This is a genomic window from Prosthecobacter sp. (assembly GCF_029946185.1).
Classification (GTDB): domain Bacteria; phylum Verrucomicrobiota; class Verrucomicrobiia; order Verrucomicrobiales; family Verrucomicrobiaceae; genus Prosthecobacter.
In genome coordinates, this window is record NZ_JAQSEA010000127.1 from 1 (window position 1) to 45,885 (window position 45,885).

Annotated in this window: 17 protein-coding genes and 1 tRNA gene; 12 read left to right on the top strand and 6 right to left on the bottom strand. The window is 61.4% G+C overall.

What is annotated here, in order from left to right:
- The first annotated feature begins 49 nt into the window (after positions 1–49).
- Together PSV43_RS10565 and PSV43_RS10570 are read left to right on the top strand one after the other, a co-directional pair.
- Positions 50–25,615 carry a putative Ig domain-containing protein gene (locus tag PSV43_RS10565; RefSeq protein WP_300196566.1) on the top strand — a complete coding sequence of 8,522 codons (25,566 nt, stop codon included), beginning with the start codon at positions 50–52 and terminating at the stop codon, positions 25,613–25,615.
- 108 nt (positions 25,616–25,723) lie between these two features.
- A complete protein-coding gene (locus PSV43_RS10570; RefSeq protein ID WP_300196535.1) occupies positions 25,724–26,350 on the top strand; it encodes a L,D-transpeptidase in 627 nt (208 codons plus the stop codon).
- A gap of 100 nt (positions 26,351–26,450) precedes the next feature.
- On the opposite strand, the gene PSV43_RS10575 is transcribed toward PSV43_RS10570, so the two are convergent.
- Together PSV43_RS10575 and PSV43_RS10580 are read right to left on the bottom strand one after the other, a co-directional pair.
- The gene (locus tag PSV43_RS10575; protein WP_300196537.1) at positions 26,451–27,122 is read right to left on the bottom strand and encodes a hypothetical protein; all 672 of its coding nucleotides are present in this window, start codon (positions 27,120–27,122) and stop codon (positions 26,451–26,453) included.
- A gap of 200 nt (positions 27,123–27,322) precedes the next feature.
- Positions 27,323–31,999 (bottom strand): hypothetical protein, encoded by a 4,677-nt coding sequence (locus PSV43_RS10580; RefSeq protein ID WP_300196539.1) that lies wholly within the window; start codon positions 31,997–31,999, stop codon positions 27,323–27,325.
- Positions 32,000–32,235: 236 nt separating this feature from the next.
- On the opposite strand from PSV43_RS10580, the gene PSV43_RS10585 reads away from it, so the two are divergent.
- The 4 genes from PSV43_RS10585 to PSV43_RS10600 all read left to right on the top strand — a co-directional run bounded on the left by PSV43_RS10585 (position 32,236) and on the right by PSV43_RS10600 (position 34,580).
- Positions 32,236–32,751, top strand: a complete 516-nt coding sequence (locus PSV43_RS10585; protein ID WP_300196541.1) for a hypothetical protein — start codon at positions 32,236–32,238, stop codon at positions 32,749–32,751.
- 30 nt (positions 32,752–32,781) lie between these two features.
- Positions 32,782–33,276, top strand: coding sequence for a hypothetical protein (locus PSV43_RS10590; protein WP_300196542.1), 495 nt, complete (start codon positions 32,782–32,784; stop codon positions 33,274–33,276).
- 232 nt (positions 33,277–33,508) lie between these two features.
- Positions 33,509–33,751 carry a hypothetical protein gene (locus PSV43_RS10595; RefSeq protein WP_300196544.1) on the top strand — a complete coding sequence of 81 codons (243 nt, stop codon included), beginning with the start codon at positions 33,509–33,511 and terminating at the stop codon, positions 33,749–33,751.
- Positions 33,752–34,058: 307 nt separating this feature from the next.
- The gene (locus PSV43_RS10600) at positions 34,059–34,580 is read left to right on the top strand and encodes a DUF2314 domain-containing protein (protein ID WP_300196546.1); all 522 of its coding nucleotides are present in this window, start codon (positions 34,059–34,061) and stop codon (positions 34,578–34,580) included.
- A gap of 170 nt (positions 34,581–34,750) precedes the next feature.
- Here PSV43_RS10600 and PSV43_RS10605 read toward each other — a convergent pair whose 3' ends face one another.
- The gene (locus tag PSV43_RS10605) at positions 34,751–35,101 is read right to left on the bottom strand and encodes a hypothetical protein (protein WP_300196548.1); all 351 of its coding nucleotides are present in this window, start codon (positions 35,099–35,101) and stop codon (positions 34,751–34,753) included.
- A 10-nt stretch (positions 35,102–35,111) separates the two neighbouring features.
- Here PSV43_RS10605 and PSV43_RS10610 point away from each other — a divergent pair, with 10 nt between their 5' ends.
- Both PSV43_RS10610 and PSV43_RS10615 read left to right on the top strand, forming a co-directional pair.
- Positions 35,112–37,424 (top strand): hypothetical protein, encoded by a 2,313-nt coding sequence (locus tag PSV43_RS10610; protein ID WP_300196550.1) that lies wholly within the window; start codon positions 35,112–35,114, stop codon positions 37,422–37,424.
- 17 nt (positions 37,425–37,441) lie between these two features.
- Complete coding sequence (locus tag PSV43_RS10615) at positions 37,442–37,945, top strand: hypothetical protein (protein WP_300196552.1); 504 nt, start codon at positions 37,442–37,444, stop codon at positions 37,943–37,945.
- 613 nt (positions 37,946–38,558) lie between these two features.
- Here PSV43_RS10615 and PSV43_RS10620 read toward each other — a convergent pair.
- Positions 38,559–40,745: an acetylxylan esterase gene (locus PSV43_RS10620; RefSeq protein ID WP_300196554.1), complete on the bottom strand. Its 2,187-nt coding sequence runs from the start codon at positions 40,743–40,745 to the stop codon at positions 38,559–38,561.
- Between the two features lie 142 nt (positions 40,746–40,887).
- Here PSV43_RS10620 and PSV43_RS10625 point away from each other — a divergent pair.
- A tRNA-Leu gene (locus PSV43_RS10625) sits at positions 40,888–40,972 on the top strand.
- 102 nt (positions 40,973–41,074) lie between these two features.
- On the opposite strand, the gene PSV43_RS10630 is transcribed toward PSV43_RS10625, so the two are convergent.
- Together PSV43_RS10630 and PSV43_RS10635 are read right to left on the bottom strand one after the other, a co-directional pair.
- Positions 41,075–42,565 carry an amidase gene (locus PSV43_RS10630; protein ID WP_300196556.1) on the bottom strand — a complete coding sequence of 497 codons (1,491 nt, stop codon included), beginning with the start codon at positions 42,563–42,565 and terminating at the stop codon, positions 41,075–41,077.
- Between the two features lie 8 nt (positions 42,566–42,573).
- Positions 42,574–43,773 carry a serpin family protein gene (locus tag PSV43_RS10635; protein WP_300196558.1) on the bottom strand — a complete coding sequence of 400 codons (1,200 nt, stop codon included), beginning with the start codon at positions 43,771–43,773 and terminating at the stop codon, positions 42,574–42,576.
- Between the two features lie 145 nt (positions 43,774–43,918).
- Between PSV43_RS10635 and PSV43_RS10640 the strand changes: the two genes are divergently transcribed.
- Genes PSV43_RS10640 through PSV43_RS10650 form a run of 3 tightly spaced genes read left to right on the top strand, consistent with a single transcriptional unit; the run spans position 43,919 to position 45,680 of the window.
- Positions 43,919–44,449 (top strand): hypothetical protein, encoded by a 531-nt coding sequence (locus tag PSV43_RS10640; RefSeq protein ID WP_300196560.1) that lies wholly within the window; start codon positions 43,919–43,921, stop codon positions 44,447–44,449.
- 12 nt (positions 44,450–44,461) lie between these two features.
- Complete coding sequence (locus tag PSV43_RS10645) at positions 44,462–44,992, top strand: hypothetical protein (protein WP_300196562.1); 531 nt, start codon at positions 44,462–44,464, stop codon at positions 44,990–44,992.
- Positions 44,982–45,680: a phosphoribosylanthranilate isomerase gene (locus PSV43_RS10650; RefSeq protein ID WP_300196564.1), complete on the top strand. Its 699-nt coding sequence runs from the start codon at positions 44,982–44,984 to the stop codon at positions 45,678–45,680. The genes PSV43_RS10645 and PSV43_RS10650 overlap by 11 nt, the downstream gene beginning before the upstream one ends.
- Positions 45,681–45,885 lie beyond the last annotated feature (205 nt).

Below are 45,885 nucleotides of genomic sequence, written 5' to 3' on the forward strand. Positions count from 1 at the left end.
CGGCTGCGTCGGCACCCGCGCCTACACCCTCACCCCTTCCTGCGCGACGATCACCCTCAGCCCCACGACGCTCGCTCAAGGCACCGTGGGCACAGCCTACTCTCAGCCACTGGCCGCAAGCGGAGGCACTGCGCCTTACAGCTCATGGACGCTCATCAGCGGTACGCTTCCCACCGGTCTCACGCTCAGTTCGACCACCGGCGTCATCAGCGGCACACCCACGGCAACGGCCAGCCCGGCCGGCTCCATCATCGTGCGGGTCAATGATGCCAACAACTGCCAGGGCTCACAAACTCTGTCACTGCAAATCTGCCCAGTGGTCACACTCGCACCTGCGACTCTGGTCACACCCACGGTGGGTGTCGCCTATTCGCAGGCCATCTCCGCCAGCGGCGGGGCCTCTCCTTACGCCTTCACTCTGGCCAGCGGTTCGCTGCCTGCATGGGCCACCCTCAGCACTGCAGGGGTGATCACCGGTACGCCAACCAACACGGCCTCAGCAGCCTTCACCGTGCGCGCCACGGATGCCAACGGCTGTGCCAAAACCCTCGCCTGCACCCTCGCGCCGGTCTGCCCCACCATCAGCATCCTGCCTGTCGCACTGGCGCAGGCCGTGGTCGGTACGGTTTACTCGCAGACGCTCTCCGCTATCGGGGGCAGTGCCGCTTACACCTGGGCGCTGACCAGTGGCACGCTGCCGACGGGCCTGTCCCTCAGCAACGGTGGCGTCATCAGCGGCACGCCCACCGTGGTCAATGCCAGCGGCGCAAGCCTCACCCTGCGCGCCACGGACGCCAATGGCTGCCAGACTTCCAAGACTTTGACTCTGCAAGTCTGCCCCGCCATCAGCGTGACACCCACCACCGCTGCAGCAGCCACAGTCGGCACCTTTTACAGTCAGGCTCTCGCTTCCAGCGGCGGCACCTCTCCCTTCACCTACTCCATCAGCAACGGCACCCTGCCACCAGGACTGCTGCTCAGCAGCAGCGGAGTCATGAGCGGCACGCCCACCACCGCCAATGGTCTTGGCAGCAGCTTCACCGTGCGCAGCATGGATGCCAACGGCTGTCTGAAGGATCAGATCATCAGCCTCAAAATCTGCCCCGTCATCACCCTGTCTCCTCTCACCACCACATGGACAGTGGGCACAAGTTCCTCGCAAACGCTTTCTGCAACCGGCGGTACCTCACCGTATGTCCTGTCCTTCGTCAGCGGCACGCTGCCCACAGGAGTGACCTTCAACGCAACCACCGGCGTGCTCAGCGGCACGCCCACAAGCTCGGTCTCACGCACCTTCGCCATCCGCGCCACAGATGCCAACGGCTGCGTCGTTTCGCTTAGCTACACGATCACCCCGCAGTGCCCCGTCATCAGTGTCGGCCCCGGCACGCTGGCCGTGGGCATGGTCGGCTCCAGCTATTCGCAGACCTTCATCACCGCAGGCGGCAGTGCCCCCTACTCCTACGCGCTCACCGGCGGTTCGATGCCCGCAGGCCTGAACTTCAACACCTCCACCGGCGCGATCACCGGCACGCCAGCAGTCGCAGGCAGTTCCACCCTCACGGTGAAAGTCACCGACGCCACCGCCTGCCAGACAACGATCACGCGCAGCATCACCATCTCCTCCAACGTCGTTTCCAACTGCCCCACGCCGCTCAATCAAAGCGTCGGCGGTGCTTATCTGGTGACACGTCTCGGCCGTGACGTGCTCGGTGGCGAAAATTCCGGTCTCGGTTCCTGCCTTTACAACATGTCCCCGAACGGCCGCTGGATCACCGGCATCCGCACCGGACTGAAATCCCACGCTTTCCTCATGAACACGCTCACGAACGTCAGCGTGGACGTTCCATTGCTGAATCCGACACATCCTTATGCCATGGGTCGCGATGTGAACGACAGCGGCGATGCCGTCGGTTACGAGAAGTGGACCACCGGTGCCAAGGTCAATATCATTCCATGGTATGCCACCAACGGCAGCGTCGTGCGTCTCCTGACACCGTATGACTCGCGCGCCAGCATCAGCGCCATGCCATGCGCCCTGACCACCGACAGCGCCTACGCCTTCGGCACCGTAGACCCCGACGGCCCCGGCGGCCCCCTCTCAACCCAAGGCGGTTTTTGGAATCTCAGCACCCGTGCTTGGACCGCTATTTTCGGCGTTCGTGAGGTGATCGATGCCTCCGCCGACGGCACGATGCTGCTGGTGACGGACAGTGGCGGTGGTAGTAGAGTGCTCAGCGGCAGTCCTGTAGGGGGTTACGACACGGTGGTGGTCAGCTTCACCGGCGGTTCGTTGAACGCGGGCCGCGTAAGCCCAAGCGGACGCTACATCGGCTCCAGCCAGCGCCTTTCCGGCGTCCCGACACCCTTCGTGTATGACACCCAGACCAGCACCCGCACCAATCTGCCCCGCATCCTGCCCCAAGACAATCTCGGCGGCATCGTCGGTGCAGTCAGCGACACCGGCCGCGTGCTCGGTTCGATGTATAGCAGTGCATCCACTGGCAGTTTTGCGGTGATGTGGGACACGCCGACGGATTTGTACACGCGCATTTCGGACCTCCTTGCCTCTGACGGCCACGTGGTGCAGGACAGTGCATACTCCTTCTGGAACATCTACAACGGTGGTGACGGCATCTCCGCCGACGGCACGACGATGGGCGTCTATGGTGACAACCCCTCCGGCCAGGAAGATACCATGGTTTTCCAAAAAGTGGCGGTGGCAGACACCCGGCTTTGCCTGGGCAATGCAGTCTGGCAGGACACGAACCGCAACGGCATCAAAGACTTCGGTGAGCCGGGCGCGGTGGGCGCGGTGGTGCATCTGTTCCATCCAGGTGCGGACGGCGTGCGCGGCGGCAGTGGCGTGAATGCTGACTACGAGATTTCGACCCCGGTCACCATCTCCAGCAGCGGTGTGTATGTCTTCAGCGGCATTCCTTCCGGTTCCTACTATGTGCAGGTCATTCCCCCGGCGTCACTTCCGGTGACTTCAGGTGTGGTGGTGTCACTGGACAACGGCGTGGACAATGACAACAACGGCATGCAGCCCGGTGGTCCCGGTACGCCGATCTACAGCCCGATGATCACGCTGATCCCCGGCACGGAGTCGGTGAACGATGGCGACTCCAACACCAACACCGACTTCACCGTTGATTTTGCACTGAGTGACGGTGTGAGCATTGGCGACCTCGTGTTTGCTGACATCAACGGCGATGGCATCTATCAATCCGGCACTGAATCCGGTCAGGCGAACATCACGGTGCAGTTGCTGGACGGCACCACGAACAACGTGCTGCTGGCCACGACGACCGACGCCAGCGGCGCTTACTTCTTCGGCGGGCAGGCACCCGGAACTTACCGCGTCAACATTCCCACGCCGCCTGCGGCTTATTCGTCGGCGACACTCACGGTTTATGCGGACAATGGCGTGGACAATGACAGCAACGGTGCGCAAACCGGCGGTGCGGGAACGGCTTCGATCAGTCCGGTGATCACGCTGGCTGTCGGAACGGAGCCGGGGGCCACAGGGAGTTCAAGTTTTGAAAACACCATCGACTTTGGTTTCCGCTCCTGCCCGGTCATCTCAATGACACCGACGACACTGAGCAACGGCCTCGTCGGCAGTGAGTATTCACAAGCGATGAGCGCCAGCGGCAGCAGCGCGACGCCTTACACCTGGAGCAAGTCCTCTGGCACATGGCCGGAAGGCTTGAGCATCAGCAGCACGGGAAGCATCAGCGGTACGCCTACGGTGCCGACGAGCGGGGTGAACGGCACGACGGTGACCGTGCGTGCCATCGATGCGAACACCTGCTTCAGAGATCAGGCGCTGAAAATCAAGATCTGTCCGGTGATCACGGTGAACCCCGCCGCGCTTCCAGCTCCGCTGATCGGTGCGCCGTATGCCCAGACGATCACGACTTCCGGCACGACCGCCATGCCGGTGGTGTACAGTGCCACAGGATTGCCGAGCTGGTTGTATTTGAATGCGAGCACCGGCGTTTTGTCAGGGACGCCGACAAACTCCACCGCCGTCACCTTCACCGTCACCGCCACGGACGCCAATCTTTGCTCTGCATCCCGGAGCTACACGCTGCCACCCGTGTGTCCCGCAATCACCATCACTCCGGTGTCTCCCGCTGTGGCTAAAGTGGGCGTGCCTTACAGCCAGCCGCTGAGTGCTTCGCCTGCGTCCGGTCTGACCGGACAGTATTTCTCGGGCATGGACTTCGAGACGCTGTTGCTGACACGCCAGGAAACGTCCATCAATTATGACTGGGTCAATGACTCTCCTGATCCGCTGGTTCCGTTGGACCAGTTCTCGGTGCGGTGGAGCGGATTTGTCCGTCCGGCGACCTCGGGCACTTACACCTTCCAAAGCACGAGCGATGATGGTGTCCGTGTCTGGGTGAACAACACACTGGTCATTGACCGCTGGGTGGATCAGTCTGCCGCGACCAACACCGCCACGGTCACATTGACGGCAGGGGTCGTGGTGCCCATCCGGGTCGAGTATTATGAAAACGCCGGTCAAGCGGTGATGAAGTTGTTGTGGTCCGGTCCGAACCTGAGCCTGCAGCCGGTGTCGGGCTGGCTGGATTATGTCTGGGGAGTTTCGGGCGGCCTCCTGCCTGCGGGACTGTCGCTGAACGCGACCAATGGAGTCATCAGTGGCACGCCGACGGCGGCGAACGGCCTCGGGGCCAGTTTCACCATTACGGCCACCGATCCGAACGGCTGCGTTGGCTCGCGGGTGTGGTCGGCGTTGCAAGTCTGCCCCGCCATCACCCTGTCTCCTGCGGCATTGCCACCGGCGACGGTGGGCCAGTTGTATTCGCAGACGGTTGCGGCCACGGGCGGCACGGCACCTTATCAATACAGCGTGGTCGGCGGTGCTCTGCCTGCATGGTGCACGCTGAATGCCACGACCGGAAAGATCTCCGGGACGCCGAACAACAACAGCCCGGGCAATTTCACGATCAATGCCACGGATGCCAACGGCTGTGCGGCCACACAGATTTACACCGTGGACCCACGCTGCACCATTTTCACGGTGACGCCGAGCACGCTGCCGAGCGCCACGGCGGGCACCGCGTATTCGCAGACTTTGACGAGCAGCGGCGGCACGGGGCCTTACACCTACACTTTGAACAGCGGCACGCTGCCGGCAGGATTCACGCTCACGAGCGGCGGCGTCATCAGCGGTATGGCGGCGACGGGAGACGGCAGCAAAGCCAGCATCACGGTATGGATCACGGATTCGCAGGGATGCCTGGGTTCCGCGAGCTATCAGATGCAGGTGTGCCCGGTGATCACGCTCAGCCCGACCACGCTGCCTGCGCCATTCCTTGGTCTCAGCTATTCGCAGACGATCACCACCAGCGGCACGAGCGCGACGCCGCTGACTTGGAGCGGGACGGGCCTGCCCGCATGGCTGAGCATCAACAGCAGCACGGGAGTGCTCAGCGGCACGGCCACCGCGAACACGCCCGTCACATTCACCCTTACCGCCACCGATGCGAACGGCTGCGCGGGTTCCCGCAGTTATACCCTCACGCCCGTCTGTCCGGTGATCACGGTGGGCAGCACCACGCCGCCGAACGGCTACCTTAAAACCAGCTTTGCCCAAAGCATCACCGCGAGCGGCGGCACTGCACCGTATTCGTTTGTGCTGGTCAGCGGCAGCCTGCCACCGGGACTCAACCTGGCCAGCAATGGCAGCGTGAGCGGCACGCCGACGACACTGGGCACCTACACCGTCACTGTTCGTGCCACGGACGCTTATAGCTGCGTGAGCATCGCGACTGCGGTGACCTATAACATCAAAGGCATGGGGACCGGCAATCAGGTGTGGGTGGACATGAACGATGACGGCCTGCGCAGTTCGAATGAAAGTGGCGTGCCCAATCTTCCCGTACAGCTGTGGTCGCCAGGTATTAACGGTGTGGTGAACAACGGCAGCGGCGATGACGTGCTGCTGGCCTCCACGACCAGCGACTCCGATGGTCTGTATCTTTTCAACGGTCTGGCTCCGGGCGTCTATTACGTGCGCATCCCGACACCGCCGACGTATTACCCCAAGGTCAGCACGAGCCAGGTATCGCTGGACAACGGCGTGAACAATGACAACAACGGCATTCAGGCGGTGGCTGGAATCGCCGTGGTCACGCCGCTGATCAATCTGTATCCCGGGACGGAGCCCGGCGCTGGCGTCGATGGCGACGACACGGACATCGACAGCACCTTCGACATCGGCTTTGCCAATGCGAACCCATGTCAGATCACCAATCTCCTCGATAACCCGAGCTTTGAATTCCTCGGACTGCCAAACGCGACAGGCACCGCCACGACCGTGCTGGGCTATAACGGCACGGGCACCTCGTTTGGCAGCGGAATCAATGCCTACCAATGGCTCGGCGGCACGAATGGCACCAGCGGCATCGGCGAGCCGGTGCAGCGCGTGCAGGTCGCCGCAGGAAGCAGCGGCTCCAAGGTATCGTGGGTGGAGAGTGTGAAGAGCCGGCATGGCAAGCGCATGGTGCTGATGCAGGGAACGAACTCAGCCGTCAATCTGCTGCCTGCGGGTGGCGGCAACTGGAGCAGCGTGCTGCAGGCGGGCAAAGAATATGAACTGAGCGTGTGGGCTTCCAGCGCCTCGTCAGGTGCGGCTTCAATCTTGTGGAATCTCGGTGCGAGTGCGCAGATCTTCCAGATCATCACCGGAGCGACGCCGGGCCTGTATCAATACTACACTGTGCCGCAGGGTGAAATGAGCGCCACGGCTCCGGGAGTGAGCCAGTGCTGCGGATACAACGCTGGCACGGTTTCGTACTCGGCTTTTGGTGCTTCCGATTACAACAACTGGACGGAAGCCTCCGCCAACAGCACGCAGCCGCTGTGGCGTCAGTTTACCTACCACTTCCGCATCGCCAGTGGCGCCTCTACGGCACAGATCGACTCAGCAAGCCTGGCGCTCTCCGGCGGCAGCAGCACCAATGCGGTGGCTGCGGACTTGGTTTATCTCTGCCAAGTGAATACCACGGCCACGCTGACCTTGGGCAATCTGGTGTGGAACGATGCGAATAAAAACGGCGTGCGCGACACGGGTGCGAACAGCGAGCTTGGCATCAGCAGCGTCACGGTTGAACTCTTCCGCAGCGCCAATGACATTGCCGGAGATGAGGACGACCTGCTGATCGCCAGCACGACGACCAACTCGGCGGGCGCTTACAATTTCACCGGACTGGCCGACGGCAAGTATGTGGTGCGCGTCACGCCGCCGGTGAATATTCCCGCGACCGGCGGCAACGTCGTCACGCTGGACAACGGTGTGAACAATGACAACAACGGCAGCCAGCCGGGCGGTCCGGGAACCTACATCTACAGTCCGGTCATCACGCTGGCCAGCGGCACGGAGCCGGTGAATGATGGTGACACCAATCCCGACACCGAACTGAGCATCGACTTCGGTTTGTTCTCCGGCATCCAGCTTGGAAATCAGCTCTTCATCGACGCGAACAATGACGGAGTCTTTAGCAGCGGCACTGAAACCGGTGTGGGCTCGGGAGTGACGGTGGAACTGCTTGATGGCACGGTGAACACGGTCATCGCCAGCACGACGACGAACAACTCGGGTGTGTATGGCTTTACGGTTTATCAGCCTGCAAACTACCGCGTTCGCATTCCCACGCCGCCGTCGGAGTATCCGCTGGCCTCGGGCGTGGTGAACACTTCGGATGACGGTCGTGACAATGACAGCAACGGCATCCAGACCGGCGGCATCAGCACGGCGGTGATCAGTCCGGTGATCACGCTGACAGCGGGCGGTGAGCCGGGGAGTTCCGGCAATTCGAACAGCGAAAACACCATCGATTTCGGTTTCCGCGGCTGTCCGACTCTGACCATCAGCCCCGGCACGGTGGCGGTGGCCACGCAGTATGTGGCCTACAATCCGCTCACGCTGACCTCCAGTGGTGGCTCGGGCGGCTATGTGTATGCCGTCGCCAGTGGTGCGCTGCCCAGTGGCATGACGTTGACCAGCGCAGGTGTCATCAGCGGCACTCCGGGAGCCTCCGCCGCGCCCGGCGGCTACGTCTTCAATGTTCGCAGCACGGACAGCCAGGGCTGCTCGGGCACGCAGAGCTATACGCTGATGCTGAGCAACGCGATCGTGACCGTCACTCCTGCCACGCTGCCTGCCGCGACGCAGTATGCGGCCTACACGCAAAATCTGTCAGCCTCAGGCGGCACCGCACCCTACACCTGGAGCTACGGACCTTCCGCATTGAGCGGAGCTGCCGCGTGGTGGCCGGGTGAAAACGGCGGGACGGAAGTGGTCGCTGGCAACAACGGCGCACTCATGAATGGCGTGGCCTTCACCACGGGTCTTGTGGGCAGGGCCTTCAGCTTTGACGGAGTGAATGATTACCTGCAAGTGGCGGATCAGTCGGTGATGCGTCCGGCGCAGATCAGTCTGGAAGCCTGGGTGCGTCCGGCCAGCGCCACGCCTGCTTCGGATCAGATCCTCATCGAGAAGACATCGAGCGCGACCGCTCCGGCCAATGGTTATGGTTTGATCCAGCGCAGCGGCGGCAGCACTGTGCGCTTCTGGATCAATGGCACGAACTCGGTGGCAGGTTCGTCTGAATTTGTCGATGCGCCGGTGACGGTGGGAAACTGGAACCATGTGGTGGCCACGTATGACCTCACGACTCTGCGCCTCTACGTCAACGGCGTGCAGATCGCCTCGAAAGCCTTCACGACGGCGATCAACCACTCGACGCAGCCGCTGGTGATGGGTGGTAGCGCCACGACGAGCACGAGCTGGAATGGTGCGCTGGATGAAGCCGTGATCTACAACCGCGCGCTGACTTCCAACGAGGCGCTGGCACGTTATACCATCACCCACAGCGGCAACAACGGCATGCCCGCTGGGCTGACTCTCGATGCCACGACTGGCGTGCTGAGCGGTACTCCTACGGCGGTGCCGACGAGCTACCCGTTCACGGTGCGCGCCACGGACTCCTACAGCAGCATCGGTCTGCGCAGCTACTCGCTGACAGTGGGCTGCCCGACCCTCAGCATCTCGCCGAGCACCTTCACGGATGCTACGCAGTATGCGTCGTACACGGCGGTGACGATGACTGCGACGGGCGGCACGGCGCCGTATCAGTGGGACATCACCAGCGGTGCGCTGCCGACCGGCATGAGTCTGAGCAGCGCGGGCGTCATCAGCGGCACACCGGGCTCCGCACCGGCCACGTATTCCTTCACGGTGCGTGCGCGTGATGCCAATAACTGCGTGAGCACGAAGGCGCTGACGGTAAAAGTCATCTGCCCGACTATTTCACTCACCCCGGCCACGCTGCCCAATGCGCAGCAGTATGCCGCCTATACCGCTGTGCTGCTGGATGGTACAGGCGGAAGCTCCCCCTACACTTTCTCCATTCAGAGCGGCGCACTGCCAACGGGCATGAGCCTGTCAAACTCTGGATTGGTTAGCGGCACGCCGACGGCGACGCCAGGAGATTACACGGTGGTGATTCGCGGCACGGACAGCTCAAGCTGCTCGGGCACGCGCAGCTACACGGTGCGTGTGAACTGCCCGGCCATCGCGATCAGTCCGACCACTCTGCCGAACGGTCGGCAGTATCAGGCTTACAGCCAGGCCCTGACTTCGAGCAACGGGAACCCGGCCTACACCTGGTCTTTGGTCAGCGGTGCGCTGCCCACGGGGCTGACACTCAGCACGGCGGGTGTCATCAGCGGCACGCCGACCGCAGTGCCGGGAACGTACAGCTTCCGGGTGCAAGCGACGGATTCGTTTGGCTGCGCTGGTACGCGTGACTATTCCATTCTCTTTGACTGTCCGCTGATCAGCATCACACCGACGACGCTGCCGCAGGCCACGACGACGGTTGCCTACAGCCAGCAACTCACGGCGGCAGGCGGCTCTGGGCCCTACACTTGGACGCTGGCCTCCGGCACGCTGCCTGCGGGCATCACCTTCTCCTCTGCAGGCCTGATCAGCGGCACGACGACGGCGGTGGGCTCGTTCAACTTCACGGTGCAGGCGAGTGACTTGAACACTTGTGTGGCACAGCAGGCGCTGGCGTTGGGGGTGAACTGCGCGGCGATCACCATCACTCCATCCTCCTTGTCCTCCGCGACGGTGGGCACGGCCTACTCGCAGCAGTTTACCACCAGCGGTGGTGTGGGGACGAAGACATGGACGGTCAAAACCGGCACGCTGCCCGTCGGCATGACGCTGAGCTCCGCAGGTCTGCTGAGCGGTACGCCCACGGACACCGCGGGCACCTTTAACTTCACCCTCCAGGCGATGGATCAGAACAACTGTCCCGGCACGGCCGCATACGCGCTGACGTTGCAGTGCCCTACGGTCACGATCACGCCGACGACGGTGCCGAATGCCACAGTCGCCAACAGCTATTCCACGACGCTGACAGCTACCGGCGCGACGGCTCCTTATACCTGGAGTCTGCAATCGGGCAGCAGCCTGCCGTCCGGCCTGGCGCTGAGCACCGCTGGAGTCATTAGCGGCACGCCGACAGCACCCGGAAGCTACAGTTTTGCTGTGACTGCACGCGGTTCGTATGCCTGCTCCGGCACGGCGACGATCACCCTGACGGTGGTGTGCCCAACGTTGAGCCTCAGCCCGACCAGCCTAGGCTCGGGTTATCGTGGTGTGTCTTACAGCCAGACGGTGACCGCCACCGGCGGCATCAGCCCATACACTTACTCAGTGACGGCAGGCAGCCTGCCACCGGGTGTGACGCTGAACACGAGCAGCGGCGTCATCAGCGGCACGCCGACGGCAGCGGGCAGCTTTAGCTTCACGGTGCGCGGTCTGGACAGCGCGACCTGCTCTGGCACGCGTGATTACATCGCCGTCATCAACGGTCTCTCTCTCGGCAATCTGGTGTGGCAGGACACGGATCAAAATGGCACGCGTGATTTGGGAGAGCAGGGCATCGGCAGCGTCTCGGTGCAGCTTTTCTCCACGACGGACGCGGTGATCGGCAACGGGGATGATGTGTCTCAGGGCACGACGACCACGGACGGTGCCGGGGCGTATGCGTTTACCGGACTGGCCCCTGGAAAATACTTTGTGAAAATAGCCACGCCGCCGACGGCGTATCCGCTTTCTTCCGGCCCGCAGGTCGCGCTGGACAATGGCGTGGACAATGACAATAACGGTGTGCAGGCAGGCGGCGTGGGAACGGCCATCACCAGCCCGATATTCACGCTCGCAGTGGGCCGCGAACCCGGTGATGTGGTGGGCGGCAGCGATGCGGACAACACGCTGGACTTTGCGCTGCGTGCGGTGCCGGCTTCGATCGCGAACCTGCTCGAATACAATCTGAACACGGCCAGCGGCGGCCTGCCTGCACCACCGAGCTACAAAAACTCCGCCGTGGTGAATGCGGCGAAGATTCAGATCGAGGACGACATGAACGGCCTCAAGGACATCAGCGAGCCGACGAACAACGGACCGATCCGCAGTGGCGCACTCTCACGCCGCATGCGCGACTGGGATTCTGCGTATGACACGGGCTATAATGCCGTGCCGAGCACACTGGTGCAGCGTCCTGACAGCCTGTGGATCCGCTTTGACATGGACCCGACGGCGACGGGCAACATCGGCAACCTGTTGTTTGATGTGTACCGTGTGGGCTCGACAGCACCGGTGCAGGGGAAGGTCTTACTCTCATGGATGGATGGCGCGACGATGCGCACGGTGACGACGGACGTCTTCCAGCTTTCCGCCACCGGCTCGTGGTACTCGATGAACCTCGCATGGACCAGCGCCATCGGCGGTGCCTCAGTGCTGCCGACGGGGGCAGAACTCGCAGGCAAGTCCTTCATGATCGAAGTCTATCTCTGGGGCGGTGATGGCTCCGGGTACATCGACATCGACAATATCCTGCTGCAGGGCGACGCGACCACCAATCCGCAGTCGCTGGCGATTGGAGATTTCGTCTGGGCGGACACGAACGGCAACGGCATCAAGAACCCACGTGAGCCCGGATTGCAAAACGTCACGGTGCAACTGGTGAGCCCCGGCGCGGACTCGCTGGCGAACACGGGGGATGATCAGATCCTCTCCACCACGACCACGGATGCCAACGGCTACTACCTCTTCAGCGGGCTGACGGCGGGCAATTACTTTGTGCGTCTGCCAACGCCTGATCCGATGTGGCCGACGGCGTCTCCGGGTGTGAACCTGGACAACGGGGTGGACAATGACAGCAATGGCATTCAGTCCGGTGGTGCGGGCACGGCGGTGTCCAGTCCAGTGATCAATCTGACGCTGGGCAAGGAGCCTGGTAATCTGGCGAGCGGCGGTGGCAACCAGGACATGACGGTGGATTTCGGCTTCAGCGCCGCAATGACCCTGGGCAACTTCGTCTTCTCCGATACGAACAACAACGGCCTCGTTGATGTGGGTGAGACGGGCGTCGCAGGCGCGCAGATGGAACTGTACAGCTCCACCGACTCCACGGTGAACAATGGTGACGATGTGAAGGTGGGCACGACCTTCACCACGGGCAGCGACGGTCTTTACAGCTTCAGCGGACTCGGCACGGGCAGGTATTACGTCAAGCTGACGCCGCCGATCACGCACCCAAGGCGCAGCAGCACCAGCAGCAATGCGGACAACGGCATCGACAACGACAGCAACGGCGTCACACAGTCTGCGACGGGAGCGGCGATCTATTCGCCGATGATCACACTCTCTGCACTGACGGAGCCGGGCAGCCTGCTGGCACCGTTTGGCAGCAACATCGACAACACGATCGACTTTGGCCTGCGGCCCACCTTCTGCAGCATCGGCAATCTGGTCTACAAGGATGCTAACAACAACGGCGTCTACGATACAGGAGAAGGCGTCGGCGGCGTGCGCGTGGAACTGCTGAACAGCGCGGGTTCGTTTGTGACCAGCACGACGACCAGCACCACCACCGCCAAGCGTGGGCAGTACATGTTTAGCAATGTGGTGCCTGGCTTCTATTATGTGCGCGTGCCGGCGTCTGAATTTGCGATTGGCAAGGCATTGGTGAACACGGTCTCCATCTTCCCCTCCAGCTCTTCGGACAACGATGTGGATGACAACATCGTGGGCAATGACGACGGCATCGACAACGCGCAGCCTGCGGTCAACGGCATCAGCAGCGCGCTGATCTCCCTGAGTGACAGCGGCGAGCCGATCAACACGAACGGAGAAAGCGGCGCGTTCAACACCATCGATGATACCGATGACAACAATGGCAACATGACCATTGATTTCGGCTTCAAGTCCAGCGGCCCGAGCGCCACGGGCTGCTATCACTTCCTGGCCATGGACTCGAACGCCGACGGCGTGCTGACCGGAGCCACGGAATGGACGCCGGCACAGGCGTACGATTTCAACTACACGCAGGGCGGTGTGGCTACGATGAACAAAGCGGATGTAATCTATGATGCCGCGCTGAGCCGTCTGAATCTGGACATGACGTTCAACCAGATCGGTGGCTCCAAGGTGGATGCGCTGTGGTTCCTCGTCAGCACGGGGGCGAACCCTGCGACTGCGGATCATGCCATCGTGTATGTGGACGGCATCACACGCAGCAGTCCCAGCGTGACCATTTACAAGTATGATGCAACGCTCGGCTATCAGAGCTGGCAGACAGCGGCGAACCTGATGGTGAGCACGGTCTCGGGCAACAGCACGGCGGGCGACGTTTTGCTGAACAAGGTCACGGAAGCCGGCAGCAGCGTGCGCTTCCAATGCGTGATCGATGTGAGCCGCGTGAACAACGCGACAAACTGGAGCGCGATGGGCGTCAATTCCGCGACGTGGGAAGGCATCCAGACCGGCGGCAGCACGGGCGTGGTGCTGCACATGGTGGATCTGAACAGCGCACCTACCTATGACGGCAACGGGGCACTGACTGCATTCAGCTACACCACGGAAGGCTCCTTTGAGACGGATGCTTCCGGTGTGTTCACGATTGCCACTGAGCCGTGCTCGGTGTCGCCATGGGTGAACATCGGCAATCTGGTGTGGAATGATGTCAACAGCAACGGCCTGCGCGACAGCGGCGAGCTGGGGATCAGCGGCGCGACGGTACAGCTCTTCAGCCCGGGTGCGGACAATGCCATCGGCGGCAGCGGGGTGAATGCGGATACGCAGGTGGGAGCCAGCGTGCTGACCAGCAGTGCAGGGGCGTATGCCTTCACCAATCTGGTGCCGGGCAAATACTACGTGCGTGTGACTCCGACGGTGAGCGTGCCCGGTATGAGCAGCGTGGCGGTGACGCTGGACAATGACGTGGACAATGACAACAACGGCAGCCAGCCGGGCGGTGCGGGCACGTTTGTGTACAGTCCGGTGATCGATCTTCAAGTGGGCACAGAACCTCTGACCATCGTGGATGGTGACGGCGCCAATGGCAACAATACCATCGACTTCGGTCTCTTCACCGGCATCACCGTGGGCGACTTGGTGTGGAATGACGCGAACAATAACGGGCTCAAGGATACAGCGGAAACCGGTGTGGGCGGCGTGCAGATGGATCTCATGAATCCCGGCGCAGACAATGCCGTGGGCGGCACCGCGCTCAATGCGGACACGGTGCTGCAGACGACGTCCACGCTGAGCACTGGCTCCTACAGCTTCAAAGTGTACACGGGTGGCAATTACTACATCCGCCTGACCCCGCCGGCCGCCTACTCGCTGGCGAGCGGCACGGTCGTCACTGCTGACAACGGCGTGAACAATGACAGCAACGGCTCGCAGCCGGGTGGTGCGGGTTCGGTGGTCAACAGCATGGTGGTTGCTCTGACTCCAGGTGGTGAGCCCGGCAGCACCGGCGTGACGAATACGGAAAATACCATCGACTTCGCCCTGCGCTCCTGCCCGGTGATCACGATCACGCCTGCGACTTTGACGAATGCGCAGAAGGGATCGGCTTACTCCGCCACGTTCAGTGCCGCCGGTGGGAACTCGCCGTATGCTTGGAGTCTTGCCAGCGGGAGCACGCTGCCGAGCGGGCTGACGCTTTCGGGCGCAGGTGTGCTCAGCGGTAGTCCCACGGCGGCGACGGGATCCTACAGCTTCACGGTGAAAGTGGTGGATGCCTCCAACTGCTCCGCCACGCAGGCGATGACGCTGGGGGTGGTCTGCCCGACGCTGACGCTCTCGCCGACGACGCTGGCCTCGGTGGTGCAAGGGGCTGTCTTCAGCCAGCAATTCTCCACGACGGGCGGCACTGCGGCCTACACCTACACGCGGCCGTCGGGCACGCTGCCCACCGGCGCGACACTTTCCACCAGCGGACTGCTTTCCGGCACCATCACAGGTGCGCCGGGGAGCTACAGCTTTGTGCTTCGCTCGACGGATGCCAATGGCTGTGCGCTTGATATTTCCTTCACCTGGGTGGTTACCTGTCCGACGCTGACACTGTCGCTGACGACGGTGCCTGCGGCGACGCAGTATGCGGCCTATACGGCGCAGACGCTGACCGCGAGCAACGGCACCAGCCCCTACACCTGGAGTTTCACCGGCACGATGCCCACCGGGATGACGCTGAGCAGTGGCGGAGTGCTGAGCGGCACGCCGACCAGCGCGCCGGGCAGCTACAACATCACCGTCACCGCTACGGATGCGAACGGCTGCGCAAAGTCGGGAGTGTATTCGATCACGGTGAACTGCCCGTCCTTCACCATCACGGCACCGACGTTCCCTAATGCCTCGAAAAATGTGGCGTATCCGAACCAGCAGCTCAGCGCGTCCGGCGGCACCTCGCCGTATAACTGGACGATCGTCTCAGGGGCGCTGCCTGCGGGAATGTCGATGAGCACCGCTGGTCTGATCTCTGGGACTCCGACCGCCGTGCCTGGCACCTACGATTTCACGGTGAAGGCCACGGACGCTGTGACCTGCTCTGTCACCCAGGCGCTGCAGATCATCATCGCCTGTCCGACGCTGACCATCACCCCGGCGGCGCTGCCAGCGGGAGTGCAGTATGCGGCTTACAGCCAGACACTGACGGCGGCCAACGGCACGTCACCTTATGCTTGGAGTCTGGCCTCCGGCGTGCTGCCCACGGGCATGACGCTAGGCAGCAATGGCGTGCTGAGCGGCACACCCACGACGCTGGGCAGTAGCACCTTCGTGGTGCGTGCCACGGACGCGGACAACTGCTCCACCACGAAGTCCTACACCTTCACGGTGAACTATCCGCCGATCTTCATCACGCCGTCCACGCTGTCAGATGCCGTGCGTTTGGTGCCTTACTTCCAGCAGCTCACGGCGACCGGCGGCACTGCGCCATATACGTTCAGCAAGCTGACGGGCACATTGCCGACCGGCCTGTCGATCTCCACCGCAGGCGCCATTTCCGGCACCACCACGGCGGCTCCTGGCACCTACTCCTTCACGGTGCAGGCGCTGGATGTGAACGGTGCGCCGGGCACGCAGCCCTACACCATCACCATCCTCTGCCCGACGATGACCATTTCTCCTGCGACACTGACAAACGGCGTGGTGGGCACGGCTTACACAGCCTCATTGACGGTAACAGGCGGCAGTGCTCCCTACACCTGGAGTGTGGCCAGCGGCACGCTGCCGACCGGGCTTTCGATGAGTAACAGCGGTCTCATTTCCGGCACGCCAACGCAGGCGACGACGGCGTCCTTTACGGTGCAGGCGGTGGATTCGTTCAACTGCTCCGCCTCGCAGCTCTACACGCTGGCCGTCAACTGCCCGACGGTGAGCATCACACCCACCTCGCTGAGCAGCGCGTATTACGGTCTTGCCTACAGCCAGCAGCTCAGCTCCAGCGGCGGCACGGGCCCCTACACGTATGCGGTGATCGCAGGCTCTCCGCCAGCGGGCATCACGGTCTCCGCCAGCGGAGTGGTTGCGGGCTCGGCCCAGGTGTATGGCACGGCGAACTTCACTGTGCGCAGCACGGATGCAAACAACTGCTCCGCCACGCAATCCTACGCACTGCTGGTGAAGGGACTCAGCCTCGGTGACACCGTGTTTGAGGACAGCAATTTCAATGGTCTGCGCGACGTGGGAGAGCCGGGCCTCAGCGACATCACGGTGGAGCTCTGGGATGCGGGGGCGGACAACGCCATCGGCGGCAGCGGGCCAAACAGTGATCTCATGCTCAGCAGCACGACGACCAATGGCCAGGGACTGTACAGCTTCATCAATCTGCAGCCCGGCACCTACTTCATGCGGGTGCTGATGCCAACGGAGCTGAACATCATCGGCGGCATTCCGGTGAATCTGGACAATGGCGTGGACAATGACAACAACGCGGCCTCACAGCCCGAGGGTCCCGGTACGCCGGTGTTCTCCCCCATCGTCACTCTCACCACCGGTGGCGAACCGACGGTGGATGATGGTGACGCGGACACGGAAAATACCATCGACTTCGGCCTCTTCCGCGGGATGAACGTGGGTAACCTCGTCTGGCAGGACACGAATGACAACGGCATCCGTGACAGCGGTGAGCCGGGCATCGACGGAGTCACCGTGGAACTGTGGAATACAGGTGTGGACGGCAGCGTCGGCGGGACGGATGATGTGATGCTGAAAACGACCACGACGAGCGGTGGCGGGGCCTACCTCTTTGCTTCGGTGCCGCCGCTGAAAGTCTATGTGCGCATCCCGCGTGCGCCGGCCGCACAGCCCCTGTCCAGCAGTGCCACCCAATTTGCCGACAATGGAGTCGATAACGATGACAACGGTATCCAACTCAGCGGTGGCGCGGTGTACAGCCCCGTGATCACCCTCACCGCCGCAGATGAGCCGGGCACCGGCGGCGGCACGTATGAAGAACTCACGATCGACTTTGGCTTCCTTAATTTCACGCCGAGCATTTACGTTTCCGCCACTCAGGCGGACAGCATCCAGACCTTCAATGCGACCACAGGTCTGTATGCCGGCTCGCTGGTGTCTGCGTTTGGCAACAACCTCAGCCAGGGAAATGCGGACCACAACGACGTGCCATATGGCATGGAGCTGGGTCCGGACGGCAACTGGTATGTGGCCCACTACGGAGCCAGCAATCTGCGGAAGTACAGCCCCGCAGGTGAGGATCTCGGCCTGGTGCTCGACAACAGCGAGACCAGCATGAGCCTGGTGACGCAGTTCGCCATCGGCCCGGACGGCAATTTCTATGTCTATGATTCGGGTGGTGGCCGCGTGGTACGCTTCCAGAAAGCGCCGGACGGTGAGCTGGCCCAGCCGATCACCACCACGGCAGGCGGCTACACCTTCATCACGCAGATGAAGGTGGAAGACATGAACTTCGGCCCGGATGGCAATCTCTACCTCGTGTTGCAGACCGACGACATCCGTGAAGTGCGCCGATACAGCACGACGACGGGGGAGCTGCTCAACACCATCGTCACCGACACGCAGCTCATTGACATGGTGCCGGGTGGGCAGTCCATCGCGCTGATCTCGGGCATCGACATCGAAGGCAGCACGCTCTACGGCATCAACCGCTCTGATGGCGAAATCTTCAGCGTTGACCTTAGCACGCCGGCTGCACCGGGACTGCCGAAGCATATTGCCACGCTCTCGAGTGCCGGCAAAGGCGAGGTGGACACGCGTGACATCGAGTTCAATCCGTCCGACAACAAGCTGTACATCGCCGGTTATAGCTGGGGCAAGCCGGTTAACGCTACTTACAACACCTACAACACGGGTGCGCTCGTCAGTGTGGAAATCACCGGTGCGCCCAACGGTCTGGTCAAGGTGCATGAAGTGCCGATCCCGCGACCTCCGGGCCCGGGTTTTGAAATTTGGTCCGGCCCGCGTGATCTGGCCATCGGACGTCCGTTTGCGCCGCTGCCCGACTCCGTGGCCATCGGCTCAGTGGTCTGGAATGATGAAAATGCCGATGGCATTCAGGATGCGGCAGAGCTGGGAATCCCCAACGTGCGGGTGGACCTGTGGCAGGATCTGAACGGCGACTCGGCTGATGGCGCGGAGTACTTCGTCGGCTGGACCCTCACGGACAACAACGGATTCTACTACTTCTCCGGCCAGGTTCCGGGCGTGTATCAGGTGCAGATACCCGAGTTGAATTTTGTGACGGGGCTGCCTCTGGCGGGCAGCGGCTACAGCAGTCCGATTTCGTCCCTTCTGGATGACCAGATCGACGGTGATGACAATGGACGTCAGCCCGGTGGTCCGAAGACGGTGGTGAAAAGTCCGCTGATCACGCTGATGCCCGGTACGGAGCCGCTGGGCAACGGCTCCTCCGGTGCGGAATTTGGCACCGGCGGTGAACTGGACAACTACGCGGTGGACGCCAATGGTGACATGACGGTGGACTTCGGCTTTGTGGAGCCCGGCATCATGGGCATCGGCAATCTGGTGTTTGTGGATGACAACGGCAACAACCGCTTCGACGTGGGCGAGGGCCGGAATGATGTGTCCATTGAACTCTATCGCTTGGGTGACGTTCCTGGAGTGACGCTGCCGGTGGCTTCAGCCGCCACAGCAAACGGTGGTCTCTTCCTTTTCAGCAATCTGTGGCAGGGGCAGTACTTCCTCCATCTGCCGTCCTATCAGTTTGAATCGGGCGGCAATCTGCGGGGTCTTTACAGCCTGCCCGTCGTCACTGCGGGTGATGATAATACCGGCCAGGATGCGCTGCCGAGCGACAAGCCGTGGATCACGGGTGTGAGCACCGGGACCATCCATCTGGTGCGTGATCAGGCTCCGACTGACGCGACAGGGGAGACGGGCTTCGACTCCTCCACCGACCTCGCTGACATCAATATTGATCTCACGCAGGACATCGGTCTCTTCCGTCCGGTGGCACTGGGCAACATGGTGTTCACTGACAAAAACTCGAACGGCCACTATGACGCCTTCCCCGAAGAAGGCCTGGCCGGCGTCAGGGTGGAACTCTACACCGATACGCAGTTCCCGGAAGTGGACAATCCGCTTGCCTTCACCACGTCGGATCAGCTTGGCCGCTATGGCTTCAGCTTCCTGCGTCCGGGCAACTACGTCGTGCACATTCCGTCTTCGCAGTTCCAGGAGGACGGCCCGCTGTACCAGCGCATCAGCATTCTTGAAGGCATCGTGGGAGATGACGATGTGGGTGAAGATGGCGTCAATGCTGGTCTGCCAACGGACAATGGCGTGTCATCACTGGTGATCAGCCTCTATCCCGGCAATGCGCCGACGGATGAGAGCGGTGAGACCGGCTTTGAACACACCTCTGACAACCAGAACGACGCGGCGATCGACCTGACCATCGACTTCGGCTTCCAGACTCCGGTCGGTGTGGGGAATCTGGTGTGGGTGGATAACATCAACCGAAACGAAAAGGCTGACGTGGGCGAAGGTGTGGACGGTGTGACGGTGGAGCTCTACCGCAGCAATCAGACACCCGGCTTTGGGGTGCCTCTCTTCAGTCAGATCACCCAAAATGGCGGCCATTACTTCTTCGATGCGCTGCCTGCGGGGGACTACGTCGTGCACATTCCGTATACGGAGTTTGAGCCGGGGCGTCCGCTCAACGGCCTCAACTCCCTCACGGGTGTGAGCAGCGCCTCCGCTGCGCTGGATGATGATGTGCCAAACAGTGAAAACGGCATTGATAACACGGCGCCATTCCTCAACGGCATCAGCAGCGCGGTTTTCACGCTGGCGGTGGATGCGGAGCCGATGGATGTGGAGCCGGGGGGTGCCCCCGGTGAAAGCGGTGCATTCAAGGACATCGACTTCTTTGATGACAACAACTTCAACCTTACCATCGACTTCGGCTTTGAACCGAACAATCCGAACGGCGTCGGCGTGGGCAACCTGGTGTTCGTGGACCTCAACGGCAACGGCCTCTATGACACGGGCGAAGGCATCAACGGTGTCAAAGTACAGCTCTTTGATGCGGCTGCGGATGTGAATGCTGCCAATCCGACCGCCACCGTGGTCTCGAACAACGGCGGCAGCTACGTCTTCAATAATTTGGTGGAAGGCGACTACAAGATCTTGATTCCGGCTTCGGAATTCGCCTCCGGCAAACCGCTCTCCGGCTGGCGTTCACTGCCGGGCGACGGCGGTGACAACGGCGTGGATGATAATGTGGATGAAAACGGCATCGATGTGGCTGATCCGTCCGCGACCGGCATCATCTCCGCGCCATTCCACCTGTCACCGGGGGACGAGCCCACCGACTCTCTCGGTGAGTTTGGCAGCAACGCTGGCATGGATAATGTGAACGATGCCAACACGGACCTGACCATCGATTTCGGCTTCTTCCGCTCGGTGTCGGTTGGCAATCTGGTGTTCCTGGATGCGAACTACAACGGTCGTGCGGAAGCTGGTGAAGGCGTGGGCGGTGTGACACTGGAACTCTATAACGAAGGCGCGTTCATTCCGTTTGATGAACCGGTGGCGACCACCACCACGGACACGGACGGCAGCTATCTCTTCGCGGATCTCACACCGGGCCGCTACTTTGTGCGCGTGCCAGCAGGGCAGTTTGACTATTATGGGCCGCTGTTCGGCACTGCCAGCATCTTCGGTGCGCAGAACGGCGATGACAATGTAGGCGAAGACGGCATCGATGACGGCAACCCTTCCATCAAAGGCATCCATACTGCGGTGTTTGAGCTGACTCCGACCAACGCGCCGACGGGGAGTCAGGAAGGCGGCTATCTGGGCTCCAGTGATGACATCAACGATGCGTCCACAAATCTCACCATCGATCTCGGTTTCGTGAGAAGCGCGGGCGTCGGCAATGTGGTCTTCGATGATCTTAACAACGACGGCCTCTTAGATCCAGACCTCGAATACGGCATTGATGACGTCACGGTTGAGCTGTGGTCCAGTGATGTGAACGCGACGGTGGCGATGGGCAGCACGACGACCTACGGCGGTGGGTTGTACAGCTTCAGCGTGGCACCGGGCAGCTACCATGTGCGCATTCCTTCCAGCAATTTCCAGGACGGTGGTGCGCTGGCCAATCTTGTGCCGTCTAAACCGGTGACGGCTGGTGACGGAGTTCCGACCACGACGGCTGGAGATGATGACACGCAGCAAGATGGTTACACGACCGGCTCCGTGCTGGTGGATGGAGCACGCACAGCTGTCTTCACCCTCGTGCCGAACAATGCTCCGACTGCCGCGACGGCGGAAACCGGCTACTACTCCGAGACCGATGATTATGATTATGGTGATTTCGTCTTAAACGATGCGAACACCGATCTGACGATTGATCTTGGCTTTGCTCCGAAGCCGCTGAGCGTGGGCAACCTGATCTTCCGCGATGTGAATTCGAACGGGTTCTACGACAGTCAGGATTTCGGTGTGGCTGGGGCCAAGGTGCGCCTCTTCAAGGTGGGTGACAATCCAGCCAGCAGCACGCCGGTGATGGAAATGTACACCAGCATCGACGGCACCTTCCTGCTGAACACGTATGAGGAAGGCCAGTATTTCCTCCACATCCCGGCCAGTGAGTTTGCGAGCGGTGCCGCACTGTTTGGCACTTCATCCGTGCCGGGCTTTGGCAGTGACGACGGCAAGGATGACGACGTGGATGAAAACGGTCTGGATGCGGCCAATCCGGCGAGCACGGGCGTGAGCTCAACGGTCTTCTCTCTTGCCTACGGCACGGAGCCGCTGTCCACCACGAGTGAGTCTGGCTTCCTCACCTCACAGGACGTGTACAATGATGAGGATGTGGATCTCTCGATCGACATGGGCTTCACAGGCGGCACGCTGCCGAGCCTGATGAACATCGGCAATCTGGTCTTCAATGACGCCAACAACAACGGCGTGGCGGATGCGGGTGAAGGTGTGCCTGGGGTCTGGATGCTGCTGTATGCCGGTCGCGGCACGGCGGGCTCCACCAGCTACATCCGCAGCACCACGACGGATGCCAACGGCCGTTACTTCTTCACCAATCTCAACCCCGGTGTTTACACGGTGCATGTAGCGGCAGACAACTTCAAGGCCTCCATCAGCATCAATGGCGGTCCGGTGGGTCCAGGGCCATTGTACCGGAAGATGTCGCTGCGTGGCAACCAGACCACCACGGGGGATGACAACCTGGGTGAACACGGCATCGATTCACAGAGTCCTGAGCAGGTGGGCATCACGGCACCGGCGGTGACGCTGACAGCCAATGCAGCACCGACCGGTGCGATGGAAGGGGGCTTCGAAGGCACTTCGGATGATGCCAATGACGGCAACAGCGACCTCACCATCGACTTTGGTTTCGCCACCCGTCTGGGAGTGGGCAATCTGGTGTTCCGTGACGCGAACGCAGACGGCAAATTCCAGGCCGGCATCGACACCGCCCTCGCGGGTATCCAGGTGGAGCTCGTGTACAATAACGGCGCAGGCGGTGAGGACACAGTTGTGGTCACCACCACGACCGACGCGAACGGCGGCTATCTCATGTATGCGCCGCCGGCGGCTGCTCCACAAACGTACAAGGTGCGCATCCCCGCCGCGCAGTTCAGCAGCAGCGGCCCGCTAAACTTCCTGGTGCCGAGCACGCTGACGACCAATGGTAATGACGACAATCTGAACCAGAACGCACAGCCTGCCGCCAACCCTGAGACGACAGGAGTGGTCACCGCCGAATTCTCCCTGCTGGCTGGTACGCTGCCCACTGACACGGACGGCCGCGAAACCGGTTACGACAAGGCCAGTGACAATGCGGATGACGCCAACATCGATCTCACCATCGATCTGGGACTCAAGGCAAAGGCCATCATGGTGGGCAATCTGATCTTCCGTGATGCCAATGCGAACGGTACGTATGAGTCTGGCATCGATGTGCCGATGGCCAATGTCACCGTGCGGCTCTTCCAGCAGGCGCAGGGTGTGACGGACACGCCGGTGTCTGAAGCGGTGACTGCGGCGGACGGCACCTACCTGCTCTATGCCACCTCGCCTGCGGCCTACTACGTCCACATTCCTGCCAGCATGTTTGCCACGGGTGCACCACTCTATGGTATGACCTCGGTGCTGGGCATTGGCAACGTGCAGCTCACCACCAATGCGGACACAGGCAAGGATGACCGCTTTGACGAAAATGGCGGCGATGCCACGCAGCCTGATGTGACGGGAGTGTCCTCTGGCCTCATCAATCTGGCCTACGGCACTATGCCGCTGAACAGCAGCGTGACCGCGACCTCTGGTGAGAATGGCTTCCAGTCATTCATGGATGATGCTGCGGATGACTCGGGCATCATGACCGTCGACTTTGGCTTCCTGGCCGGCTCAGGTGCGCCGGATGGAGTGGAGCTGAAACGCAATCTGGCGACGAATCCCGGCACATACTCCGCCCCGGCCACCTTTACTGGATGGCAGTCGCAGAACAGCCTGAGCGGACTCAACAGTCCGAATGATGATCCGGATTCGGACGGCCAGACGAACCTGCTGGAGTACGCGCTGGGCACGGCGGGTGGCAGCGGCCTGGGTGTGTCGCGCTTCAAGCTGGTGAGCAACACCGTGACGGGGGCCATCGACGCGGTGCTGACACGGCCTGCGGGTTCGCATGCGGACCTGCGCTACTCCCTTGAAGGCAGCAACGATCTGTCCACATGGACCACGCAGGCTCTCACGCCTGCAACCACGATCAACGCGGATCAGACGGAAACGCTGCGCTACAGCCAGGTGGAGTCCGTCTTCAGCGGTGCGGCACGCGGCTTCCTGCGCATCAAAGTCACACTGGATGCGAATCTCGACGGAACGCCTGAAGCCACCGCCACCACCGGAGTGCAGGGCTGGGCGCGCATGCAGTTCGCCGTGGGGCGTGAGTCGCTGTCCATGCCGCTGCTGCTGCCTGCTGTTTATACGGGCCAGGTCACCTCGGTCAGTGAGCGCACGGTGGTTCTTAACACCAATGGCGGTGACATCCGCACGCAGTTGCAGAATGGCGTGAGCTACTATGTGGAAGTACTCAGCGGTGCGCTGAAAGGCCGCACCATGGATCTCGATGCCACGGGCTCTTCGAGCGGCAACATTGCTCTCACCACCAGCGCGGACAGCGCGTTGGCCGGTGCGCGCATCTGCATCCGTCCGCACTGGACGCTGGGAGCACTGCTGCCGGTGACCGGCCTGCAGCCTGCCACGGCGGCGGAGACGGCGGACCGCATCATGTTCTTTGACAGCGCGAGCGGCCAGTTCCAGATCGACTGGCTGCAGACCACCGCCAACGGCACCGCGCAGTGGGTGCGTGATGGCGACACCGCACTCGTGAATGATGCTGCCCGCATCATCCCGCCGCAGACAGGTATGCTGGTGCAGATCCGCAGCACGGAGGCCACACTGACCTTCGTGGGTGAAGTCCGCAGCGCCGCACTCGCGCTGCCGCAGAACGCAGGCACCGCGCTGACCGGCACCGGCCTGGCCACCGCGCAGGCTCCCGGTGCGCAGCCTTTTGCCATCGGCTCCCGCCTGCGCCTCTGGAGCGGCGACACTGATCCTGCGACCGCCGTATATCAAAACTACCTCCTCAATCCGCAGTCCCAATGGTTGGATGAAACCACTGGGCTGGAGGTGACGAACCTGCCGCTGCTGGATGGATTCCGTGCCTTCTTTTTGGTGAAGCCGTAGCCGGGGGAGTTTAATGCTTCAGGTTTAAAGCTCCAAGTTCACGGGCGCGCCGTATTCTTGGGCAACTTTAAACTTTAAACCTGAAACTTTAAACTCTACATGCCTCGCATGATGTCACTCCGGCTGCTTCTTCTCTTTTCGCTCAGTCTCGTCAGTTGCAACACCGTGAAAAACACGGGCAACAATGCTTTCCATTACAGTCGCAGGTTCGTGACCAGTGAGATCCCCCGCGCCTCGCGCTTTGTCTGGAAAGGCGTCACCGGACTCTTTGGCCCGGGCGACAATTCCTTCTGGTATGCCGATGAGATGCGCGGCAAGCCCAGCGTGGTCATCAACCTCAGTGAGCAGATGGTGTACCTCTTCAAGCGCGGCGAACTCGCTGGCGGCTCCCCCATTTCCTCCGGCGCTGAGGGCTATGACACGCGGCCGGGCAGGTATCATATCACGCAGAAAGACATCGGTCACAAATCCTCCATCTACGGCGATTACGAGGACTACCAGGGCAACGTGATCATGCAGAACATCGACAACCGCAAGGACCGCAAGCCGCCGGGCACGCGCTTTGAAGGAGCGAAGATGTTTTACTTCATGCGCATCTATGGCGGCGTGGGTATGCATCAGGGCTATCTGCCCGGCTACGCCGCATCGCACGGCTGCATCCGTTTGCCGGGGCACATGGCGGAGAAGTTTTTCCACGAGGTGTCAGTGGGGACGCCGGTGCAGGTGGTGCCGTGATGGGGGCGGAGTTGCGTGTGTGCGCGGGAAGAAAGTAATGTCGAATTTTAGCTCGTCCTGGAAAGAACCCACGCGCGCCAGAACGAGCTAAAGCTCGATACTACTTTCGCTCTGCGACGAAAATGGTGTGCGTGCTGCGCTTGGCCTGAGGGTAGGCTTTGGCGGCGACGGTTTCGACTTTGAAGCCTGCTTTGCTGAGGCGTTTGGCGAAGGCGTGGTCGGTGCTGGCGGACCAGAAGGTGACGCGGCCACCGGGCTTCAGGGCGTGGGTGATGGCGGAAAATCCCTGAGTCTGGTAGAGGCGCGCATTGCCGTCCTGCACCATGGCGATGGGGCCGTTGTCCACATCGAGCAGGATGGCGTCGTAGTGGGCTTTGGGGGCGCGGCTGATGACTTGGAAGACATCGTCCACGGTGATCTCGACGCGTTTGTCGTCGAGGAGATGGCCGTTGACGTCAGCAAGATACTCGCGGTTCCAGGCGACGACCTGGGGCAGCAGCTCCGCGACTTGCACGTGGGCGGCGGGACCCATGAGTTCGAGGACGCGGCGCAGGGTGAAGCCAAAGCCGAGGCCGCCGATGAGGACGTTTGCGGGGCCTGTGCCGAGGTGTGCGCAGGCGAGCTCTGCGAGGACTTTTTCGGACTCGGAGGCATTGGTGCCCATGAGGGGCTGGCGGTTCACTCGCAGATAGAAATTCGAATCATGCGCATGCAGGGTGAGCTCCGCGCCGTCGGGCGTGTGAGATGTGGCCAGGAGGAGAAAGGGTTTCATGGGAGGGCAGCACCCGCGAAAAGCCATGTGCCTCTCCGGCCCGTGACAGGAGCGCGGAGCGGCGCGTGTGCAACCAAAGTACTCGTGAGCTTTAGCTCGCTCTGGATAGCGCTCGCTCTTCCCAGAATCCAGAACGAGCTGAATGGGTAGAATAGGACTGATCCGACCGATGCGACGGAGAGCAATCACTCCCAGCGCTCTTACTTCTTCGCCTTGGTGGCGATGGCTTTGTAGTAGCTTTCGATGGCGGCGCGGTATTCGGGGGCGGCTTCGGAGCGGGTGGCTTCGGTGAGGTCGTCGGCCATCTTCTGGGGGAGGTGGCCCCAGTCTCCTTTGACGAGGACTCCGACTTGTCCGAGGACGCCGTCTTGAAGCTGGGTGGATTGATTGCCGCCTTCGGCGGACTGGGCCTGGGAGTTCTGACCCTGCTGCTTTTGGTTTTGAGCCTGCTGCTGGCCGGGTTTCTGGCCGGGGGCCTGGCCCTGATTGCGGGAGTCGGCCATGCTTTGCTGCTGGGCCTGCTGGGCGTTGTTGAGACTCTGCTGGGCCTGCTGGCCTTGCTGTTGCTGACCCTGCTGCTGCTGGCCGTTTTGAGACTGCTGCTGACTGCCCTGCATGGGATGAAGCTGGGCATCGAGCTGATCGAGCGCCTGCGCGAGCATCTGGCCCTGAAGCTCTTCAAGTGGTGACGCGAGCATGGCGGGGGATGTCTTGCTGGCGGTGGCTTCGGCGGCTTTGGCTGCTTGGGCGGCATTGGTCTGGCTCTGCTGTGAGGCTTGGGGATTGGGCACGGGATTGGCCTGGGTGGCTTCGGCCTTTTGGCCGGCCTGCTGCAATTGATTGCTGGCCTGCGCGACTTGTTCGGCGGCTTCTTTATCGCCAAGACGCTGCTGATGGCGTGAGACGCGGGCGAGATCATTCGCGGCCTGTTTCTGTGCCATGCCGTTTTGCACGGCCTGCTGGGTTTCTTTGGCGACGGCCTGCTCGGCCAGCTGCGCGGTGGACTGCGCGGTTTCGGCGAGGGCCTTCTGCATGGACTGATTTTTGGGCAGTTCCTTTTCCAATGCTTCAAGCACTGCCTGCGGATTCTGCGTGGCGTCCTGCGCCATTTCCGCGAGCTGCTTGGCGCGGTCATAGGCTTCGTCGAGAGGCTCCTGTACGCCAAGTTCCTGCTCCATTTGCTGCATGGCGGCCTGATCGGCTTCGGTGAGCTGCTGGCCGTCTTCGACCTTCTGCATGTTTTGCGCGAGCTGCTCAAGCGCCTGCGCGGTCTGCTGCTGGGCATTCGCGGCGGACTGTAGAGCTTGGGCCTGCGGCTTGCTCTGGGTGGCCTGGGCGGCCTGTTTCAAATTCTGCGCAATTTGAGGGGTCTTCTGCTGCATCTGCGCGAGGGCGACATCGGCGGTGCGGGCGAGCTGGCTTTCAGCCTGCTTGGTCAAATCGGAGGCGTTGGCTTCCTGGCGCAGGGCGGCTTGCAGCGCGGCCATTTTCTCGGCGTTCTCGGCGGCCTCAGGGCGGAGTTCCTGGGCTTTTTCGGCGACTTCAGCGACGGGCTTTTCGGCCTTGGCGTCGTCGGCTGCGGTCTGGGTTTCCTGCTGCGTCTTTTTGAGATCTGCAGCGACGCGTTTCATCATGTCGCTGACTTCGGGGGTGAGCGATGCGAGTTGGGCGCGTGCGGCTTCAACCTGCGGCTGAAGCTGCGCGGTGAGTTCGTTCGCCTTCTGCTGCGCATCGGCGGTGGCCTGCAGCGCGGGCTCATTGTTGAGCTGCTGACCGGCCTGCTGCTGCGCGGCCTCGCGGGCGAGGTTTTTGTTTTGTTCGGCGGCGTTGCGCGAGGTGTCGCTGGCCTGCTGCGCGGCCTGGCGGAGATTGTTGGAGGCCTGCGGATCTTTTTGCTGCATGGCTTCGGCAATGCGGGCGCGGTTGATCTTGTCCGGCACCTGCTGCAGGGCCTCGGCGGCGGCTTTGGCCTGTGCGGCGCTCTGTGCGAGGTCCTGCTGATTTTGCGGGCGCATGGATTCCACCTGCGCGGCTTCAAGCGCCTGTGAGGCATCCTGCGCGAGGGCGTCTGCCTCCAGGGCGCGTGCGGCCTGCGCGAGCTGTGTGGCCTGCTCCTTCAAATTCGCCATGGCCTTGGTGGCCTCGGACGGCGGGGCCTTGCTGCGGCGGGCTTTCTCGGCTTCTTCAGGGGAGAGCAGGGGGATCTTCCTGGCCTCGGCGGTCTGGCGCGCGAGTTCATCCACGGCGCGACTGGCGCGGTTCATGTCCAGCGCGGCCTGGGTGTTGGTGGCTTGGTTTTGCTCGCGCAACTCGGCCTGATCCTGGAGTTGTTTGGCGGATTGGGTGAGCAGCTTTTCTGCTTTCTCGACGGGGGTGAGGCCGTCGTGATCGGGCTTCTGTTTCTGGCGCGGATCGCGTGTGGCGTTTTCAGCGTTGGCGAGGTGGTTTCTGGCCTCCTCCAGTTTGGCGAGGGCGGGGTTGTCCTGACGGGTGAGGTTTTCGCGGCGCTGGGTGGCTTCGTTGGCGGTTTGCTCGGCGATGCCGCGAGTGATGTCGGAGGCCTGCTGAAGGCGGCTGCGCAGATTGTCCGAGGCACCGTAGAGGTGCTCGGGGCTCTTGGTCTGGTCCGGCTTGTCGAGGCTGCTGGCGAGATCGGCGGAGGTTTCGGTGATGCGTTTGTCCATCTCCTGCACGGGTCCATGAAAGCGACCCTTCTGCGATTCATCGAGCTTTGACAGATCTTTTTGCAAGGTCTTGGCCTGGGCCATGAGCGCGCGCTGCTGCTCCTGCCATTTGGGGCGCTGCTCGGCATCGCGATTGGCCTGCAACGAGGTCTCGGTGAGCATGCGGGACTGGCGCTGGAGCTGCTGGGATTCCTGTGCGGCGATCTTGGCGGTGTCTTCGGCGGCAAAGGCGCGGAGGGCATCGGCGATGACGCTGGCATGGCCGGCGGCTTCACTGGCGGCGCGCTTGAGCGGCTCGGTGTTGTCGATTTCGTCGGCCTTGAGCTTTTCGAGTTCGGGAAGCTGCTCGCGGCGGAGCTGGGCGAGCTTCTTGCCAAGGAGCTGGGCCTCGGAGGCATCGAGCTGATTAGGAGCATCGCGTGCGGCTTCCTTGAGCGCGTTCCAGAGTTCTTCGGACTGGGCTTTGACCTGCTCGAGTCTTTCCTGCGCGGAGGCGAGTGCGTTGGAGGCTTCGTCCTTGGCCTTGTCGGGGTCTTTGCGGGCGTTTTTTTCGCTCTTGCGCACCTTTTCGAGTTCCTTGCGCAGCTCGCGGGTTTGTTCATCGAGACGGTCGGCCTTCACGGCGAGGCGGCGCTGGCTTTCCGCCCACTCGCGCTGGCGGGGATCGACGGTCTGCTCAAGGATGATGACGCGGACGGGCGGGGACTCGGCTTTCTGGCCTTTGAGGTCGGTGACGATGAGCTTGATGAGGAGGGCATCGCCGGTCTTCACGCCAAGCGGTGCGAGTGGGAGCAGCGTCTGCACGGGGGCTTCCTTGTCCGCTTTGGTGAAGGGGAGATCGCGCTCGGTCCAGTTGGCACCGTTGATGGCGTGGGCGAGCTTGACGCTGCCGATGCCGACATCGTCCGTGACGAGGCCGGTGAGGCGCACAGCTTCATCGGCGAGGAGTTCGATCTGCTCGGCGGGGTCGCTGATCTGCGCGGTGGGCGGGAGATCGGGAATAGTGGTGATGCGCCAAGGCGTGCTTTCTTCATTGGTGAAGCCGGTTTCCTGAGACTTCAAAGCGATCTGCCAGGAGCTGTGCGTGGGCTGCACGGGGATGTCTGTGGTGAGCAGGCCTGCGGGTGTGGTGGTGGCTGGCAGGATCTTCTTTTCGGGGAGATCGGGATTCAAAACGAAGTCGCTCTGCGAGACGGGCTGGTTGGCCTTGAGCGAGAGCTTGATGGTGGAGCCGTCGAGGGCTTCGAGATCGCCCTGGTCGGCGGTGATCTGCGTTTCCTTCCAGCCGGAGTAGGCGGGCGGGATGATGGTCTTGGTGAACTCCAGGATGCGGGGCCGTGCGCGTGCGCTGAGCGTGCGCCAGGGGGTGATGGCATCGGCCGCATGGACGCGGTAGCGCACGTCCGTCTGGCCGACGGGGATGATGCCTTCAAAGCGCGCGGTGCCGACGGCGGAGAGCTCGGTGAGGCGGGGCTTGAAGCCTTCCACGACAAACTCCAGCGTGGCCTGCGCGGGCTGCGAGCCTTCGGTTTCGATGATGAGCGGCATCTCAGAGCCGATGGGCGCGAGGGCGCTGGGCTTGAGCGGCTCAAGGATGCGGATCTTCACCGAGGCTGGGCGTTCGAGATTGGCAAACGGCAGCGCGGCACGGGCCATGAAACCGCTGAGGTGCAGGCCGGGGATGAGGCAGAGCAGGAGGATGGTGGCGACCACACCGCCAGCGGCGAAGAACAAGGGGCGCAGCGTGCGTGTGGGGAGCTTGGTGTTCCAGTCGATGCCTTCGATGGAGGCGGCGACGTCGTCCTGGAGCTTTTCGCGGAACTCGACGGAGTCCTTCACATTCACACCGCCGCGTGGATCGGCGAGCTCCACGGCGGCGAGGAGGCGCTCGCGCAGGGAGGGCTCAGCGGCTTCGATGAGCTTGGCGGTGCCTTCTTTGCCATTGCCTTGAGCGATGAAGCGCCACGCGACGTGCCATGCCGCATAAGCAGCGCCGCCGTAGGCGATGAGGGTGATCCATGGCCGCAGCGCGTCTGGCATGAACCACGCGCGGTCCAGCAGGGCGATGAGCGCAAAGGCGGCGAGGGCGAGCGCTGCGCCGCATAGCAGGGCGCGCAGTCGCAGCAAGTGCTGACGGCGCTGGCGAAAGCGTTGCAAAGCTTCGTGCGTGGCGGGACGGAGAGCGAGATTCATGTGGGGGAAAGCTTAACGCGGCGCGGGAGGAGTTCTTTACGGGGCAGGGTGGAGCGGAATGGGGGAGGTGAAAGGGGGAAGTGGGGAGCTTGGGTGGCTGCGGGAGTGGGTTTTTGGCAAGGGAATGTGGAGCAAAGGAATGGGGGAGGGGGCTGGGGATTGATCTAGATGGGAGTGACATCTGACGCAGCCAAGGCTTGACCTGCGGCGGCTTTTTCGATTTCATGCATGCAAGCATGAATATCTTCATCGCAGCAACTCTAGGCCTTTGGATGGCGGTGCCCGCCTGCGCCACGACATCAGCCTTGGTGCGAACATATCAGCCGTTTGGAATGGACCGTATCACCATCGAGCCTGTGACATGCTATGCATGGAACGCTCAAATAGCGGTGGACGATGCCTTGCTCTACATCTCGGCGAAAAACGAGGCACCCAATTTTTCCAAAACGCCCGTCGGAGATCTGAATCTGGCGTCCACCAGCCACCTCTCTTTTTCAAACAGCGAGAGCGGCACTGGCAGGCCGATGAAGGTAGTCATGAAGGCGGATGAGTTCGTCATCACTGAAGGTTATACCCGCGAAGACATCGTGAAGGCCTGTCTGGAATGTGTCCGGCGGGTGCTGCCTGAGAAGTTGCGCAACACGCCGTTAACCTTCTCAGCCTCCCCAGAAAACAAGGCATGGATGAGCAAGATCGTGGATGAGTTCAACCAGCATGACCGGAGCAAGGTGTTCTACGGGGCTGAGCCGTGAAAGCGGGGCCAATCCGCGGAGATATTTGAGATGCCCACGATGAAGACATTGATACTCACCTTTTTGCTGACACTAGCACTGCCCTTCTTTACTTCAGCCCAGGAGCCAGAGGCCGCTGAGGTCACGCAGCCAGCGGCTAACATCACGATTAAAGAAAAGGAGTTTGGGCTCTTTGAAGAGAAGGAGCGGGGGGAAATACTCTTTACCCCTGCCGAGAGCGTGCCACATGTCTTGGGTCAGGGATATGGGTGGCGTTTGAAGGTGGACACGGACAGCAAGAGCATCCGGGTGAAACATGAGTTGCATCTGCCTGCGCCAGCCAAAGATTGGGGAGACATCGAAGAAGGAATGACCGTCTCCGCTGACCGGAAGTCCTGCGCTTATGTTGAGGACTGCAAACTGCATCAAGGTTATATTTTTTACGCTTGGGAAGTGGCTGAGGATGATCCAGAAGGGGAATATGAGGTGCGCGTCTTCATCGATGACAAGCTTGTCGCCAGGTTTAAGTTCACCGTGAAGCGTTAACGATGCACAAGAATCAGCCAAATTCCGTGAGGACGGATCAAGCACAGGTGCTCACCCTTCGCTGGCTTTCCTCGACCTCTTAACCACAGTGCTCAACACCATGAAAGACCAACGCAGGCAGTTCTTCTTCTGGCTCGGCGTCTTTGTACTGCCGCGGAGTATAAGAGCATATTCCGTATTGACCCAGACGAGGAGGAGTGAAAGAGAGCTTTTTTAATCTTCCCCCCCTGACATGAGTGATCCCGCGCCACTGCTGATTTATCCGATACCGAGTCTGATTTCGAACTTGGTGAACCGGGAAGAGGAGAAGGGCAGTCCGCTGACGGAGGAGGAGGTCATAGAAGTCCGCAATAGCTGCAAGGCGGTGGCCCTGCCGAGGGATGTGGCGGAGAAGATTGATGCTGAGCGAGGGTACAAGGACATCGACCCGGAGCGCTGCTGGGAGGCGTGGCAGGAGGTGAGGAAGAGTTTTTGATGGCTTCACTCTCTTGTTCTTCTCACTGCAACTCCAGCGCATGCAGAGAGCAGTCTGATCGTAGATTGGGTGTGTTTGGCGCGCCACACACTCCCACACTCAAACCTCCTTCGCCAAACCGAGTCATGTGGCGTCTTCACACGCTCAGAGACGGGCGGGCTGTTGCCACACGCATCCTACGTCATGAGTGTCAATCATCGTGAACTCGGCTGATATGTCAGTTCGTCGGCGATTCGAAACTTGATTCTGCGGTTGTGGTCGGCAGAGTTTGAGTCGTCTGCTCACGTATCCAAGCCCCTATCCAATCATGAGATTTGCCGTCCTTCTTGTCTGCCTTGCATGTCTGAATTCCTGTGGACGCTCGAAGAGCGATGGGGTGGTGAAGCGGGAAGGGAACCCAGATTACATCCGGGTGGAAGGTGCGTCGGAGGAAAAAATGAACCAGGCAATCGCGCAATCGAGGAAGGAGATTAGCACTTTCATTGAGGCACTCGCGAACCCCAAGGCGTCGCAGACTCACTTTTCGGTGAAGAAGCCCTTTCCCTATCAGGATGGAGATGCGACTTCGCATGAACATATCTGGCTCTCCGATGTGTCGTTTCGCGACGGCAAGTTTTACGGTCGTGTGGGCAACGAGCCCGTGGATGTGAAGGGGCTGAAGCTGGGGGATGAAGTGGAGCTGGCGAAGGATGAGTCGTCTGACTGGATGATCATCGACGATGGCTATTTGATCGGCGGTTACACGATCATCGCTCTCCGTGACGCCATGCCGCCGGATGAGCAGAAAGAATTCGACGAACATTTCCCTTACAAGATCGGGGCGAAGTAGCATTGGGCCGGTCCCTGGGCTGACCTCCGCTATGATCACGGCTGCCTGGGTCACAGGACCGAAAGGCGGCGGCTAATGTTGATCCACTCTGGGATGATGATGTCATGGCTCTGTCAGACGCAGAGGTTTTGCCCTCATTGTACGCAAAATTTGGCAGTGACTGTTGTGCTTCAAAAGGCGTATTTACTCCCGTCCACAAGCTTGCCGCGACCGATCAATCTTGGGATTCTGTTATTCTCGTATTCGAGAATAACATCAAAGGCAAAAAACTTACTTTCTGTGGAGTATGGTTTGGCATAAATATCATTGAATCTGACCTGATTCAGAACCCCTGAAACCGGATTCATTGTGGAAAATCTAGAATCACCCTTGCCAACATCGCCAACATTACTGCCGTCCGCTTCGGGACTGCCCCCTGCTTCGTCGCAGGTTGAGGGTCTGAACCCGTTTACCGACGATGTCTGCTCCGGGCCGTTTGGCGTGGCGGAAAATCGCTCGGTGCCGGGCTTGAACGGAGACATTTTAGGACAGTTGACGACGACGATCGATGAGCGTCAAAGCAGCACGGGTCGTGCAGGCGGGCAGCCTCTGCTGCTGCTCACCGCCCCGCGTGCGGGCTACGGCAAGACGCATCTGCTGGGTCGTCTGGCGGCGGCGGCCAACGGGCAGGTGGTGCTGGTGCCGCTGGCGTTTCGGCTGGAGGATACGATCGGCATTTCCGCCGTGGCGGTGCGCGGGCTGGAGTCGATGGCACGGGCTGAGGCTTCGCGGGAGGGCTGGACGAAGCTGCGTGAGGCCTGCGCGGGTGTGTGCGCGATTTTGGTGCGACGTTTGATTGAGAACGGCACGCTGCCATGTGCGAATCCGGAGCAGGCGCTGCGGGTGCTGAGCGGTGATCCGGTGGAAGTTTTTGATGTGAACGGAAGTGCGCGGCTGATCGGCGACTGGGTGCGGCGCTTTGAGGGGCAACTGCGCAAGCCGATGACGGAACAGGCGATGAAGCGTGTGCCGGCAATCCCGACGGCGCTGGCCTCTTGGGTGAATGCGATGCTGAACCATGCACTGGATGGTGGGATGTCTCACATGGCGGTGCTGCGCATGCTGGCGGCGGATGATTCCAATGAGGGGCCGGTGACGTGGCTGCGCCTGCTGGGCCTGTGGCGGCCGGTGGTGCTGCTGGTGGATCATTTGGATGCGTACTATCGTAATCCTGAGGCGGGGCTGCGCATTGCCTCGCTGCTGCTGGATATGTCTGAGATGGATGGGGTGCATGTGGTGCTGAGCCTGAACCAGGATGTGTGGCAGGCGACGTTTGGGCACCATCTCCCGAGTGCAATGGAGGACCGGCTGACGGCTTCGCAGATGCTGCTGCGCGGCATTGGCGAAAGTGAGGCGGCGACGCTGTTGCGCCTGCGCCTGCAGCATGCGGGTATTCCGGCGGATGCGGCGGGTGAGTTCACAACGTTTTTGGATGTGAAGCGCTATTTCCTGGGGCGGCCTCTGGGCTCAGTTTCTGCGCGTACGTTTCTGCGGCATGCGGCGAAGCAGTGGGACTTTTTTCAGCAGACCCTGTCGGCTCCGGTGATGCCGTGGGGGATCTCGCCGCAGGCACTGGCACCGGAGGAGGGCGTGCTGCCGCTGATGACGGAGGAGGTGACTGAGAGTCTTTCCGATGAGAATGCGGAGGAGGGGGAGATTTCGATCTTCGATGCAAACACGACGGCGCAGATGAAGCTGATGGCGGAGGGACTGGCGGAACCGACGCCGGCGCTGCCGCAGCAGAATGAAGCGCCCCTGCTGCCGCCGCCACCTGCGCGGGTGAATGGGAATGGGAAACACCTGCCGCTGCCGAGCACGACTGCGGATGAGGCTGCTGACTCGCCCGAGAGGAATGAGGCTCCTGCGCAGTTCTCGCCGAGTTCAGCGGGTGCATTTGAAAATCTGCGAGAGATGCTGGGCAAGCTGAGGCAGCCGTGTGCTGCGCATGGCAATGAGAGCCACGGTGCGCATGGTGTGGCCGAGCGTCTGGCGGATGTGCTGGGTGCTGCGGCAACGCCTGAGCTGGCGGAGGTTACGGCTGAATCGTGTATCACGAAGCTGGCCGCGCGGGCGGGTGCTGCGGCATCGCCTGCGATGGAAGAGGCTACGACTGTCGAGGAACTGCCAGAACCGGCTTTCGCGCAGGCTGCGGCAACGGCGGTTGTCTTACCACCACCCTTGCCATCACGGCCTGGGGGAGCGGCTGTGCCGAATGCGGAGCGTGATGCGCTGCTGGGGCGCTACGAGGCGCTGCGGCTGCAAATGGCGGCGGAGGCGGTGTCACTGCCGCTGGATTTCACGAAGCTGGCAGATCTGATCCGGCTGGCGGGAAAGCGCTTTCCTTTGGTGCGCTTCAGCGAGTATGAGCTGCCGGGCATGACGGGCCGCTATGCGATGTGCTGGTCGCTGCAGGGGCTGGAGGTGGTGTTTGGTCTGGCGATTTTTTCGGACGCTTCCTACTGGCGCACACTGGCGGGTTTTGCTGCGGGCCGGCTGGCGGAAGTGAACCAAGATGCGCTGGCCACGGGTGCTGCGGAGCCACGGCTGAAGATCACGACTTTCAAAACGGATCGCGAGCAGCAGAGCTGGGCCATCCTCCAGAACAGCGCGGCATTTCCTGAGGTGCTGAAGACGAACGTGGACCCGATCCACCTGGACACTCAAAACGTCGCGGCGCTGTATGCGATGCAGCGCATCATTAAAGAGGCCGAAAGCGGCATGCTGGAAGCTGCGCCTGCACAGGTCATGAGCGTGCTGGCGCGGGAGCTGGATTTCTTCTGGAAACGGGTGACGCGGGCGGGGTGAAGGTGGAATGGTGAGGGATGACGATTGATGAATGCGGAGATGCGCCGGGGCTGCCTCTTTTTACGGCACGTCCCTGGGTGCTGGTGGGGGGACTGGGTGCTTCCGAAACTGCGCGTGAGGTGAAGCCTGCGAAACCTGCTCCGACTGAGGGGCTGGAGCTTTTTCAGGCGGCACCGGCTGCTGAGGCGGAGGGGTATGCGGCGTGGAAGTCTGAGATGGCTGCGACGAAGGCGGCTGAACGGGCGCGACTGCGGAGCATGGAATTGCCCGAGCATGGGGGCGAGGAGGGCTTTGCGCGCTGGAAGGAGGATGCGGAGGCCGCCAGGCTCGCCTTTGAGCGACGCTGGGCCGTGCCATTGGGCAAGCACGTGCGCGTGCTGTTGCGCGGTGAATCCCGGGAGAGAGAGGGGCTGTTGCGAGTGGTTGAGGTGGCTGGTGGAAACACCGCCGGGCAGCTCCGACTCACCCTTGGTGGGCACACCTTTGTGGCGGGGCAGATTGAGAGTCTGGTGCGGGTGTGAGGCGGGCCATGGGAGTGGCACCAACGCAGGAAAGTTTTCAAAAAACAGGGCCTATAATACCTGTTTGAGTGCTGCGGCACTTTCGATCTCAGAACTTATAGCATATCGCAAAATTCATTTCCGGATGGAGCAGATGGAGGCGGTCTTTGAGGCGGATAACATGAAATGATTGAGGGCATGACAGAGGCGATCCTCATGCTCCGAGTCGTTGCGTGCGATCCCTGGAGTTGCTCCAGCGTGGCGTTGTCCACATCAGGTCTGAGTTCCTTCGCTCTCAACAACCATCTTCAAAGCACTGACTGCTTTTTTGTACAGCGCTTTTTGCGGCTCTATCCGGAAATCAGTATATCAGTATTCCGGATCGTTTCGGATTTGAATATGCAGCGCTCGGGAAAATGTTTAAAGGCAACGTTCCTCCCAATTCAAAGCTGCTGAAATCAATGCTCGATATGCCTGATGCCTATAGGTGACGGCGAAAGGCAGGAGAAGGAGGATGCTCACGAGGAAGGTGATGAGCTTCGGGGCTAGCATGAGATGGGCCGTTTGGTGCTGAGTGGAGGATGTGGGCGTGCTGACCGACGGGCATGAGTGCCCATCGTACTGCCTGCCTGCATCAGGGGCGCGGAGGGCTGTCTTTTTTTGGCGCATCCTTCTTTTCCTTCACCTCTTCTTTCACCTCCTCGGGCTTCACGGGGACTCGCACCTGGAACTGGGTTTCTTTGCCGAGGTTTTTGGTGATGGTGGCGGGGTAGTCCCAGGCGGCTTTGTCGGGGGAGTAGATGACGACCTTGCTGCGCATGGCGGCCATGGCGGTGGCCTGGGGGATGTCGAGGTATTTGAGGACGTTGAGCATCGCGGGGCCGACGGCTGCGGGATCGCCGGAGACGGTGCCGTTGTGGGTGAGTGGCATGTCGTGGAGGTCGAGGCGCTTGATGTTGTCTTCAAAGAGTGAGGCGTAGAGGGCATCGATGGCCATGTCGCGGTGGGCCTGAATCCAGAGCGGGGTCTCGCCGAAGCCGGGGATGGCGCGGATGCTTTGCAGTGTGCGGCGGATGTCCCACACGCGCATGCCATCGAGCGTCTGGCCGAGGAGGTAGAAGCGGCGGAGGCGCTGCCTCTGCGCCTTGTCGCTGCCGGTCCAGGCGGTGGGGCCGACGCCGCGCGGGCAGATGTAGGCCATGCCCCATTTGAAATTCGTGAACATCTTCTTTTCCTGCTCAAAGGCGGCGTCGTCTTTCGGTGCGCCGGGGAAGACTTCGATGAGCTTGCCAAAGCGTGAGTGGTAGGCGGCGCAGAATTCATCCCAGCCGGGTTCATCCAGCACATTGAGCGCGACGAGGTCGAGATCTTCGGCGCGCAGCCCATCGCGATGCACGACGTAGAGCCGCAGGCGGAAGGGGGACTGGCTTTCAAAATCGTAGGCGGTCATGCGAATGCCATCGACTTCGGCGCTGCTTTCCTTCTGCGGATTGACAGAGGCGATTTCTTTGGGCCAGCCATTGAAGACTTTGTCCTTGAGGTCGTTCATCCAGGTGTCGCTCTGCTGGGTCCAGTCAGCGGCATTGGTGGCGGGCGCGGGGGCTTTGGCCATGGGAACGAAGGTTTCGTCGATCTTGGTGTTGATCTCGTCCTTGGGGATCTGGGTGAAGACGCGCAGGGAGGCGGGCTCGATGGATTTCTTGGCACCCTCGTCGAGCACGGCCATGGGGTCGGCTTTTTTGAGGAAGCGCTCGAACCAATGAAACGCGCCGATGTTCAGCGGCTGCAGATCTTTGTGCGGACCTTCGGCGACCTGGAGGCCGATGTTTCCCTCTTTGCCGAGCAGGGAGTAGAGGCGGCGGACGTTCTGGTAGATGCGGAAGACGCCGTCGATGGGAAAGATGGGGTCTTTGTCGGTATTGATGATGAGAAGGGGGCGGGGGGCGGCGAGGGCGACTAGGCGGTCGAAGTTCCAGCGGTAGGTGTTCACGAAGAACATGCAGTCGCAGTGGCCTTCGATGCAGCCGTCGATGACCTGATTCTGCATATCTGTGACGCCGGCGGTGGGGGCGCTGGCTTTGATGCGCTCATCCAGCGCGGTGATCCACCAGGAGTAGGCACCGCCTCCGCTGCGGCCAGTGACGCCGAAGCGGGTCTTGTCCACTTCCTGACGAGTTTCGAGGTAGTCGAGGGCGCGGATGCAGCTCCAGGCTTCGAGGCCGGCGGGGGTGTAGCCGCGGGAGAACCACCACCAGCGGCCTTTGCTGTAGGTGCCGTGGTGCTCGCCACGGATCTCGCCGAGCTGCACGGTATCGATGATCATGCAGGTGTAGCCATGGCGTGCGTACCATGCGCCGTGGTGCTCATAGCCGGTCTTGTTGCCGAGGCTGATGCCTTCCTTGACCACATTGGCATGGCCGCAGACGTAGAGGATGGTGGGCAGGGGCTTTTCGACCTTTTCGGGACGGTAAAAATTGGCCGTGACGTAGAGGCCGGGCATGGACTGGAAGTGGAGCTTTTCCACGATGAAGCCGTCGCCTTTGACCTCGCCGGTCTTGGTGACATTGAGCGGCGTTTTTTCCGGCAGGGGATCGAGGCCGAGCATTTCGAACATCTGACGGCGGTATTCGGGGGCCTTGGCCTCCCAGTCTGCGGCGGTCTCGATCTGCGCGAGGCCGTTGTCTGCGGTGATCTCGCGTGCTTGCCCGGCGAAGTAGCGGTCGATGAGCCTGTTGCCCACAGTGTCCGGGGTCTTTTCAGGGTAAGGCGAGGCTGCTAGGACAAGAGTAGGCAGCAGGCAGAGGAGCAGGGAAGTGCGCATGAGATGGGATGACAGCCAAAACGTTCCTCAAAGGCAAGAGTGATCGTCTTTTGCATCGGCACATAAAAGTGCACGAAAATGTAAAACAGTGGTTGCATAAAACCTCAGGCGTCTATATTCGCGGCCCCTGTTTTTCACACCTGCTCGGGTGGCGGAATTGGTATACGCGCAAGACTAAGGATCTTGTGCCGAAAGGCTTAAGGGTTCGAGTCCCTTCCCGAGCACCACTCTTTGAAGTACAAAGAGTCACCACTAGTGAATATTTTTTGAGCTGCGTTAGCTCCCTCTGGGTGGCTTGCACGCTTGCCAGAACAAACTGAAGCTCTCGGCTACTTTCGTCCGTGAAACTCGGGCGTGCGTCTTGCCTGGGTGAGTTGCTCGAACGCATGGCCTAGCTCGAGGATACGCGCATCCGCGTTCGCGGTGCCTATGAAGGAGAAGCCGATGGGCAGGGCGTCCACGAATCCGAGGGGTACCGTAAGATGGGGATAACCGGCCACGGCTGCGGGAGTGCTGGCGACGCGCTCATTTGTATCGCCATGCGCGAGATTAATGAGGCCGACGGGATCGTTGGTGGGGAAGATTAAAGCGTCGAGCTGGTGGGCTTGGAGCGCGGCGTCGATGCCTTCGGGACCGGCAAGGCGGCATGCGTTCTCTCGGGCGGCGGCACCTGCGGCGATGATCTCTGGGGTGCCGAGGTGTTCAGCCTGCTCAAAGAACTCCTGGCGGAAGTGCGGCATTTCGGCTTCACGATGCTGCTCGTTGAAGGCGATGAGTTCTGCCAGTGATCGCACATCGCCAGCGCGTTGTTTGAGGTAGGCGTTCAAATCGGTGCGCAGTTCGATGAGCATGGCTTTCCAGGCAAGCGCACCGGCTTCGCGCATATTGGGCAGCTTTACGCGATCCACGATGATCGCTCCGGCTGCGCGCAGCTTTTCCAGTGCGGTTTCAAACAGGGCGAGCACCTGTGCATTTTTGCCGCATTGACTGCGTGCGACGCCGAGGCGTGCGCCTTTGATGGCGTCTGACTTTAAATCGACGGTGAAATTTCCTGCGAGCACCTGCATGAGCAGCGCGGCATCGCGGACGGTGAGTGTCATCGGTCCCGCTGTGTCCTGCCAGTGGGTGATGGGGATGATGCCGCTGCCATTGATGAGGCCGACGGTGGGCTTAAAGCCGACGATGCCGCAGGCGCTTGCGGGGCTGACGATGGAGCCGTTGGTCTCCGTGCCGATGGCTGCGGGTGCGAGTCCTGCCGCGACGGCGGCAGCAGAGCCAGAGCTGGAGCCGCTAGCGCTGTGAGTGAGCCGGTGCGGATTGCGGGTGAGGCCGCCGCGTGCACTCCAGCCGCTGGTGGAATTGGGTGAGCGGATGTTGGCCCATTCACTGAGGTTGGTTTTGCCGAGGATGAGAGCTCCAGCCTCACGCAGTCGCGTCACCAGTGCGGCATCGCGCTGCGGTTTGTTCTCGCGCAGCGCCAGCGACCCCGCCGTCGTGTGCATGCCATCCGCAGTCTCGATGTTGTCCTTGATCAGAATAGGCAGTCCATGCAGCGCGCCGGGTTTGCACGCAGCGGCGAGGTCTTTCGCTGCGGGGTTCAATTCGAGCACGGCATTCACTCGCGGCCCCGCTTGGTCGATCTGCGCGATGCGTGCGAGAAAATGCTCCACCAGCAGCGCAGGCGTGGTCTGCCCGGCTTGGAGCATGGCGGCGAGATCCGCCAGCGTCGCGTAGGGCAGGGGAGGACGGGATTGCTTCTGACCGCAAGCGGCAGGGCAGAGTGCGACAGCGGCGGATTTTAGTAGGCGGCGGCGGTTCATGGGGGGGGCTAGACTCCAGCGTATCTTCCCATGAACAGGATCAAGCCGGTGGATTGATGGCGCATTAGCCAGAGGAAGGGGCGATTGGCGATGAAATTGACGATGACGCGTTTGGGCGGTGCAGGCGCTCCGCCAAAGGGGTCCGCAGCGGCTGTAAGAGCAGCGGCGGCTTCTGCGCCTAACTCGTTGATTTCGATCAAGGCTTCATGCGAGATGTCGCTGACGAAGAACCCGCCCGCGGGCAGCCCCTTGGTGAGATCGGCGGTGCCTTTTGCAAACACATGCTGCGTTCCAAGTCGCTGCCACAGCCCTTTAAGGCTGAGCTGCGTGCTGTAGCCGAAGCGTGGCAGCATCACATTTACATCGCATTCGGAGAGGCCGCTTCGCACGGCGTTCCACAGTTCCGGTGTGAGCGTTGTCTCGATGTTCTGGCGCGTGGTTTCATTGCGCGGCAGAAGGATCAGAAGGCTGACCTCGCCTCCGGACATGGGCATTTCAATGCACTGCCATGATTCGGCTTCGGCATAATCAAAGGCTCCCAGCGGCATGATCATCGTCGGCAGCATGACGGCTCCTTGAGTGGGGGTTTGAAAGGAGCGCGGCTTGGTGCGCTTGAGTTCAAAGGGCTGTGACCAGCGGCCTTTGAGATACACGGTGTTGACCGCTATCACCGAGTGGTCGGGACTGGTGAAAGCTGAGGGGCCGATGATCTGCGAGATGCGGCCACGGGTCTTCTCGCGCACCCACAGATTCACCGCTGCCGCGCATTCAGTGGCATTGCCTGCGGGGAGTTTTTGCAGTGTCGCGCCGAATTGAGTCTGGCTGGATTCTAGGAATTCGGGGGCAAAGTCAGCCGAGTTTGCGGCCCAGAGGGAGTTCGTGATTTCCATGGCCAGCGCACCGCGCGTCACGGTGCCTGCCAGAGCGGTGCGCAGGGCTGCGACGTTTTTGATTTCCTTGGCCATGTCTCCGCTGATGTGTGCCAGGGCAGCGAGTTCGGCCTGCGTTTCACCCTGGGCTGCTGTGGTCAGCAGCGCCGCCATTTGATGGGAACTGAAGGGGGAGAAGCAAAAATTTCCCGGCGTCATATGTCGGAAGAGCTGAAACAACTCGCAGGCATGGGCATTGGACGTCTTGGCTGCAGGCAGCTCTGGGGACTGCGCCTGACCAGTCGCTGTAAAGAGCAGGGCTAGCAGGAGGGCGCGCATTGGTCGAAGCTAATTCGGGGCCTCACGCTGAGGCAAGGATGAAATGCGCAGCGAGGCCCGCGCCTGCCGCAGAAAGCGAATTCTGGCATTTCGCATCTTTTATTATTGTCACTTCAGAGTCACCATGATAAAAAATGCGCCCTTCGTGAATTTTACCGCTTTTTGTTTCGCTACTTCCTTTCTTGCTGCCACCGCTGTTTTGAGCGCGGATGAGCCGATGCTGCCGCAGGCTCTGGGGATGACTGGCCCCTCATTTCATTCGGATGGGCCGCGTGGCTTTCTGAAGCCTTCGAAGTCGATCAAGCCGCCAGTGAGCAACGTCGCGGCCGTGCCTGCGCCTGCCATCGTGCAGTCGCCTACGGCGGAGACGCGCCTGCGCCGTCTGGTGGTGGTCTCGGGTACGATGACGCCGGAAGCCCTGCGTGAAACCATTCTCGCCTGCGGGCAGACGCGCACGCCAGTGACGATGGCGGGCGGCGGAAATGCGCCTGCGCCCATGCTCTCTGACCTCGCCGGGTTGTTTGGCTCGACGGTGACTGAGGACACGCAAAAGAAAGTTTTGGAAACCGTGCGCAAAGGCATGGGATCTTCCGCCAAGCCGCTCCAGCGCGTGGAAGTGGTCGGCTGGCTGCCAAGTGAAGGCGTGATGGCGGTGGCGGTGTACCCGGAAAGCTGATAAGAGCTTTCCATGAAACGTTACCCGGCTGTAAAGTCTGCTCCGGTGATCAAGCCTGTCCCCATCGCTCCCGCGGCTCCGCTTGCACCTGCGGCTCCGGTCGCTCCTGCCGTGCCACGCGTCCTGCTGGCGGCGGAGAGCCTGCCCTACCGGCGCGTGATCCGTGAGGCGCTGCTGGCCTTCCGCATCTGCGAGGTGGACGACGCCCCCAGCGGAGAGCGTGCCTTTGAGCTGGCGCTGCAGCGTGAATACTCGCTGTTTTTGTTTTCACTGCCCCTGCCTGATATGACGGGAGACATGTTGGACCGCCTGCTGAGCAAGGCCTACCCCATGGTGCATGCCGGGGTGCATGCCGCGCCGCCGGTGATCTTCCTCATTCAGCCCACGGATGCGCTGCGCTTTCAGGAGCTGCAGCGCGATGTGCGCGTACGTGGCAGCATGCCATTGCCGCCGAAGCTGGATGTGCTTTTGTCTGTGACGGCATCCCTGCTGCCAGAGCGCCAAGGGCTGGCCTTCCCATCGTTTCCACCTCATGTTTCCTGATTCCCAGCGTCGCAGTGTCAAGGTATGTGGCATCACCCAGCCCGAGCAGGCTGCGGTGATTTTTGCGCTGGGTGCGGATGCCGTGGGCATCAATCTCTGGCCCAAGTCGAAACGCCACATGCCGCTGGAGGTGGCGGTGAAGTCATTGCAAAGCGTGGCGGCAAAGCACGTCCTCGTGGCGGTGCTGGTCAATCCGGATGCCGCGCTGCTGGATGCGGCGATCTCCTGCCAGTTATTTCAAGCCCTGCAACTGCATGGCGATGAAACGCCGGCTGAGGTGGAGCGCCTCATGCAGCGTGGGGTCCATGTCATCAAGGCGTTGCAGGTGCGGGATGCTGCGTCGCTGGCGCAGATCGGCGAGTTTCCCTGTGAGTCGATCTTGCTCGACGCCTACAATCCCGGCACCTACGGCGGCGGCGGGCACGCTTTTCCATGGGAGTTGGCCGTGCGGGCCAAAGACATGTTTCCAGCCAAGCAGTTCCTGCTCTCCGGCGGTCTGAACGCTGACAATGTACGGATGGCGGTGGAGCAAACTCAGCCCATCGCGGTCGATGTCGCCAGCGGGGTGGAGTCGCTGCCGGGCAGCAAGGATTTGGTGCAAGTCGCGCGGTTCATTGCCGAAGCGCGGGCTGGGTGGGTGGCGGAGGAATCAGTCAAGGAGTCAAGCCGTCCAAGAGGTCAAGAGTAACGACTCGTTCTCGAAACTGCCACTCCGCTTCATGCTGGACTCCGTCTGGCTCAGACGTGGCCTTGGTAAAGCAGTCCCGAGCTTGGGTGACGCATCCTGGCTGCTTGATGATGAAGCAAGCGTCATGATCGAGGACGAGGCCTGCTGCACCCCGTGCTACGTCTTGACTGCTTGACACCCTGACCACTTGACCTCCATTCATCAT

Excerpts from the sequence above, each read along its gene's own strand:
- PSV43_RS10605 (WP_300196548.1), bottom strand. The coding sequence starts at position 35,101 with ATGTCTCCGTTCAAGCCCGGCACCGAGCGATTTTCCGCCACGCCAAAC.
- PSV43_RS10635 (WP_300196558.1), bottom strand. The coding sequence starts at position 43,773 with ATGCGCGCCCTCCTGCTAGCCCTGCTCTTTACAGCGACTGGTCAGGCG.
- PSV43_RS10575 (WP_300196537.1), bottom strand. The coding sequence starts at position 27,122 with ATGAAACCCTTTCTCCTCCTGGCCACATCTCACACGCCCGACGGCGCG.
- PSV43_RS10570 (WP_300196535.1), top strand. The coding sequence starts at position 25,724 with ATGATGTCACTCCGGCTGCTTCTTCTCTTTTCGCTCAGTCTCGTCAGT.
- PSV43_RS10590 (WP_300196542.1), top strand. The coding sequence starts at position 32,782 with ATGCCCACGATGAAGACATTGATACTCACCTTTTTGCTGACACTAGCA.
- PSV43_RS10630 (WP_300196556.1), bottom strand. The coding sequence starts at position 42,565 with ATGAACCGCCGCCGCCTACTAAAATCCGCCGCTGTCGCACTCTGCCCT.
- PSV43_RS10650 (WP_300196564.1), top strand. The coding sequence starts at position 44,982 with ATGTTTCCTGATTCCCAGCGTCGCAGTGTCAAGGTATGTGGCATCACC.
- PSV43_RS10585 (WP_300196541.1), top strand. The coding sequence starts at position 32,236 with ATGAATATCTTCATCGCAGCAACTCTAGGCCTTTGGATGGCGGTGCCC.
- PSV43_RS10615 (WP_300196552.1), top strand. The coding sequence starts at position 37,442 with ATGACGATTGATGAATGCGGAGATGCGCCGGGGCTGCCTCTTTTTACG.
- PSV43_RS10620 (WP_300196554.1), bottom strand. The coding sequence starts at position 40,745 with ATGCGCACTTCCCTGCTCCTCTGCCTGCTGCCTACTCTTGTCCTAGCA.
- PSV43_RS10595 (WP_300196544.1), top strand. The coding sequence starts at position 33,509 with ATGAGTGATCCCGCGCCACTGCTGATTTATCCGATACCGAGTCTGATT.
- PSV43_RS10645 (WP_300196562.1), top strand. The coding sequence starts at position 44,462 with ATGAAACGTTACCCGGCTGTAAAGTCTGCTCCGGTGATCAAGCCTGTC.
- PSV43_RS10580 (WP_300196539.1), bottom strand. The coding sequence starts at position 31,999 with ATGAATCTCGCTCTCCGTCCCGCCACGCACGAAGCTTTGCAACGCTTT.
- PSV43_RS10600 (WP_300196546.1), top strand. The coding sequence starts at position 34,059 with ATGAGATTTGCCGTCCTTCTTGTCTGCCTTGCATGTCTGAATTCCTGT.